This window comes from Oscillatoria salina IIICB1 (genome assembly GCF_020144665.1).
Lineage (GTDB): Bacteria > Cyanobacteriota > Cyanobacteriia > Cyanobacteriales > SIO1D9 > IIICB1.
In genome coordinates this window covers 1-57,671 of sequence record NZ_JAAHBQ010000026.1, presented here as the reverse complement: position 1 = coordinate 57,671, position 57,671 = coordinate 1, and the positions used below count along the sequence as shown (strand labels likewise).

The following is a 57,671-nucleotide window of genomic DNA, read 5'->3' as shown; positions in this document are numbered from 1 at the left end:
AGTGTTCGTTCCTAGTTATCCTGACACGGCACCACCGCCACGCCAACAACCTTTACCCCCCGAACGAGTCCGAGAAGAACTCCAACCTGCGGAGCGAGATTTTCGGGTAACAGCTTTGCAAGAAGATTATACAGGTAATTTGTGGGTCGGTTCTTGGTTAGAGCTAACACGCATTGACCCGAACACAGGACGAATTCTCGCGAGAGTTTCCTTGCCTAATTATCGCATTGGTTCCCTTGCCCAAGATAAAGTAGGAAGGATTTGGGTAGGAACTTACGACGGTTTAGCGCGAATCGATCGAATTACGAATCAAATTTCTCTGCAAAATTTCCGCTTACCTTCTAATCGAGTATTATCATTATTAGTCGATAACCGAGGTTATTTGTGGGTAGGTAGCGATCGCGGACTTTCTTTAATTAGTCCTGACCAAGGATTATTAATCACTACTCTCCAAGAACTTCCCGGTATTAGCGCCAACGCCATGACTCTCGATAATCAAGGTCAATTGTGGGTAGGAACTCTGGAAGGTTTAGTTAGAGTAGATACCGCTAGTGCTTTTGTTATCGGTCGCATCAGTAACATTCCTGGCGGTTTAGTACAAACGATGACCACCGCACCTGACGGACTGCTCTGGGTAGGAACTCCCAATAGTTTATTAGTTATTGACCCAGAAACTCGCGAAATCTTGCGTTCTGTTACCCCACTGCGAGGACGCAATGTCACCAGCGTCCGCTTTGCTGAAGATACTAGCGTTTGGGTAGGAACTACTTCTGGTTTATTGAAAATAAAAGCAGATAGCGGCGCAGTCCTCGGTGTAGTTCCCAATTTACCATCACAAAAAATTCTTTCCCTTTCGCCAGATACCGGAAATAAACTTTGGGTGGGAACCAGCGAAGGATTAGCTTGGGTTAGTCTGACTACAGGTAGAGTTAGACCGCACCTAGCTTTTGTTCGAGAAGCCCCCGTAGATTATTAAGATCGGTGAACAGTTACCAGTTACCAGTTACCAGCGAACAGTTACCAGTGACCAGTTTATTCGCTAATTGCTTCTTGTCTCCAATCTCTACTGATAACTGAACCCAATCGCCAATCACTAATTATCAATTCCAAAATGTCAATTACAATCAAACAACTCATTAAATGGAAACAACAAGGACGTGAAATAGTGGTACTCACCGCGTGGGATTACCCGATCGCCGAAATTTTGGACGAGGCGGGGGTAGACTTAATTTTAGTGGGAGATTCTCTGGCGACGGTAGCTTTGGGACATCAAACGACTCTCCCGGTAACTTTAGATCAAATGATTCACCACGCAGCCGCAGTGTGTCGGGGGGTAAAACAAGCCTTAGTTGTTTGCGATTTGCCTTTTTTAAGCTATCAAGAAAGTGCCGCCCAAGCGCTACATTCCGCCGGACGAATCTTAAAAGAAACAAATGCTAAAGCCATAAAATTAGAAGGAGGATATCCAGCGATCGCGGAAACCGTGGCAAAATTAACTACTGCTGGTATTCCCGTGATGGGTCATGTTGGTTTAACTCCTCAGTCTGTACATCGCTTGGGATATAAGCAACAGGGAAATACTGACTTAGCGCGATCGAGAATAATGAATGAAGCGATCGCTCTTGCTCAAGCAGGTGCCTTTGCAATTATCTTAGAACATATTCCCCACGATCTCGCCGCAGAAATTACGGCTAAATTAGCCATTCCCACCATTGGCATTGGTGCTGGTGTTGACTGTGACGGACAAGTGTTAGTCACTGCTGACTTACTCGGACTGACCAAAAAACAACCACCCTTTGCTAAAACTTACACTAACTTGCGCCCGATTGTTACCCAAGCCGTCGAAAATTATGCGGCTGATGTGCGCTCGCGACAATTTCCCAAACTTGACTAACTACGCAGTTTGTAAAAAACAGCTTTATTAAATTGCAACTGCTGAAACGAGTCATCTAAATTAAGCGTAGTTTCTCCACTACCAAGAAATAAATAACCATGAGGTGAAAGAACTTGTTTAACCTTATCCAAAACTTTTTTTTTCGTTTCCACATCAAAATAAATCAGCACATTGCGCAAAAAGATAATATCAAAAAAGGATTGTGTCAAAGAATCAGTTACTAAATTCATTTGGCGGAATTCGACCATCTCGCGAATACAATCTTTAAGTTGCCATTCATAACCTGAATTGTGGAAATAATTCATCAGCAATTGTTTAGGTAGTCCTCGGGCAATTTCTACCTGACTATAGCTTCCTTCACGAGCGCGATCGAGCATTTTACTAGACAAATCAGTAGCCAGTAATTGAACTTGACCATGAGCAAGTTCCGGAAAATGTTCGCATAACAGCATCGCAAGACTATAAGGTTCTTGACCGCTCGAACAAGCCGCACACCAAACATTTAAACGGCGTTTTCCTCGTTGGTTAGAGATTAACTGAGGTAAGATAAATTTAGCGATCGCCTCAAAAGGATATCCATCCCGAAAAAAAGATGTCTCAGTCAAAAGCATCGCTTCCACGACTTCGATATGCAAGCGACTTAAAGGTTGAGTTTGTAACTTACTTATTAACTCACCAAGAGAATTTAACTTCATCTTAGCCACTAAAGGAGCCAAGCGTAACTCAGCTAAATAGGCTTTGTCGCTATCTAACACCATCGAGGAATATTGACGCATCAGTTGGCGAAGATAGTTGAAATCACAACTGTTAATAGACATCTAAAATTGGTTACTTATTAAATTAGTTGAATTAACTCTACCAGAGCCAAAAATTCCATCACGATTGCGAGCGAAAATTAGTGACCGAACTTTGAAGTTGATTAACCACAACCGCCAACCCATCTAAAGAAATTGTTACCTCCTCTGCTTTTCGAGCAGTTGTGGTCGAAATAGCATTCACTTGAGTAACACTAGCAGCAATTTCCTCAGCAGCAATAGTCTGCTTCTGACTAGCAGAAGTAATATTTTGTACTAAAGCATTAATTTCGTAGCTAACTTCAATAATCGCATTCAGATTAGTTTTAGCAGCCGCCGCAATTTGGGTTCCTTCCACTACCTGTTCATTTCCCGACTCCATTGCCACCATTACCCGACTAATTTCCTCTTGAATTGTGCGAACAATTTCGGCAATTTCTTCAGTAGCAGCCGCAGAACGTTTAGCTAACTTGCGAACTTCTTCAGCAACGACAGCAAAACCTTTTCCTTGTTCTCCAGCTCGTGCAGCTTCAATAGTAGCATTGAGAGCAAGTAAATTAGTTTGAGAAGCAATTTCAGAAATAGAAACCACAATTTTGCCAATTTGACGCGAACCTTCACCCAAACAATTCATCATTTCAGATGTTTCGGCAATTGTTTGGCGAAGTTGATTAATTCCCTCGACAGTTCTATCAACAGCTTTACCTCCAGTTTCCGCAGTTTGAGCAGCTTGTTGAGTAACTTGTTCCGCTCGTGTAGCTGCTTCAGAAACATCTTTAATCGAGCTAATAATTCGCTCTAACTGACGTAAAGTCGCTTCAATTTGTGATGCTTGAGTCCGAGCTTGTTGAGCTAATTCAGTAGTATCGCCAACCGAGGCAGTCGTAGCTTGATTTACTTGAAAAGTTGCCTCTTGAATATCAATCACAATCTTCCGCAACGAACCAACTAAGTAATTAAACGACTCTGCTAGCGTGCCTAAAATTTCGTTATCAACTTGGGCTTGAACTGTTAAATCCCCCTTGGCTGCTCCTTTGATTTCCTCAGACATTTTCCGGACTTGTTTCATTAATGAATCTGCTTCATTTTTGCGTTCTTCGGCAAGTTTTTCTAAGGATTCTGCTGCTTCTTTTTGTTGAGTAATCTCAAAACGGATGCCAATATATTTAACAATTTTGCCTTTCTCGTCAAAGATGGGCGCAATGGTTGAATCTACCCAATAAAATGAACCATTTTTTCGCTTATTTTTAATTTCACCCTTCCAAATTTTACCACTGGAAATAGTCGCCCAAAAATCTTTGAAAAACTCTTTCGAGTGATAACTAGAATTAACAAGGCGGTGATTTTTTCCCATCAACTCTTCGCGGCTATAACCAGAAATTTCGCAAAACTTATCATTGACAAAAGTAATATTTCCTTTGCGATCTGTCTCGCTGACGATCGCCGCTTCATCGAGAACGTTTTGGCGATTTTTGATTTCTTGCATCAATCTCGCTTGCTCGATAGTCAAGTCTTTCAAGTTTGCTTCGGCTTGTTGGTTACTTAACTCTGTCACTCGTTGTGCCAATTGAGCAGTCATTTGGTTAATATTGGCAGCTAGCTCTCGAAGCGAATTGTTTACCTCTGATTGAGGTATACGTGTATCTAGTTTACCATTAGCAATCTCGCTGATAGCTTGGGAAATCACCTCAATTTGTTGCTGCAATCGATCTTGTTTTTGAGTTTTTTTGTAGAAAATGGGCAGAAGAAGACCTGCTAATAAAACAGTACCTAAACCACTAACAAAACTTAGATGACTTAATTGGAAAATTGCGATACTAGTTGTCAAAATTGGCAGAATATCCATAAAAACATCCTTGAAATTTTAGTTTAATTAAAAATTAGGAAAAATCACAGCAATCACCAATCAACAGATGCCATAATTTCAGTTGCTATTTGCTCTAAAGACAGCACTCGATCTGCTAAACCTGCTTTAGCCACGATTCCCGGCATTCCCCAGACAACGCTGCTATCTTCATCCTGGACGAAAATTTGTCCTCCTGCTTCGTGGATAGATTCGCAGCCCCGGAAACCATCTTGTCCCATACCCGTTAGGACGATCGCTAGCACTCCGGCTCCATAGATGTCAGCCAGAGAACGAAAAAGGACATCCACCGCCGGACGACAAGAGTTTTCGGGCGAGTCTTGATTCGTGCGTAGTTGCGCGATCGCGCCTTGGCGTTCGACAGTGATGTGAAAATCCCCAGGAGCAATCCAAGCTTTACCTGGCTCTAATTTCGCGCCGTCAAATCCTTCTAAAACCGGGATTTGAGATTGTGCAGTCAATCGTGCGGCTAGGCGTTTGGTGAAAATCGGCGGCATATGTTGGACAATGACAATTGGCACGGGAAAATCGGCGGGAAACTCAGGTAAAATCGTAGCTAGGGCGTTAGGACCTCCAGTTGATACGCCGATCGCTACGATTTTGACTGAATTTAGTTTCCTGATTGAGGCTTTTAACTGCCGATTGGTAATTTTGAATTTTCTATTCCAACTCGGTTGATAAGTTTTCAATTGGTCAGCACAAAACACTTTGATTTTAGGAATTAGTTCCTGACGCAAATGTTGATTAGCTGCTTCCATACTGCCCATTTTCAAGGGTTTGGTTACATAATCTTTTGCTCCTAAAGAAAGTGCTTCTAGGGTTGCAGTCGCTCCTTTTTCGGTAAAAGCGCTGAACATAATTGTGGGTAAATGAGGATAGGTTTGTCGAATAGCTGCTAAAGTTTCTAATCCATCCATTTCTGGCATTTCAAGATCGAGAATAACCAGATCTGGCTTGACTTGAGGAATCTTCGCTAGGGCTATTTGACCATTAGCTGCAACTCCAGCAATTTCTAAAGCAGGATCGTTCGCTAGTACCTCGCTTACCCGGCGACGCACAACTACTGAATCATCAACAATCAAGAGGCGAATTTTACGCATTAGCGATTCGATCCTTAATATTTAAACTGGCTGACTAATGCTTGCAATTCTGCTGCTAATTTAGCTAGTTTATCGGCTGATTTGAATGTTTTACTAGCTACGGCAGTGGTACTTTGAGCGGCTTCAGCAACGCTGGTAATATTATTGGCAATTTCTGATGTGCCACTCGCTGCGCCAGCAACGTTTCGGGCAATTTCATTGGTTGTTGCTGTTTGTTCTTCTACGGCGCTAGCAATGGTATTTTGGAAGTCGTTAATTTGGTTAATAATTGCCGTAATTTGGGCGATCGCTTCTACGGAACTTTTTGTATCAGTTTGGATAGTTTCGATCTTTTGGCTAATATCTTCAGTGGCTTTGGCGGTTTGTTTGGCTAATTCTTTGACTTCGTTAGCAACGACGGCGAAACCTTTACCTGCTTCTCCGGCTCTTGCGGCTTCAATTGTGGCATTTAAGGCGAGTAAATTAGTTTGTTGAGCGATAGAAGTAATTACTTTAATAACTTTGCCAATTTCTACGCTACTTTGTCCTAATTTGGCAATTGTTTGGTTGGTGGTTTCGGTCATTTTTACTGCATTAGTTGCTACTCTTGCTGCATCAGCCGAACTTTTAGCAATTTCTTTGATACTAGCACTCATTTCTTCTACACCAGTGGCAACTATTTGAGCATTTAAGTTAACTTCATCGGCATAAGTTGAAGCAGAATTAGCTTGTCCGGATGTGTGTTCGGCATTGTCTTGAATCTGTTGGCTGACTTCGGTTAAGTCTTCAGAAGTACGAGCAAGTGCTTGAGCGACGGTGGCAATTTTTTTTACTGATTCGGTTAAATTTGCGGTCATTAAGTTGACGTTATCGGTTAATTCTTTAAAGTCACCAACGGTTTTGGTGCCAACTTTTTGGGAGAGGTCGCCTTGCGCGATCGCTAAAATCATGTTATTAATATTCTGCACTTCTTCTTTGAGGTTGGCAGCTATCTGGTTAATATTTTCTGTGAGGTCTTTCCAGATACCTGTGGCTCCTTCAACCACAGCTTTACTACTTAGATTTCCTGATTCACTAATCTGCTTGGCGACGCGATTTTTTGCTGTATAATAGGTAGAGATATTGTCAATTAATTGGTTGGTTGTTTGGCTAAGTTTGAGTAAATTTCCTTGGAGCGATCGCCCGTTAATTTGTTCGAGCATTTTGGTAGATAAATTACCTGCTATTACTGTGGTTAATATTTGCTCGGTTTTTCTGATTGGTTGACTGAGATTTTCCACTAAGTTATTAATAGCTGTAACTCTAATTTTCCAGTCACCTTTTGCCGAAATCATTACCATTTTTTGGCTTAAGTTTCCTTCTTCGCCAACTTCTTGATTGAGGTGGACAATTTCATTAGTTAGATTTTGGTTTAATTGGATTAATTCGTTAAATACTGCGGCTATTTCCCCCCAGCCATTATTTTCTGATAATCTCACGCTGAAATCGCCGTCTCTAGCACTTTTCAAAGCCGCAAGTAGTTCGTTAAACTCGGCTTGAGTAATCATCGTCTTATCAGAATTGTTTGCTTCTAGTTGTGAAGCTGATTCAGGTAATTTTTCAATCGAGCGTTGAATTTGCATATTGGGATTTGCCCTAGAAAGAAGATTTTTAAATTTGCTTAGTTTGTCATTAATCATAGTTCGATCTTGCCTAATTAATTTACGGTTTATTTTTCGTGCTTTTTCCTAACTTTCTGGGATGCTTGGGCGACTTCTATAACTTTGTTGATGTCGAGGATTAGTAACAGTTTGTCGGCTAGCTTATAAGCACCGCAGATCAATTCTCTAGCTTCACCTTTGAGGATTTCAGGAGGATATTCAAAATAGCGATCGCTAATTTCTAGAACTTCGCCAACTTCGTCAACAAGTAAACTAAATATCTCGTCATCGGCTTGCATCACTACATTCAAAGGAAGTTGTTCTGTTTGAGGAAAGAAATCAATTAAAGCGCTCGCTTTAGCAAAAGTTTCTCTCTTGCTTTTCTTCTTTTCAGCAACTGACTGAGATGCTGATAAATCTAGACATTTTCTTAAATCGATAGCGGGAATAATTTGTCCGCGTAAATTAATTAATCCTCGCACGGCTGGAGGTGCTAAAGGTACTCTAGTTATTGATTGATAGCGAATGACTTCTTGAACTTTATTTACTTCTAAACCTAAGAAAAGATGAGCCAAATAAAAGGTACAAAATTGGTGAGTCTCAGTCATGGTAAAAATCAATAAAATTGACGGGAATTCTCAAGAAATTGCTGAGTAATTGCGGACAGGTCTAAAATTTCCGTAACTTGATTTTGAATAACTGCGATCGCCTCAATTCCGGGACGAGTTGCCGCACCAGTAACGGCGATCTTTTCCATCGCAATATCGATGATTTGCTGAACTACTAAGCCTACTGTTTGTCCATTTTGGCAAGCTACAACTACGATTTGTAAAATTTCATTTTCGAGTAAGGATGAGCGAGTTTTTGGCAAGGCTCGATCTTGACTATGATTATGAGTAATTAAAGAGTCTAGTTGGGGATTATTAACGCTTAACAATTGACTGCTGAAAATGCTAGCTAAATCAATTAATGGTAGAATCGAAGAGCGATATTGAATTGCGACGCGATCGCCAATTTTTTCGACAGCAGTATGGGGAATTTCTTCCAAACGCAAAACCATTGCTAAGGGAATAGCCATGCGACTTTCAGGCGAGCCCTCAAATAGTAAGAGCATTTGGCGATCGTCCTCCTGCTGTGCGGTTTCTGATTCTAAGTGAGCTTTAATTTGTGTTTCGGCAAGGACGCCAGAATGTTGAGCGATGCGATTCAGATCTAAAATTAAAGCAACATTGCCATCTCCGAGAATCGTTACGCCACCAAAAAAAGGCGTATCTTTCAGCAGTTTTCCCAGGGGTTTAACGACAATTTCTTGAATATCATCGATCCCATCCACAACTAAGCCGAAAGGAGTTTCGCTTTGAACGACAACAATATTTAATTCTTCCTCTGTTTCTGGTTGTTTTTCAAGCTGAAGTTCTTGATTTAAATAAACTAAAGGTAACAGCTTTCCTCGCAAACGATAAACAGGAGCAGTATGAATATATTCGATGCTAGAATGAGCTTTTTCACCTTCTAAACGAACTAATTCGGCGATGCTCATTTGAGGGATAGCGTAGCGATCGCTACCACTGCTGACAATCAAGGCGGGTATAATTGCTAGGGTGAGGGGTATTTTCAACTTGAATGTAGTTCCTAACTGGCGTTGGCTGTGAACTTCAACGGTACCGCCAACTTTTTCAATATTGCTTTTTACTACATCCATTCCCACTCCCCTTCCCGACAGGCGAGTTACTTTTTCCGCTAGGGAAAATCCCGGTAGGAAAATTAAATCGATCGCTTCAGTGTCACTCAAACGATTACACTCTTCGAGAGTAATTAACTCTAAAGCTAGTGCTTTTTGCTTCACTTTTTCCGGATCGATACCTGCACCATCATCGCTAATTTTGATATTCACGTAGCCGCTTTCATGGGAAGCGTGTAAATATAAGTTTCCTGACTCTGGTTTCCCGGATAGTCGCCGTAAATCAGGCGTTTCGATGCCATGATCGATACAGTTGCGGAGAATATGGGTTAAGGGATCTTTAATCGCCTCAACGATGGTTTTATCGAGTTCAGTTTCTTCCCCCTCCATCTGTACTTGTACTTGCTTATCAGAGGCGATCGCTAAATCTCTAACTACGCGCGGAAATTTCTTCCAAATCGTGCTAATCGGCTGCATCCGAGTTTTCATCACTCCTTCTTGTAATTCGGTAGTTAGCCGATTGAGATGCTCTGATGCGGTTTCAAAGTCTGCTCGCTCTCGATCGCGATCGAATTGCAAAATTTGATTGCGAACTAATACTAACTCTCCTACCAAATTCATCAATTTATCTAATAAATTAATGTCCACTCGAATCGATTGGACGCTGTGAGAAGTTGTTAGCGATCGCGGCGTTTTCTCTTCTTTAACTTGCTGGTTTGACTCAGTTTCTTTATCATATATCTGGGTTTTTGTCAAAGCGATAGTTTGCGTACGATCGCTAGGTATCGAACCGGACATACTGAAGAGAGGCTGAGAATTTTCCGAAACTTGTGATATAGTAGAAGGATTTGTTGAGTGTAAATTATTGAGTCTTTGAATTAATTCTGAGTAATCAAGATCCCCTTCTTCTCCAGTAGTTTCAATCCAGGTACAACTTTGTTGAATTGCATCAATAAGTTGCAGTAAAATACTCGTAAGTTCGGCATTTAAAACTAACTCTTCATCTCGCAAGCGACTGAGCAAGTTTTCTCCCGCATGGGTGAGTGCTTCGAGCTTAGTAAAAGCCATGAAGCCACAATTTCCCTTGATTGTATGCAGAGAACGATAAATCCGAACGAGCAATTCTCCATCGCTAGGATTTTGCTCCAAAGCCACTAAATCCCGCTCAATTTGTTCGAGATTTTCGGAATTATCTGCTAAAAAAGCCTGAATATCTTCATCCATTTTTACTTAAGCATAAAGCCGATTGAAATTCGTTGCTTAACTGGTCAGAATATTAATTAGCTTGACAAAAGCTAGAACAGGCAGGATTTTCTGGCTCCTGAACCTTTGCCTAGCTTTATTATATAGCCTACAAAAGCTCGTATCTTGCTGGTGAAGGGGATAGTTTTTTGACTCAGCAAGAACACTTAAATCAAAGTCAAATACTCCCGTGTTGCTACTCAAGCTCGCTCTGAAGCAATTATGTTAAAAATAGTTGGTAGCATTCCGATGGCAACAAAGGAACAATTTATTGAGAAAAGGATCTCAAAAAATTACTCGCAAACAAAGGAAGAATTCCATGAGCTTAATTTTAATTATTGATGATGCTGCCTTCACTAGGCGGATGTTGCGTAAAGCCTTAAGTGCAGAAGGTTATCAAGTCATCGAAGCAACCAACGGAGCAGAAGGACTAGAAATGGCGCAAACCCAGAATCCAGACTGCATTCTGGTAGACTTACTGATGCCTGTCATGGACGGATTTAGCGTATTAGAAACCATTCGCGATCGCAACTTGACAATCCCCGTAATTGTAGTTAGCGCCGACATTCAAGCGGGAGTCCGCCAACGTTGCTTAGATTTAGGAGCAAGCGGATTTTTGAATAAGCCCCCAAAATCAGCAGAATTACACCAAACAATCAAGCAAATTTTAACTTCTCCCCAGGAGATGGCGCAATGAATTTAACTGCCGACCAAATTGATGCCATTCAGGAACTCGTGAATATTGGAGTTGGACGGGCGGCGAGCGTACTCAATGAAATGCTCGAAGCTTCCATCCGCTTGCAAGTTCCTTACATTAAAGTTAAATCACCACTAGAGTTAGAGACAGAAATGGAAAACCGTCTTGGTCTGGAACAAATTGCTGCGGTACGCCAAGACTTTAGCGGCTCTTTTTCTGGTATTGCTGAATTAGTTTTTCCCACCGATAGCGCTTCGATGTTAGCGGCAATCTTGACAGGTGAAGAACCGGGAACTCCAGATTTAGATGCCGTGAAAATCAGTACCCTAAGTGAAGTAGGTAACATTTTAATTAACAGTGTCATCGGTTCGATTGGCAATTTAATCAATCAAAACCTGGACTATGATTTGCCGATCTACATTGAAGATACCGTCAAGAACTTACTCCACGCCAGTCAAAGTGACCATCAGAACACGATCCTCTTAGCCCAAACTCACTTCGCCATCGAACAATACCAAATTCGGGGTGATATTATCCTGATTTTTGAAGTTGGCTCATTTGATTTACTCATGAACGCGATCGCGTCCGAAATTTGTGTTTAAATCTAAACAATAGTTACTCAATCCGCCAGCTTAATCAACGAACGCTCCAAAACTCTCCTTTAATGACCAGCAATGAATTGCCTAGAAAAAGCCGTAGAAAAATTTAGCGTTCTCGATCGCGTTCCCATCGGAATCTGTGTCCTACGCGAAGATTTTGTCGTCTTGTTTTGGAATCGTTGTTTAGAAAACTGGACTAAGATCCCCAAAACGAAAATTATGGGAACTGATATTACTCAATCTTTTCCTCATTTAAGTGAGCCCAAATATGCTAGTCGTCTCAAGCAAATTTTTGCTGGCGGTCCGCCAACAATTTTCTCTTCTCAACTGCACAAACATCTAATTCCGGCATGGTTGCCTAACGGAAAGTTACAAGTTCAACATACTACTGTTACTGCCGAACCGGCACCGGAAGGAGGATACTACGCTTTGGTTTCTATTCAAGATGTTAGCGATCTTACACAACAAGCTCAAAATTATCGTTTCATGAGAGATCGCGCCTTGGCAGAAGTTGAAGAAAGACAGCAAGCTGAGTTAGCGGTACAACAAGTTAATGACCAACTCCAAGCAGTTTTAGACGCTGTTCCAGGATTAGTTTCTTGGGTTAATTCTGACTTGTGCTACATTGGTGTAAATCACCATTTGTGTGCTATTTTTAATCAGCCTCCAGAAGCTTTTATTGGTCAAAAATTAGGTTTTTTAGAAAGTAGTCTGGATTTTGCTGATTTTATCAGAGAGTTTTTTCTTAGCGATAGACAAGCCGATCGAAAAGTTATTGAAACGACGAGCAAGCAGATTCAAGGTTATTATTTGATTGCCGCTCAAAAATATCAGCAGGGTCAAGCGGTTGTCGCAGTAGGGATCGATATTACCGAGCAAAAAAAAGCCGAAAAAAAACTCCAAGCATCTCTACAAGAAAAGGAAGTATTACTTAAAGAAATTCACCATCGAGTTAAAAATAATCTGCAAATTATTTCTAGTTTGTTAAAATTGCAGTCGGAGTATATCAAAGACCATGATGTGCTTTCAGTTTTGAGCGATAGTTATAACCGAGTTAGGTCGATGTCGCTGATTCATGAAAAACTTTATCAATCTTCAGGTCTGGCTCAGATTGATGCGGCTGAATATATAAAAAGTTTGGTGAATAATCTCATCTGTTCCTATCAATATTTATCTAATCGAATTGATTTGGAGGTCAAAATTGAGCCAATCTTTTTTGATATAGATACAGCAATTCCCTGTGGATTAATTATTAATGAATTGATTTGTAATTCTTTAAAATATGCTTTTCCGGAAGGAAAGGCAGGCAAAATCGATATTAAATTAACAACAGATAATCGTGGTTATCTTGACTTAGAAGTTAGTGATAATGGGATCGGTTTACCAGCAGATTTCGATCTAGAAATGAGCGAATCATTGGGATTGCAGCTTGTAACTAATCTGACAAATCAATTGGAGGGTCAAATAGAAATTAATTCTCAAACAGGGACGGTTTTTAAAATTATTTTTCCCAAAAAAGGAAATATTTGTCCAGTTGTTAGTGTAGCTTAAAATTCCCCCAATCGGCGTTGAATTAAATAGATTTGGATCGTCAATAAGGTCATGGTATTTCAGGATTCATTACTAAGTTTACCCAGTTTAGAGCAAGCAATTAATCGTGATTTTACGGTTGTCAACTCCGAGATCGAATTGGCGGAAGTTGTCTCTTTAATGGGCTTTGACAGAGCAAATTCGGAGCGAATTGTTACAGATGACTGGGTAAGTAATGAATTAGAAGCGCCGAGAGAAACTAATTATGTAGTAGTAAAAGAATCGGGGCAGTTTCTCGGAGTATTTAGCGATCGCGATCTAGTTCGGGCGATCGCCAAGGGAATTAAACTCGATAGTAAGGTGCAATTTCTGGACTTATTCCAACCATCTGAAATTAGTTTGCGTTTGGGTGATGCAGAAAATATTTTGACACCACTATTACTTTTTCGTCAGAATCAAATTCGTCATTTACCCATCACCGACGAGCGCGGCAAATTGTTAGGTATTATTACCCCGAAAACGATTCTCCATGCTTTAAAATTAATGAACTTGTTTCGACTGGGTACGGTGGGAGAAGTAAGCAAATCTCCAGTAATCTCTGTCCCGGAGACTAGCTCAGTAGAAAATATCGCTCAATTGAGTGCCGAAAATCAAGCGATTGGCGTCGTAATTACCGGAGAAAACTCTCTCCCAGTGGGGATAATCAGCGAACGCCAAATCATCCAAACTTGGGCATTAGGAATGGATTTAGCCCAGATATCTGCCGCTACAGTCATGGGGAGATTGGGACATCAATTAAAACCAGGAGATTCTCTCCTGGAAGCTTATCAACAAATGCAGAGCGATCGCCGCTCCCTACTCTTAGTTTCTCAGGATTGGGGTATCGGATTGAACATAATTACCGAAATGGAATTATTGCGATCGCTCGAACCCATTCAAATGTATAAAAGACTCAAACGCGCTCAAAAATCAATTTGTCAACTAGAAACAGAAAAAGCGACAATTTTACGCCAGCGTAACGCCGAACTGGAAAAACAAGTACAACAGCGCACTGCCGAACTCGAAGAAAATTGTACCAAATTAAAACTACAAGCCAAACAAGCAGCTTTAGTTAATCAAATCGTCCAAGCGATGCGAGGAACATTGGATTTAGACCAAATTCTCCAAACTACGGTTAATCAACTCCACGAAGCCTTAAATGTCAGTCGCTGCTTAATTTTTCGACCCGATGGAGAGCAAAAACTCGCAATCGATCATGTTTCGGAAGCTACCTCACAAGAAGATAGTTTAATCGACATTCACTGCGATTTTTATACTCACTACCAAACTCAGTTAGCTCGAGGGGAAGCTTTAGTTTTACCTCGAATTGAGAGTAGTTTATCTCCAGAAATCCAAACATCAGCCAAAAGATGTAACCTTCGCGCGATCGCGATCTTACCGTTACTCTACCAAGAAACTTACATCGGTGGAATTAGCTTACACGAATGCGATCGCGAACGAGAATGGACGGTAGAAGAAATCGCCTTTGTCAAAAATATCGCCGATCATTGCGCGATCGCCATTCATCAAGCCGAACTTTATCAACAAATCCAAACTGAACTCCAAGAACGAAAAAAAGCCGAAACTGCTTTGAGAGAAAAACAGCAAATGTTGCAGTTGGTAATGGATAATATTCCTCAATTTATCTTCTGGAAAGACAGAAATTCCGTTTACTTAGGCTGCAACTGTAACTTTGCGCGCGCTGCTGGTTTTGAGCATCCAGAGCAAGTTATCGGTAAAACCGACTACGACCTTCCCTGGACAAAAACAGAATCAGATTGGTATCGTCAGTGCGATCGCTGGGTAATGACCACAAATACACCCGAATATAACATCACCGAAACTCAACTACAAGCAAATAATCAAGAACGTTGGCTAGATACCAATAAAGTTCCCCTTCACGATGCTGAGGGTAATGTCATCGGTATTTTGGGAACCTATGAAGATATTACCGAACGAAAACTTGCCGAAGAAGCTCTCCAACAACTGAATCAAGAATTAGAACTCAAAATTCGAGAACGTACTCAAGAATTACAGCAAACTGTTGCCAAACTTGCTCGAGAAATTGCTCAACGTCGCCAGGTAGAAACCCAACTCAGGGAGAGCAAACAGGAACTCCAATCGATTTTAGATCACTCACCAGCAATTATTTATGTTACCGATCTCGATTACCGATATTTACTGATTAATCGTCAGTATGAAAATTTGTTTGGTGTCACCAAAGAAGAATTTATCGGCAAAACCATCTACGCTTGTTGGCCTCAGGACATCGCCGAGGTATTTGTAGAAAATAACCGCCAGGTAATGGAGAGCGAAAATCCAATTAAAGTCGAAGAAATTGCTCCTCATCCAGATGGGTTGCATACCTACATTAGCGTTAAATTTCCTTTAAAAAATAGCAACGGCGAAACCTATGCAATTTGTGGAATTTCCACAGATATCACCGATCGCAAACAAGCTCAAGAAGCACTTCGAGAGAAAGAAAAACGTTTGAGTATGGCTCTCCATGCTGCCAAGATGGGTACTTGGGATTGGGATGTCACCACCAACAAACTGATTTGGTCTCCAGGTACCGAATTAATTTTTGGTTTTGCACCTAATACTTTTTCTGGCACCCTTGTCGCTTATCTCAACTGCGTTCCCGAAAGCGATCGCGACTCGATCCTCAACACAATAAATCAGACTTTTGAGGAAAAAATACCCTACGAACTCGAACATCGCTGTATTTGGGCTGACGGGACAATTCGTTGGGTCGCTAGTAAAGGTGATGTAATTTATAACCAAGCTGGTGAAGCTATCGGTATGAGTGGCGTAGTTATGGATATTACCGAGCGCAAAGAAGCAGAAAATGCTTTGCGCGACAGTGAATTTAAACTCCGCGCCATTGTCGAAAACAGTAAAGACTCGATCTTTATTAAAGACCAAATTGGACGCTACGTCTTGATCAATCCAGCAGGAACAAAATTTTTAAACCGTTCTCTCGAAAATGTTTTAGGCAAAACCGATCGAGAGTTATTTGCACCAGAAACCGCTCAACCAATTTGGGCAGTAGATCGGCAAGTAATGAGGAGTGGAAGCACTTTAATTACCGAAGAAGCTATTGAAATTGAAGACAGTAAATACATCTTTGTTTCGACTAAATCTCCCTATCTTTCACCCGAAGGCGAATTACTAGGAATAATTGGAGTCTGCCGCGACATCACCGCCTACAAAGAAGCACAAGAAACCATGCGACGACAATTAGCGGCAGTAGAAGCAGCTAGTGACGGTATTGCGATTATCAACGCCGCAGGTGAATACACCTATATTAATCAATCTCACGCTCAAATTTTCGGCTACAACAGTGCCGAAGAATTAATCGGCAAAACTTGGCAAGAGTTATACAATTGTGACGAAGCCAAACGGATCGAAGAGGAAATCTTTCCCCTCCTCATCCAACAAGGTACATGGCAAGGAGAAGCAGTAGCAAAAAAACGAGACGGGACAACATTTGCTGAAGAAATTTCCCTAACTGGGCTTCCCGAAGGCGGACTAATTTGCGTCTGTCGCGACATCAGCGATCGCAAACGAACCGAAGAAGCCTTACGCTTAAGAGAAAGAGCGATCGCCGCGACCAACAATGGCATTATTATCACTGATGCCAGAAAGCCAGACCTACCTGTTATTTATGTTAATTCAGCCTTCGAGCGCATGACCGGATATTCTGCTCGTGAAGTGCTTAACAAAAACTGTCGTTTTCTTCAAGGTTCAGACACTGACCAACCTGGTTTAACGCAACTACGGGCTGCCATTAAACAAGGAGAAAGTTGTACCGTTGTCCTACGCAACTATCGCAAAGATGGCAGTTTATTCTGGAATGAATTAAGCATTTCGCCTATCCACGGAGATGATGGTACGCTTACCCACTTTATCGGCATTCAATCTGATATTACCGAACGCCAAGAAGCCGCAGAAGAAATCCGCGCCACAACTTCTCGCCTCGCAACTTTGATTGAAAATCTCCAACTCGGCATTTTAGTTAAAGATGAATTCAAGCGAGTTATTATGGTTAATCAAGCATTTTGCGATCTCTTTAATCTCTCCGTTTCTCCAGCGAATTTAATCGGAGCCGATTTTTCCAACTTCGCTCAAACTCATCAACATCTTTTTGCCGAATCTGAACAATTTCTTCACCATCATCTCGAAGTTTCTCAAGGTAAACAAGTAATCACTGATGAAGAAATTAGCATGAGTGATGGTCGAATTTTAGAACGAGATTACGTGCCAATCTTTGTCCAAGGAAACTATACCGGACATTTATGGATGTATCGCGACATCACCGAACGAAAACAAGCAGAAAAGCAATTAAAATCCTCACTGAAAGAAAAAGAAATACTACTCAAAGAAATTCACCACCGTGTCAAAAACAACTTGCAAGTTATTTCTAGCTTGCTCAAACTCCAATCTGCCTATATCACCGATGAAGACACTCTCAGCTTATTCACTGAAAGTTACAATCGAGTTAGATCGATGGCGCTAATCCATGAAAAATTATATCAATCCCAAGGATTAGCAAAAATTGACGCATCCACCTACATTAGCGACCTAACCGAAAATTTATTTCGCTCCTACAATATCTCACCAAATCACCTTCAATTACAACTACAATTAGAGAAAATTCAACTCGATATCGACACCGCCATACCTTGCGGCTTAATTATTAATGAATTAGTCTCTAACTCATTCAAATATGGTTTCCCCAAGCAAAAACAAGGTGAAATATGGGTGAAATTTTTGCAACCGGAACCAGGTAAAATATCCTTGACAGTCGCCGATAACGGAGTCGGTTTACCTCCCGATTTCGACCTGAGCGAAGTTGAATCATTAGGCTTGCAATTAGTCTCCAATTTAACCGAACAACTGAACGGAGAAATTGAGATTTACTCGCACCAAGGTACTACTTTCACAATTACATTTAACCAACCGAACAAAGCAGAAAAATGAAACCTACAATTTTAGTTGTTGAAGATGAAGTAATTATTGGCATGGATATTAAAAATAGCTTAAAAAGATTAGGCTATAACGTCCCTGCTGTCATCGCTACTGGCGAAAAAGCCCTGGAAAAAGCCGAAAAAATCCAACCAGACTTAATTCTGATGGATATTATGTTAAAAGGTTCCCTCGATGGCGTAGAAGTTGCTGAAAAAATCCGCACTGATTTGCAATTACCTGTGGTTTTTCTTACCGCTCATACCGATCCTACCACTTTAGAACGGGCAAAAGCAACTCAACCTTTTGGTTATATTGTTAAACCTTTTCAAGAGAAAGATTTACATACCACTGTAGAAATTGCTTTAGCCCGGTGTCGAGCCGAAACTGAAATCAGAAAAGCCCTGGAAAAAGAAAAGGAACTTAACGAACTGAAATCGCGTTTTGTTTCGATGGTTTCCCACGAATTCAGAACGCCAATGTCAACAATTTTGTTCTCATCTGACTTACTAAGAATCTACATGAATCAGTGGTCAGAGGAGAAAAAATTGACTCACATTCAAAGAATTAAAACTGCCATTCAACGAATGACAGAAATGCTCAATGATATCTTACTCATCGGCAAAGCAGAAGCCGGAAAAATCGAATTCAATCCTCGGAAAATTAATCTGAACAATCTTTGTCGTCAATTAGTAGAAGATATTCAAGTTGCCGACCAAAATAACCACGAGATCGACTTGGATATTGAAAGTGAATTTACTGAAGCTATACTAGACGAAAAATTACTACATCATATCCTGATTAACTTACTTTCCAATGCCGTCAAATATTCACCTAATAATACTTCAGTAAGCTTGAAGATCGCCGCTCAAGAAAATTACCTAATTTTTGAGATTAAAGATTCCGGAATTGGTATTCCTGAAGCCGATCGCCAACGACTTTTTGAAACCTTCCATCGAGCTAAAAATGTCGGTGCAATTCCCGGAACTGGATTAGGGCTAGCAATTGTGAAAAGATCGGTAGACTTTCATAATGGCACGATTGAAGTTCAAAGTGAAGTCGGTCAAGGAACTACATTTACTGTCAAGTTGCCTTCTCAAATTTAGCCCCTCGGAAAAGAAAAAGAAAATGCGACCAATTGATGTAGAGACGTCGCTAAAAACGTCTCTACAAAATGATGCCTAGCCAACTACAATTACTAAAAATAAATCTAGTTAACGGCAGAATTTCTCGACACAACGAACGAACATTTCTACACCCATAGATAAAACTGATTCATCAAAATCAAAGCGAGGATGATGGTGTGGATAAGCTAAACCTTTCTCTGGATTAGCCGAACCGAGAAAGAAATAACAACCAGGTACTTGTTGCAAAAAGAAAGACATATCTTCCCCACCCATTGTTTGACATTCGGGAACTACACCTGCGGGCGTTTCTACTACATCAGTAGCCACAGAACGCACTAATTCTGTCATCTGATGATGATTAATTAAAGCCGGATATAATTGCCAGTAATCTAACTCGTAACTAGCGCCGTGACTTTGACAAACTCCCGCAATAATTTCCTCCAGGCGTTGACTAATATAACCTTCGTATTGGGGATTAAAATAACGCACAGTACCGCTTATTTTGGCACTATCAGCGATGACATTCATTGCCGAACCTGCGTGGAGTTCGCCCACTGTAACAACTGCGGAATCAATGGGGTTAATATTACGAGCAACAATTGTTTGTAAAGCATTGATAATTTGGGCAGTTACGACGATCGCGTCAACAGTTTGATCCGGCATCGCCCCATGTCCGCCTTTACCTTGAATTGTACAGCGAAATAACTCTACTGCTGCCATTAAAGCCCCTTGACGCACGCCAATCGTACCCAGGGGAAGGTTATTCCACAGATGCAATCCGATTATCCCATCGACATCCGGATTTTTCAGGACACCTGCTTCAATCATGGGTTTAGCCCCTCCGGGTCCTTCTTCAGCAGGTTGAAAGATAATTTTGACAGTACCGGAGAAATCTTGGCGATGTTGTGAGAGATAATAAGCCGTACCTAGTGCGATCGCTGTGTGTCCATCGTGACCGCAAGCGTGCATAATACCTTTATGCTGCGATTTATAAGCTACTTCGTTTTGTTCTTGAATTGGTAAAGCGTCCATATCGGCGCGAATAGCTAGCACCGGACCGGGACTATTTCCAGGTATAGTTGCTACTATACCAGTTTTGGCGATCTGTGTTTGATGCTCGATGCCCCAAGCTGTCAATTTTTCGTCCACAAACTGGGAAGTTAGTACCTCTTGGAAACCTAACTCTGGTTTTTGGTGCAAACTACGCCGCCATCGTACTAACTTAGATTGTAAAGCTCTAATTTCTAAACGAACGCGATCTGCGCTTTGCAGCGCTTCGCGATCGCCTTCAATTGAGTTACCAGTCGGAAAAGTTGAAACCATCAGTTTTCTGTAATTTTCAATTTCATTCAGGAATTCCATCCTATCCTGACTGGGTAACTTGTTGTGTGATATGGGCTTTATACCTCTCTCCGTATTTTCTAGGAAATATCTACTTTTGGCAATGTCTAGTCTCTGGAATTATGCTGACTGGAGACAGAGATTTCTACCGCTAGCATCAGCAAAACAGTTACCATTTTTGTCTAAAATTACTACGGAATCTACAGTGGAAAATTGTTTGAGTGTTTGCTTGATTGAAGTTTGGATTCTCGCGTCATCTCCTACACCTTGAGTAACTACATCGCGACAAAATTGGACTCGCGCTTCACCATTTTCAATTCCTACTGTAAAGTTCTCCCCGCAATTCGATTCGCCGCGAAATTCTATCGGATCTATTAAGCCTCTTTCTCTTTCTGGGAAAGTAGGTCCTGCGATTAATTTTTCGAGGGCAAATTCCGCGACTGCCACACTTTCAGTTGTCCTTGTTACTGCTTCTGTATCGGTAAATTCTCCTCCGGCTTCGGGGAAGTAAACTTGCACTTCTCTTGTCTCTGCTGACAAACATTGATTTCTGCCGCTAGCATCAGCAAAACAGTTACCATTTTTGTCTAAAATTACTACGGAATCTACAGTGGAAAATTGCTTGAGTGTTTGCTTGATTGAAGTTTGGATTCTCGCGTCATCTCCTACACCTTGAGTAACTACATCGCGACAAAATTGGACTCGCGCTTCACCATTTTTAATTCCTACTGTAAAATTCTCCCCGCAATTCGATTCCCCGCGAAATTCTATCGGATCTATTAAGCCTCTTTCTCTTTCTGGGAAAGTTGGACCTGCGATTAATTCTTCGAGGGCAAATTCCGCGACTGCGGCACTTTCAGTTGTCCTCGTTACTGCTTCTGTATCGGTAAATTCTCCTCCAGCTTCGGGGAAGTAAACTTGCACGTTATAGCTTTCGTTAGCAGTCTGGTTATTGGGTTGAGCGATTTGATTTGATTCGGGGTTTCCCGTTACATTACTAACATTATTACTACAAGCAGTTACGCCTGCTAAACTAAAAAATAGCCCACAATTTATTAAAATTGACTTTTGTTTAAACATGATATTTTTGTGCTTAGTTTAGTTTTTGCTAAGTTCGTTACTAACGGCAGAATTAATATTTTTGAAGTTTATTTTTTTTCTGGGAAATTGACAATGTGTTTAAATGTCATTTTGCCAAATTATCGTCATGATTGACAAAAAATTAAGCGATTCTCTAGAACCTTTCTCACTCTCGTTTTAGGGCGAAAATTTTCCTTGTCAACAAGTAGCATTATTACCTGACTATATTTTGCTGAAATCAACCTCTAAATGATTGAGAAATTTCCGTAACAATTGGGTCGAATTCAGGTTGTAAAGCTCGATTATAACGAATGATTAAAGTTTTGAAATCTCCATTACGCAGATAAGTTTTGCGATAAAAAACTTCGCCATTTTCATAGCCAGAAACCACAAACCAATCCTCTCCCCTAGTTCGATAAGTAACTTGTCTGCTAGGAGTTTCTTGGGATTGTTCATCATAGATTTCTGCTAAAGTTTGATTGAGCGCATTGTTGCTGCCAAAAACACGCATAGAAATACTACCATCGCTGGAAAGAAACTCGCGTCCGTCATTATTTTGGGGCGGACTTTGAGGTGAAACTAAATTAGGAGGATAAAGAACAGAAAAATTAAAACGGGGATTATAATATCGGTCATAGTTAACATTTTCTCTTGCGGGGATATCGACGTATTGCACTAATTCATTGCAAACAGTCCGATTAGCATTATAGTTAGGGTTGTTTAAATTAAGTTGTTGTTGCCGATTGAGAATTTTTGTTTCCTCAAGATCGCCGTTATTGTCGTAGTAACGCGCTTCAAGTAAATAAAGAGAACTCGTGTCATGGCAATCAACAATAGCATCAACTTCAGACTCACGATTATTTAAGCCAACTAAAGTAGTATATTTATAGGAATTATTATCCAAAGGATTGATACTTTGGGCATCTAGATAAACGGGCATTCCATAATATTCAGAATCACCTATTTCGAGATAGCGATAGTTTTGCGCTTTTGCGGTTTGTTGAGATGCAAAGCCGAGGGCAAAAGTAGCTAATAATCCTGAGATTAAAGTTGGTATTTTTTTCGGTGAATTAGAGATAAGTTTTCGCAAAATAAACTCTCCTTGTAGAAAATACTGCTTTTTTACTGAGGTTACTTTATGTTTTAATTCACAATGCAGTGAAAATACATCCTCCTTTTTAAAGAAAATATTCCTATTGCGCTAGGTAGAGAATAGTTAAGATAGTTGGCAGATAGTTGACAAGCCGAAAATCAAGATTAGGTTTGGGGAAAGAAAATTTAGCTAAGTCGCCGACGAGCAGATTTCCCAGTAGAATTGAAAGACTAAAGAGAAATTTTTCAGTTTTGTCAAGCAATGGGAAGCAATCGTCAGCCTGCAAAAATTGAGTCAATTGAGTCGCAGAAATCTTCGTTAGAATTTCTTTCTTGGTTAGCTAGTATTGCTGTCATTATCATTGGCAGTTTTGTGATTATTGGTTGGATGTTTGATATCACTACCCTGAAAAGTGTTATTCCTGGGTTGGTGACGATGAAAGCGAATACAGCTTTTGGCTTTATTTTCGGTGGCACATCTTTGTTATTGTGGCATCGACAAAAAAATTCGCCCGATTCTAATCCGGCGGCTTTAATTTGCGCGATCGCGGTGTTGCTGATTGGCTTACTCACACTGATACAATATGGTTTTGATGTTAATTTGGGTATCGATGAACTGATTTTTCGCGAATCGGGGGATGTGGTAGCTACAGCTTCTCCAGGACGAATGGCACCGAATAGCGCTGTGAATTTTTTACTGCTAGGATCGGCTTTGGTACTGTTTTGTATTCCTCGCCCTAATTATCTTCCGGCGCAGTTTTTGACAATCTTAGCTTTTTTAGTGGCGTTTCTGGGTTTCTTGGGCTATATCTACGGCAATGCTGTCTTTTACAAATTTGACTCTTCATTTACCGCAATGGCTTTACATACTGCCGTTGCCTTCATTTTGCTTTGTGTCGGCATTTTGTTAGCTAGTAAAGATGCTGGCGTAATGACAGTTGTACTTAATGATAGCGCTGGGGGCATGATGGCTCAACGTTTGTTTCCCGCCGCGATTTTAATTCCGCCAATTTTATGTTGGTTAATTTTAGTTGGTTTTCGCCGAGAAATTTATTCCCCAGAGATGGGCATATCTTTAATTGGAATGTTAAATGTGATTATCTTTTCCGTGTTAATTTGGTGGAGTGCGCGATCGCTGGGTTCGATCGATATTCAACGTCGTCAAGCTCAAGCTTCCCTCAAACAAGCGTTTCAAGATTTAGAAGTGAAAGCGCAAGAAAGAGAAATCATGGCGAATCAACTGGCGACGACATTTAGTGAAATTACCACGACGATGAATGAGTTAGATACCGCTTCAAGAACAACCGCCGAACAAGCTTCAGCAGCCGATTCAGGCGCCAAAAAAGCTTTAAACCTTTCTCAACAAGGAATCGAGGCAGTTGAGCGTACAGAAGCTAGTATGACCAGATTACAAGAGAACGTGGAGGCGATCGCGGCAGAAATTCTTCGCACTCAACAACAAGCAGGACAAATCGGCGATATTTCTCGCATGGTTCGTAATTTAGCCAACCAAACTAATATGTTAGCTTTGAATGCTTCGATTGAAGCGGTTCGCGCTGGAGAACATGGTAAAGGTTTTGGTGTGGTAGCAACGGAAATTCGTAAATTAGCTGACCAAAGTAAAGAGTTTGCAGAAAAAATCGGAATCTTGATTGCGGAAATTAATCAAGCAGTTAACTCCACTGTACGAGCAACCGATGAAGGAATTAAAACTACTCAATCGAGTGTGCTGTTAACCAGAGAAACCGCCGCCAGTTTTCAAGGTGTCGCGGCAGCAATTGACGAAATTGTCTTGAATAATCAACAAATTGCTTTGACTGCCAATCAACAAGCTGCGGCGATCTCACAAGTGGTTAATGTGGTTAATGAAGTTAATTATCGCACTAATTAACTGATTTTTTTATGCGGATGAATGCAGATATAAAATACCCTTTCAATGCTAATGCAGCAACTCAGTTAAGGAAAACATGAGTTGCTGCGTTCAAAGACAAAGTTAGTCCCAATAAATTGCTTAACCTACACTGTACAAGCTAACTGGAGTCGGCTGACCCCCTGCCAGCAAATTGGGAAAATGATGCGTATTCGGTGCGTACATCGCTTGAATACCTAGATTTGCACGATTGATTAAGTCAGCATCGGTAGGAATGACTTTCCCCGCAGTATTGAGAATCGATTGGTTGAAGTTAAATCCATTGAGATTGAATGCCATCGTACTAATTCCCAATGCGGCAAACCAAATGCCAATTGTTGGTAAAGCACCCATCAGAAAATGGACGGAACGACTATTGCGAATGCCTAATCCGGGAATTAACAATCGTCCCAAAAAGCCTGAGTGTCCGGCGAGTAAATTATAGGTTCCTTCTTGCTGACCAAACTTATACCCGGCATTGATCGATTCTAGCTCGCTGGTCTCCCGAATTAAACTACTGGTCACTAATGAGCCATGCAACGCACTTAATAAGGCACCGCCTAAGACTCCGGCAACACCTAACATATGAAACGGGTGCATTAACAGGTTGTGCTGTGCTTGTAGTCCAAACATGAAATAGAATGTACCAGAAATTCCCAAGGGCATTCCTTCCGAAAAACTACCCTGTCCGATCGGATAAACTAGCAAAACGGCGGTTGCCGCAGATGCGGGGGCGGAAAAAGCTACGGCAATCCAAGGGCGCATTCCTAAGCGGTAACTTAATTCCCACTGCCGTCCGAGATAAGTCCAAATGGCAATTAAAAAATGTAGCAGAATGAGTTGATAAGGACCGCCGTTGTAAAGCCATTCTTCTATTGAACTGGCTTCCCAAATGGGATAAAAATGTAAACCAATTGCGGCTGAGGTTGGTACTACGGCTGCGGTGATGAGATTGTGACTGCCTAAAATTGAGCCAAAGATCGGTTCGCGAATTCCTTCCATGTCTACCGGAGGTGCTGCAATGAAGGCGATCGCAAAGGTAATGGTCGCTACTAAAAGTGTCGGAATCATCAGTACACCAAACCAGCCAATATAAATTCGGTTTTCGGTACTGGTTATCCAATTAGCAAATTCTGACCATACTTCACTAATGTTGAGTTCGCGTTGGCGTTGTAAAACGGTACTCATAGAACAAGACTCCTAATGTTAGGAAAAGTTGAAGCTAGTTGAGTGCTGCTTTTTTCCGACTCAACTGCTGGTTAAACCAGGTAATTCCCCAAATTCTTAGCGTCTTATTCAGTTCATTCAAACAGGACTGTTGGCTTCTCACTGATGCACTAGGAATTACCCATTTTGTTCAACTACCTTATTATATACCCAATTAGTGATTAAAGGAAATTAAGTTCTATTTAGTTCGGGTAAAGTCTTGTTGCCAAAGATGAAGAGCGGGATCTTGCCTGGGTAGCGCTAGCTTAAACATTGATGAGTAATTAGTCGAAGCTTCCAGTAAATGGTGCAGCATTAAGTTTTTCCTTTTTTGGGACAAAGATTACTGAAGTTGAGACTAAACCTTAAATTTTAGCTAGATTCATTAAGAAATGTGACTTTTATTTTCGTTTATTTTCAAATGAGAAAAGAGAGTAAGTTCTTGAAGTCAACTGAATCTAAACTTCAGGTTAGTTAGTAGTTAAATTTTTATCTTTAAAAGTTTATGTCTCAATTGAACTCCCAAATCGAAATAGGTCTTTCTACCAATCTTATCGACGGGCTGAATCCTGCTTGGAACCCAAGCAATCAAATAACGAATATTTTACCAAAACCAAAAAAACAGGCGATACAGTCCGAACCCATAGAGCCAGTGTCGAACCGTGGAAATTGGTCTTTTCCAGATATTACACTTCACGAATCTGTAAAAAGTTTATTAGACGAGCTAATTCCTTACAAAGTAGTCAGTCCCGCAAGTGACATAGACGCACCTAAAATTGGAGCAGGCGCACTTTTAGTAGGTATGCCCAATAATCAAGCTGCATTAAGGCAATTATCTCAAACTATTGGGGTGGATCTAACAAATCCTAATTATTGCTACGCCTTAGTGAAACTAACTCGTCTTGATGGTTCAGATACACACGCTTCGGCTGCTAGCGGTATTTTAGTCCATGCACGTCCGGGAAATCCTGATGCTGCCTACCACTTAACCGAAGATTTTAAGTTTGATATCATCAAACTTCGCCACGGAGGAAGAGTCAGAACCCATGATTTTGATGGTGTGCTTAATGTCAAAACCGCTACACAAGAACTCGATTCATTTGCTGATTATGGAACGCATTATGTCTCTTCTGTGCTGTTAGGCGATACTATTTTGCAGGTTTTCGCCTACACGCGAGAGAAATTCGACAAAATTAAACCCGCCTATGCTAATGGAAAAAATCCACTTAGTGGTCCCGGTTCGCAGGATTTTGCACAGTTTACTACTGACAGTGCTACCGGTATATTCGGCTATGTGTCCGATTACGGAAACCTCATTTCTTTGAGTAATTCGGACATATTTCAGACAACACTGAGGAATGGAGATTGGATTGATACACTATGGTCATATAAAAATAGTATTTTCTCGCTTTTCAACACCAACTCCAAACTTTCTTTAATTACATTAGAACAACAGTTTCAGGAGCAGACGGTTATAGAAGTTCAACTGGCAAGTCTTAGTGTAATGATCGAACAAAAGCGAGGCTTGCTGTGGCAAAGGGTATTTAAAGCAGCGATGGTGCAAAAATACCGAACAAATATTGATGCAAATTTTGCGATTTATGATAACCGTGATTTTGTTTCAATGTTGCCAGAAGATTTGCCAAACCTAGTTTCGTATATTGCTACCCCGACGATCGATGTCTATAAAGTAAGACTCGATCTAGCACAGATGCAGTTTGTGGCAAAAGAGGAGGTGGAGAACTTTATTCTATTTAGCAATGTTCTTACTGCTTCAGGTAGTGCAGAAGTAGCAATTCCAGGAAGCAACATAAAACTGTTCGCTCAAGTGCTTGATATGCGCACCGATGCACAACCAAAGAATATTTTGCTGAGTGATAGTGCTTTTACATCATTAGAGATTGGGTGCAACGAATTTTTAGGCGCATTAATGGTTCAAAACGAATCAGGAACTGCATATAACGTTATTGTTGACGGCATTAAATTTGCTCTCGATGGCAGCAGCGTAGTGGTAGATTCTGATGTGCGAGTAGTTCCACCTAATGATTCTCTGCCACTGCTAGTCAATAGTCTTCAATATTCCATGACCTTTGCCGAAGCAGTCATGAGCGACCAGACAAGTCAGCAAAGCACTGCTCTCCAAGCGTTTATCAGCAACTATCTCAATTGGCTCGCCACTATTATCCCTGCTACAACCAGCGATGAAGAGCTTTTGGCTCTAAGGGTACGGGCTCTCGATCTTGCTAATTATGCCATCAATCCAAACTATGGTAGCTTCGTCCCGATCTTACCCGCAGAAGAGTATGACCAGTACATTGTCAGTATCTTAGATTATCTTGACCGCATTCAGCTCCAAATTGCCCAAAACAATCAGAGAATAGCCAACCGAAGATTGGAAGAGCTTACCATTGATGTGGCTAATACACTTAATCAGAATATTATTAATACTGGCGAGCTTGTGAGTGGCATTATCGATGCAAATGTCGCACAACAAAAAGATATGGAAGGGTTTTACGATGCCCTAATAAGTCAGAAAGAACAAGAAGCACAAAGGCAACAAACCAAGATAAATGAGCTAAAGGGGTTGCTCTTTTCTGCACAAGGTGATGTTGATTTTGCCGTACAGCAATATAAGTCTGCGGTAGAGCAGTGGCAGACAATGGAGGCAATTAAATTTGGGTTAGATGTCGCCACAAATCTCTTTAATCTCGGCACGACAATCGCCATCCCGTCTTCATCAATTAGTGCAGTTAAAGAGCTTGGTACAACGGTGCAAACAATCCAAAAAACACTGAATGTTCTCAATGCTACTTCTAAACTTTACAATGGTGCCGTAGCAGGTCTAAAAGGACTACAGGGAGCCCAAGAGACATTAGACGGACTTGAGGGTGCTGCATTTGGAAGCCCTTCAACCTTGTCTTGGGATGAAATGTCTATTCAATTTAACCAGATTATGGCAACAGGTCCAGATGTAAAAGTGGAGAAAGCTGCACTTCAGGCTGCATTTTCAACCCTCATACTGCGGGGTAAAGCCGTCACCAATGCCGAGTCATCCCTCCATGCGATCGAACGCGATATCTACACAAATCAGCAGCAAAAACAGATCAATGCCAATCAGGCTGCACGGCTTGCAGCACTTCAAGACAAACTTAAGCCTCAAGATATTCAAGACCTTGATAAAGCAGGGATCGATCTGATGGGCTTAACTGGGCATCTTGTATTTATTCAAAATCAGATGCTTACTATACTGGCTAAAGCCTTCTTGCAAAAAGACCTAGCACTGCAATACGAAAACCTACAGCCAGCAACCTTAATTTCAGCCTTTAGTCTTTTAAAGTTCAGCGCAGCAATCGTGCAGCAAAATGCTACCACGATCGCGGCAAAATCTGCATTGGCACAGTATCAAAAAGGCATTACCAATCCCCTGAACTTTACGATACCTAATGTAAAACCGTCTGACCTAACTGGCGGAGCAATTTTTAACACAACTATCTTTGTTGATGCACCGCTTTTCTTCCGTTATGTGGATGTTCGGATTGTCTCAGTTGTGGCGACAATTGATGGTGTGGAATCGACTGAAAGCGGTAATTACTTGTTAAAACTTGCCTATAACGGTACTCCATTTCACGATCGCAACATCGAACGCGATCCTCTCAATTTCCGGACACCCTGGCGCGAGCGAGTTTATGACTATCAGGTTGACGGAAATACTCCTAATTTCTCCGATGGCGGCCGCTCTTGGTCTGATGGTGTTAGTCCGATTACGCCGTTTTCCACCTGGGAGATATCTTTCCCCGATACCCAGACTAATAAAGGAATTAAATTCAACAAAGATCTCCTCACAATTACCCTTTCATTTGTACTGGAAGCCCGCATTGTCGATGTACAGGAGATGCTCCGGCTCAAGGCTGCCAAGCGAATGGGCATAATGCTTGGTGCTGCGCCTACGGCTTTGAGGGAACGCCAAATAGCACCAGCGCCGAGACCAATGGCTCTGGCAACAGCAACACGTCCTTCTACTTCGGAGCTTATTTCACAGATGTATGCTCAAGGAACCTGTACCAATGGGTGGGACGTTGTTTTTAATATGGGTTTAGACCAGATTAACTCTGCACTTCGAGATCAGTATGAATCTCTGAAAACAAATACCACCTACAAAAACACGATTACGGTTGATACTTCCGAAGATTATCCCGGAGGTGTGACGGTAATCAATAAATTCACCATCAACTACGGCTATCCCTTGTTGACCTTCAGTGTTAACAGCACTAATAGTGCGACCCTGAAGATGGAGATCCTTAGCGGTTCGGTGCAGAAATGCTCAAAAGTTGGCTCTGGACCGATAAATTGCGATTCACCGGAAGATATTAGTGGTGAGACTTTGACAGCGATCATCGACCTTGGTAAAGTAGCGGGTCAGACAGTTGTAGATGGTGCGGTACATGATGTCCTGAAAGTTCAGCTAAATATGGCAGAAGGGGCATTTACAATTAGCAATATTGACTTAAGCGATGTTACCAAGGTGGAGTTCAATAAGCAAGTCAAAGCATACTTTGTCAATAACCCAGTGATTTTTCTGATCAACGAACTCGACCTGACCCATATTCCCACTCTTAAAGCACTAAAACCAAGCAACTTTTTGTTTAAACCCTATGAATCGGCATCGAGTACGCAAATGTTGCAACTCTTTATTATGACAGGGGGACGGGGATTACTTAATTACTCCCAAGCATTTCTGAACAATATTCCCGAACCACTTCCAGAAGGACAGGACAGTAGTATGATGGTGCGCTCAGAAGTTGTATTTGAAGACGTACTACCGCAAAGTTTGCAAAACAGTAATTGGACACTTGCGGGAGTAGATCCTCAAGATCCGCACAAGGCATGGTCGGGGAAATTTACCAGTGCCTCGGTTTCAGCTTCAGTAGACTTGAGTAAGCTTAACCATACAAGCTCAACTTCCAATCCGCAAGGTGGTGGTGGGTCTACGACTACTTATACCTACTCCATACCGGGCGGTAACACGGTTAGTTGGTCGCTAAATAATACAACGCTTACCGTACAGAATGATGGACAAGTGGCTTATGGCGGCACACAGCAGAATACATTAAAGTACAATGAACATTCGTGTTATAGCTACTATCCCTGTTTCTTTAATTGCAGTCCGAAATGTAGCGATCGCCAGTTATCAACTGATGTAAGCATCGAAACTAACGCAACACTTAGCTTAAGTGTGGGCGATTCGGGACGCAATCAAACAATTACCATCGCCACATCAGGTCAAGCAGTTAACGTCACAGGACACCTTTCCGGCGGAGGACCATCGGGATCGGATGACTTAGAAGCGCAGGTAAATCAGCAAATTCGAGATCAGATCCCAAATCAAATTGCGAGTAATCTTTCGTTCAGCTTTAATGCAATCTCGGTATTTGCGCTAAAAAATTTGCTCTTTCCGTCAAACAATTACATTAACTTTAGTTCAAGTGCACTTCCGGGCGATATGCTTATTGTGGGAAATTTTACCCAATAGTAGCCAATCTCAACTCCAGAAGTTTAAAGACAATCGATCAAAGTTAAATTTGAGGCAATTTGAGTTAGTTTTTCTAAGTCAGTCGGATCGGCTAAATAAGGAAAAATACCTAAAACTGGTAGATTCGTTAAAGATTCAATTAACTCAATGGGAGTTAAATCGTTAAGTTTGGCTTCTGTTTCGGGTTGAGTACAGTTGAGGATAATACCTTTGAGGTGTACTTTAGTTTGAGAAGCGAGGGCGACATTAGCTACAGTAGCGGCGATCGCGCCTAATCTGACTGGTACGACTAAGACGACGTTTAATCGCCATTGGGCAGCTAAATCTGCTACGGTTAACTCCCCAGTGACGGGCGAACCTAGTCCGCCTAATGCTTCAATTAAAACAAAATCTTTTCTTTGCTGTAAGTCGTTTAACCCTTGCCAAACTTTAGCTAATTCGATCGTGCGTCCTTCTTTTGCGGCTGCGACTGGTGGTGCAACGGGTGTCTGAAAAACTAACGGCGATTTCGCTTCCACTGATAGCAGGCGATCGTATAACTCAATATCTCCTACTCCAGTTTGAATTAATTTTATCAGCCCCAAACTTTCTGGCTTACGATATTTTTGCCAATATGCCGCGATCGCTGTCGTTAATACTGTTTTGCCTACTTCTGTATCCGTTCCGCTTACCATCAAATTTTTCATTTGTCAAGAATATAAAAAAAAATAAACAGTTACAAAGGGAAATTATAACCTGAGATTCAACGACTCCACCCTGCTACACTTCGCCTGACGGCTCAGTTTGGCTGATGGTGGAGATTGCATCTATCGTCCAACGCAGTTCCGAATACCTAGAGCAGATTATCGACAAAGAAAGAAAAATGTCAACCGTAAAATCTATCAATTTTCAGAGTGAGACTCACCCAAAGAGCTAGAAAAGTAGCGCGATCGCCGGATCTTTTGGTTCTTCAAAGAAAGTAGAGGGTAAATAGTTATAAGCTGAAAAGGTAAGAATGCTGTCATCAAGAGGTTCAAAAGTTTGCCGTGAGCCGTTCTGCCACATTACCACTTCAGTCTTCAATGCTGACACCACTTTCAGAAAACAACCGCTTAAGGTTATTTTCTGGTTCTGCTAACATACCCCTGGCTCAAGAAGTTGCCCGTTATTTAGGCATGGACTTGGGACCAATGGTACGCAAGCAATTTGCTGATGGGGAACTTTACGTTCAAATTCAAGAATCGATTCGAGGTTGTGACGTTTATTTAATCCAGCCTTCCTGCCGTCCCGTCAACGATCATCTCATGGAATTACTGATCATGATTGACGCTTGTCGTCGCGCCTCAGCACGGCAAATCACCGCAGTAATTCCCTACTATGGTTATGCTCGAGCCGATCGCAAAACCGCCGGACGAGAGTCAATTGCTGCCAAGCTAGTAGCGAATTTAATGACCGAAGCTGGAGCAAATCGCATCCTCGCAATGGACTTGCACTCAGCGCAAATTCAAGGTTATTTCGATATCCCCTTCGACCACGTTTACGGTTCCCCAGTCCTGCTCGACTACTTAGCAAGTAAACAACTTTCCGACTTAGTAGTCGTTTCGCCAGACGTTGGTGGAGTTGCTCGAGCAAGAGCATTTGCCAAAAAGCTCAACGACGCGCCTCTAGCAATTATCGACAAACGGAGACAAGCACACAACGTCGCCGAAGTAATGAACGTCATCGGCGATGTCGCTGGTAAAACAGCCGTGTTAGTAGACGACATGATTGACACTGCCGGAACAATTTCCGAAGGCGCACGCTTGCTGCGAGAAGTGGGTGCGCGTCAAATTTATGCCTGTGCTACTCACGCCGTTTTCTCACCTCCCGCAGTAGAACGTTTATCAAGTGGATTGTTTGAAGAAGTAATCGTTACCAATACGATCCCCGTTCCTGAATCTAATCAGTTCGAGCAGTTAAGAACGCTAACGGTAGCCAACTTACTAGGCGAGACGATTTGGCGCATTCACGAAGACAGTTCTGTCAGCAGTATGTTTCGTTAATGGGAAACTAAGCACTAGAGCTTGGTAATTTGTGACATCTCCCACTCTGAATTAAAAATTACAGAGTGGGCTTCCAATCATCACTGACTGGATTTCCTACTTCTACGGGGAAGACTAGCGTTTCTGGCATCAGAAACGCCCCGTTTTCAACTTCCTTCCTCTGTAGGCAGTAACACCGTCTGCCCAACGGCTATAAGTCCTTTTTGCTCAACAATCATTGCCGCAGCAACATCTCTATTAGTCGTAAAATTACACTCAGGACAACTATGGACTCTTTGATTTAATTTCTTTTTACAAAAGTAAGCGCAATATATGCGGCTATATGTCAACATATTGAGCGTCTAGAGGCAACTTGACTGTGCCTGCAAGAGGAAAGAGAACTACTTGTGAATCCCCTCCCTTTAGCAACGCGGAGGGAGGGGAGTAGTCAACTGTATGTGTTCCACAGTTAGGGCAAGTTTGAGAAGTAAAATATGAACTTACTTTACCAAAATAAACTTGCCTTTTTTGACAAACTTGTTCCAATAGATCAACAAACGCGCCAAACCCAAAGTCAAGAGAGTGTTTTCTTGAAATTCCTCTTCCCCAGGATTTGAAATCAATCCCTAAAAGTAGGAATCTAATTCTCAACGGTAGTAGAATAAGGAACTTCGCTATCCACTCCACCAAGTCGATTCAGGGGCCAAAAGCGGACTACTGCTCTACCAATAATATTTTCGCGAGGGACAACACCCCAACAACGACTGTCATAGCTATTGTTACGGTGATCGCCTAGAACCAAATAAGAGTCTTCAGGGATAGTAACAGGTTCCTCTAGGTAGGGAACATCATTAGGAAAACACATTCCCACTTGAGTATCCTCGCCTTGGGCAATATAATTTTCTCTTAAAGGTTCGCCGTCTACATAAACTTGTCCATCTGTAACTGCGATTGTCTCTCCAGGTAAACCAATTACCCGTTTGATAAAAGCATCTTTGAATTGTCGATCTTGTAAAGCTTGGGTAGGGGAAAATACTACGACATCTCCTCGTTCTGGATCTCCAAAGCGATAACTGAGCTTTTCGATAATTAGGCGATCGTTGATTTGTAGCGTTGGTTCCATCGAACCAGAAGGAATATAACGTGCTTCAGCGACAAAGTGCCGAATCCCGATCGCTAGGAAGACGCTCAAGCCAACCGTCTTCAGCGCTTCTACCCAAGGATTTTCAGCTTTTGGTTGAGTTTTCGCGCGTCGCTGTTGTTCGGGTACTTGAGTCATAGCCATTCCATCACGGTAAATTTACAAGTGTGAGTCAAGGGAAAATAGGGAAAAATCTCTACTGTGGTTTGGTCCCTGTCTAGGGGCTGTTCTTTCATTTAACTGCACAATTCCCAATTTTGACTATTAAAGTTAAGTCGAATTTCAAATTTATTATGTCTTCTACTGCCGATCTAACAATTCGTCAAGCCCGGATTCTCTTGCCAGAGGGGGATTTACAAGTGGGTGACGTTCTCATCCAAAAGGGCAAAATTTCCCGCATTGCTCCCGAAATTGTCGGGACGGAAACCGATGTGGAAGTTGACGCACGAGGTTTGACTTTGTTTCCTGGGGTAATCGATCCTCAAGTGCATTTTCGCGAACCAGGTTTGGAACACAAGGAGGATTTGTTTACCGCTAGCTGTGCTTGTGCAAAGGGTGGGGTTACTTCTTTCTTGGAAATGCCCAATACTCGTCCTCTGACGATTAATCAAGCGGCGATGGATGATAAACTTAGTCGTGCGGCGCAAAAGTGTTTGGTTAATTATGGCTTTTTTATTGGCGCGACGGCTGATAATTTGTCAGATTTACTTTCGGTTAATCCTACCTGTGGAATTAAAATTTTTATGGGTTCGTCTCACGGGGCTTTGTTGGTGAGTGAGGAGGAAGTTTTAGAGCCAATTTTTGCTAATGGCTCTCGCTTGATTGCGGTTCATGCTGAAGATCAAGCTCGAATTATTCAACGTCGCCAACAATTTAAGGGTATAACAGATCCGGCGATTCATTCACAAATTCAAGATGAACAAGCGGCGCTGAATGCGACGAAGTTGGCTTTGAAACTCTCGAAAAAATATCAGCGACGTTTACATATTCTGCATCTTTCCACAGGTGTAGAAGCTGAGTTATTGCGTGATGATAAACCTAGTTGGGTGACGGCGGAAGTTACACCACAGCATTTGTTATTAAATACTGATGCTTATGCTGAAATCGGTACTTTAGCGCAGATGAATCCGCCTTTACGAAGTCCAGAAAATAATACAATTCTTTGGCAGGCTTTACTTGATGGTGTAATTGATTTTATCGCTACAGATCACGCTCCTCATACTTTGTCAGAAAAAGCGAAAGGCTATCCTAATAGTCCTTCAGGAATGCCTGGAGTGGAAACTTCTTTACCTTTAATGCTCACTCAAGCAGTGCAGGGACGTTGTACGATCGCTCAAGTCTCAAATTGGATGTCTACTGCGGTGGCTAAAGCTTATTGTATCCCCAATAAAGGCGCGATCGCTCCGGGATTTGATGCGGATTTAGTTCTTGTCGATCTTGATAACTATGATATAGTTCGTCAAGAAGAATTACAAACTAAATGTGGTTGGAGTCCTTTTACAGGTTGGAAATTAACTGGATTCCCCCAAGTTACGATTGTCAATGGTGAAATCGTTTACAACCGAGGTAAATTAAATACTGAGGTACGTGGTAAAGCCTTGACATTTGACACTTAATAATATCTACGGCAGTGCTATTTTATTTTGGCACTGCCAAAATTTCCCAATGATTTTAGTATTTAGGTGCAAAATCGTACAGACTTAGGTGTAATAAATAATTTACTTTTTACTAATTGGAGGATGGAGTTGTTTTTAACTTTAAGCAAGTAATTTACCTATCTAAATGGACAATTTTAACCAACAGTCTTAAGGATTAAATTGCTTTCACAAAGTTGAAATCTTATTTCTATAGAGTTCTAGTTGGCGATCGCTAAAACATTAATTTCCTCTAGAATACTGAAAAACTCTATAATCACTTTTAATGAATCAATTTCTTAACAAAAGACCAATAAACCAGATATTAGCAGCCTTACCTGAGTCAGAATACGATCGCCTATTACCTTATCTAGAATTTGTCGAGCTTTCTGTGGGGCAAGTTCTCTACAATCCCCAAGAAAATATTACCCAAGTTTATTTTCCCGATCGAGGTATAGTTTCTTTAGTCTACATTCTCGAAGACGGCGCAACTGCTGAAGTTGGCTTAATCGGGAAAGAAGGTGTGGTCGGTCTTCCAGTGATTCTCGGAGGGAACTCGACGATTAATCAAGCGATCGTGCAAATCGAAGGTTCTGCTTATAAAATTGATGCTATTCGCTTAAAAAACGAATTCGATCGAGGTGGAAAATTGCAACAAATGTTGTTACTCTACACCCAAGCTCTACTGACCCAAATTTCTCAAACTGCTGTCTGCAATGCCCAGCATACCATTGAAGAGCGACTGGCTCGCTGGCTGCTGACGGTTCAAGAGTTGTTAGATACCACCGAAGAATTGCCCCTGACTCAAGAATTTATTTCCAATATGTTAGGGACGCGCCGTTCGGGGGTTACTGTAGCTGCGGGAAGACTTCAAGCCGCAGGTACGATCTCCTATCGCCGAGGCAAAATTACGATCCTCAATCAAGAAGAATTAGAATTAATTGCTTGTGAATGCTATCAAATCCTCAAAGATGAATTTCGACGTTTACTTAGTTTTGAGTGCGATTAAACTTAGCGTTTCTGAGTTAGCTATTTTCTCAAGGAGAAATACTGATTGAGGCTTAAGTTAGGAAGCGAACAGACAGGAAATGCTGAACTTGCTTACGGTAAAAAAATGACAATCAACTCTCCATTTCTCTAAGCAGGAGATAGTTTTTTTTACATGAGGCGATCTAAAAATTATTTCCTCATGTATTCAGTTGTTTTTTGACCATCCAATTCAGTAATCATTGAATGTCCGGAACTTCAAATGTAAATCAGTTAGCTAACAAATTGCTAAGAGCTTTACCAGACTCAGAATACCAACGTCTCGTTCCTTATTTAGAGCTTGTTTCCCTGGCTCCAGGACAAGTTATTCATAATTCCTTTGAACCAATTTTAGATGTTTATTTCCCCGAACAAGGCTTAATTTCTTTAGTTTTGCTTCTTGTTCGAGGTTCAAATACTGAAGTTGCTTTAGTTGGCAATGAAGGAATGATTGGAATTTCTGCATTTTTAGGTGGCAAAATAAGCATTAGTCAGGCGATTACTCAGGTAGAAACTACTGCTTGGAAGTTACCAGCGACAGTGCTAAAAAGTGAGTTTTACCAAAGTCAAGCATTGCGAAAAGTGTTGCTACTATATACGCAAGCTTTTCTAACCTATATTTCTCAAATTGCCATCTGCAATTCCCAACATACCACAGAAAAAAGATTTGCCCGTTGCTTGCTTTCGATCCAAGACCGTCTGAAGATAGATGGTTTCGCTCTCACCCAAAAATTGATAGCATCTATGCTGGGTGTAAATCGCTCTAGTGTCGCGATCGCTGCTAGCACCCTTCAGCAAGCTGGAATAATTCAATCTCGTCGGGGGAAAATTACTATTATCGATCGAGAAGCATTAGAATCTGTTGCTTGTGAGTGTTATCACTCGATTACTTCAGAATTCTCTCGTTTGTTGGATATTAAGTAAAGATCGTCTCTTTTCGTCAAAACTTGGGTCAAGCTATAGCGAAACCCGAGTTTTTTGTGTTTATCACCGTACAGACGCCATTTTTTAAACTTTCTATTCTAAAAGCAAACCATTGCTTTAACTAACTTTGCTGAACCCAATTTTACAACAGCGATCGCTGTTGTTGGTAGTGACTTAGTTAGTAGAGACGCGGTTTTTTCATTTCTTAACAGTTTCTAACCCTAAACTTCCACTGAAAATTTAACAAAAATTTAATATGTCTAGCCAAGTAATGTTTCCCTCAAATTCTGTTGCTTCCCCAACTTTAAGCGGTCTTCGCATTCTAATTGTTGATGGCGATGAAGATACGAGGAACTTATTCGCCTTATTTTTGCAATTGCAAGGAGCAGAAGTAATTGCAGTTGATTCAGTCAGTGAAGCTTTAAATACCTTAACACATTTTTCGGCAAATATTCTCCTGAGTGAATTGATGATTCCTTACGAAGATGGCTACTCGCTAATCTCTCAAATCAGAAACCATCAACTCGAACATATTTATCAAGTTCCTGTAATTGCTGTTACTGTAGCAGCTAGACAAGAAGATCGCCAACTTGCACTAGCTAAAGGTTTTAATGCTCATATCTCTAAACCAGTCGATCTTGACGATCTGTGTTTCTTGATTAATCAACTGAGTCAATATTGAAATACGATCTCAAATCTGATTATCAATTATCTAGCGGGTAAGGTTTGCTCGTTCATTTTTTAATGAAAATTAAGATCGGGGCTTAATGGTTATTTAAATTTGCAGAGCTGCTACTAACTCTCCAGCACTAACTACTTTTGCGCCTACAGGTAGCACAGCCAAACCATTAGTTGCTGCTAAATTAATTAAATTACCAGAACTATGCGAACCGCCAGCCAAAGCAAATTCGTAGCAACCATCAACTAATTTTAACTCTCCCCAAAGATAGGTTTCTCGGCGACCGTTAGCACGCAATTCTTGACAAGTTTTTGCTTTCACAAATTTTGGTTCCCAACCTGTTGATAAACCAGAAAGTTTTTTCAATGCAGGTTGGACGAAACGCCAACAACTTACTAACGCCGAAACCGGATTTCCTGGTATGCCAAAATATAAACAATTAGGAAAAGTTGCAACTGTCAAAGGTTTACCAGGTTTAACTGCAACCGAACGAATGTGAATTTCTCCTTTTAACTCAGCCAAAATACGATCCACATAATCATAATCTCCCACAGAAACACCGCCAGTAGAAAGTACTACATCTGCTTGAGAAATTGCTTTAGCTATTGCTTTTTGGAGAGCTTCTGGTCGGTCGGGTACAATTCCTAAAGGGATTGGGATGCAGTTATTTTCAGCGACAAAACTAGCCAGTGCATATTGATTAGAATCAACAATTTGTCCTGGTTTTAAAGCTTGTTCTGGGGTTACTAATTCGTCTCCTGTAGATAAAATGGCGACACGAGGACGACGATATACTTTTAAGTTAGTACATTGTGCGGCGGCGAGTACAGCTATTGCTGAGGGGGTGAGTCTAATTCCTGAATCTAGCAAAATATTTCCGGCTTGGTAATAGGATGCTTGTTGTCTGACGAAAGCTTGAGGTTGTTTGGGTGGAGAGAAAATTAGGACGCGAGAACCTTGTTTTTTGGCGTTCTCCTGCATCACAATTGTATCTGCGCCTGGTGGTACGATCGCCCCAGTAAAAATTCTCGCTGCTTGCTGCGATCGCACAATTTTTTGTGGTTGATAACCTGCGGGAATTTCTTCGATAATTTCTAAGCTTACTGGTTCTTCTTGGCTACAGTTTTCTACATCAGCAAATCTTACTGCATAACCATCCATCGCTGAATTATCCCAGTGAGGAAAATCTAACTTACTCGTCACTGGCGCTGCTAAAATCCGTCCTGTGGCATCTGTGATTTTTACCACATCTATGTTATTTTGTCCAGAAAAAGGTTGAACTAAATCGAAAATAATTGTTGACGCTTGTTTGACTGACAGCATAATTCAGCGATCCAGTAGCCGCATTTACCAGTTTATATTTCTTGCTACTTTGTCTGGTTTCCTGTTCGCGATCGACAACGTTGCTACAGCTTCCTCGCTAAAATAAATAGTAATTTGTCGAGCGATCCCCAGCCAGTGAACAGTGAACAGTGAACAGTTACCAGTTTACCCTCGAATCCCCAGTTATTCTAATTTCACCTTGCTCAATCTCTTCTCTTGACAATCCTGACTGATAACTGATTACTGATAACTGCTAACTGAAAACCCCAGTCCCTAATTCCCAATAAACTAATGTATAGCGAACAACCAGTCCCAAAACGCTTTCCCAAAGTTCCCATCGAACGCAGGGCGGCTGCGTTTTTGCTTGATTTTGTCACCGTTTGGCTGCTAAGTTCGTTTTTTGGCGTTGGTGTAGTCAGGTGGATAATTTTTCTGCTTCTTTGGCTAGGGCTACGAGTGTTTTTCGTCAGCAGTAATAAAGGTCAAAGTTTTGGTCACTGGGCTTTGGACATGAAACTGCTAGAATTGAGGTTTCGGAAACTCCCAGATTTGCTGACTTTAGGGAAACGAGAGGGAATAGTTGGGGCGGGGGCGTTATTAGCATCAATCGGCTTAAATATTAATATTACCAACGCCTTATCAATGCTGTTGTTATGTGCGCCCTTGTTAGTAGATTTGGCGATCGCCGCCAGCGATCGCGAGTGGCAACAAGCTTATCACGATCGCCTTGCCGGAACAGTAGTCATCCAAACCCAACGTGGCTTTTCTCTTGACTTACGAGCCAAACGCTGGCTTGCCGAAATTCGCTATCGTATGAGAAGATAGTAAATTGCGTTTAAATTTGACAGAGGCAGTCAAAGAGGAACTATGGCAACCAAAAAGGGCGTAAGAATCACGATTACATTAGAGTGTACCGAATGCCGGACAAATCCCGACAAGAGATCGAACGGTGTCTCTCGCTATACAACCAGCAAAAACCGCCGCAATACAACGGGTAGAATGGAACTAAAAAAATTCTGTACCCACTGTAATCGACACACGGTTCACAAGGAAATAAAATAAAACAACCCAAATATAGGCAATTAATCAACCACAGAGTAAATTATGAGTTACTATCGCAAACGTCTTTCCCCAATTAAACCCGGCGATCCCATCGATTACAAAGATATCGATCTGTTACGGAAGTTTATCACAGAACGAGGCAAAATCTTGCCCCGACGAATTACAGGCTTAACTTGTCAGCAGCAAAGAGACTTAACAGAATCAGTAAAGCGGGCGAGAATCCTGGCGATGTTACCCTATGTGAACAAAGAAGGATAAAACAAGCCGAATCAAGCAGATTTGGAGAGTATCGGGCGTGAAAAAAAGTAAGCGCCCGCTCCAGAAAAGACAGCCTAAATGTTAACTTGATAAATGAAGATATCCAAAAAAGCACAAAGCTGGTGGAAAAAGGAACGCTAATCGAATTTAGACTACATGGAGAACGCCGTCTTGCCGTTGTCGATCGTCCGGAAGGCAAAAAAGATTGGATTGTAGTAGATGAAGGGGGTCAAGCGCACAAACTTCGTGCGCAGCGAGTGGAATATGAAGTTGAGGGCGGTCCCTACCAACCATCAGACATCCCAGGTTTTGTGCAAGAGGTAGAACCATTTTTAGATCCGACGAGTTTGGAAGTAGCCTGGGAGTTGCTAGTAGAAGAGGGAGAAGGGGTAACACCAGCAGCAATGGCGCAGCTATTGTTTTCCGATGGGAGTTGCGAAAAGTGCTACGCAGCACACAAACTCTTAAGCGAAGATAAAATTTATTTTAAGAAAAAAGGATCTCGCTACGAACCTCGTTCAGTAACCCAAGTAGCAGAAATTAAACATCAGCTAGAAGTAGAGGAGTTGCGAGAACGAGAAAGAGAAGAATTTTTACAGCGCGTGCAGAGTGCCTTGGCAGGTGAAAAAGTAGAGTGGAGTGATAGCGATCGCTCTCGCCTGGAAGTTTTATCAAGATATATCCTTCAACCAGAGGCAGGATCTCGTCCCGCCCAAGAGATTTTGGCAGATTTAGAAATTCCCCAAAATCCCGAAGCAGCTTTTGATTTACTGGTCAATATTGGCTGGTGGACGACCCACGAAAACCTATTTCTGCGCCGCAGTTCCTACCCAATATACTTCCCAAAAAAGGTGCTTGAAGTGGCGCAGCAATGCTTGCAATCTCCACCCCCCGATTCCAATCCCAATCGCCTAGATTTAACTCGTCACAAGGTTTACACGATTGATGACGAAAGTACCAAAGAAATTGACGATGGTTTGAGCGTGGAAAATCTTGGCGAAGGTAAATATCGCCTCTGGATACACATCGCCGATCCTACTCGTTTAGTTTCTCCTGGAGATGAATTAGATTTAGAAGCCCGACGGCGCAGTACCAGCTTGTATTTGCCGACAGGGACAATTTCTATGTTCCCGGTGGAACTGGCAACAGGTCCGATGAGTTTGGTTCAAGGTCAAGTTTGTCCTGCCTTGAGTTTTGGCGTAATTTTAGACGAAACTGGCGGTGTGGCTGACTACAGTATCCATGCCAGCTTAATTAAGCCTACATATCGCCTAACTTACGATGATGTTGATGAAATGCTTCAGTTGGGCATCAAGGCAGAATCAGAAATTAGCATTCTTGCTGAAGCCGCCCAACAACGCTCCCAGTGGCGACAAAATCAAGGTTCAATTAATATCTCGATGCCCGAAAGTTCGATTAAAGTCGATCGAGACGAGGAAATTATTATTGAACTGTTGGATAACTCACCATCTCGTCAGTTGGTAGCTGAAATGATGATTTTGGCTGGAGAAGTGGCGGGACGTTACGGTCGAGATCATCATCTACCTCTACCATACCGAGGGCAGCCTCAGCCGGAATTACCTCCGGAAGAAGAATTATTGCTGTTACCCCCAGGTCCGGTGCGTTTCTCTGCTTTACGTCGTTGTATGCCTCGCAGTGAAATTAGCACTACTCCTATTCGTCATGCTGGCTTGGGTTTGGATATTTATACTCAAGCTACTTCTCCTATTCGTCGCTACACCGATCTTTTAGTTCATTTCCAACTGAAGGCACATTTGCGCGGAGGAGAGTTACCTTTCTCGGCAGAGGAACTACCAGAGATTATTTATAGCGTTGTTGCTGCGGCTTCTGAGGCGACGTTAGTCGAACGCCAAACTAATCGTTATTGGGGATTAGAATATCTGCGTCGCAATGAAAATATGGTTTGGCAGGCGCTAGTTTTGCGCTGGTTGCGCGAAGACGAAAATCTTGGTTTAATTTTGTTAGAGGAGTTGGGCTTAGAGTTACCTCATCGCTTTAATCGTTCTGTACAGCTCGGCTCTCGCTTGGAAGTTCAAGTAAGTAGTGCCGATCCTCGCCAAGATTTGATTCGCTTCCGAGAGTTGGCTGATGCACCAGCCGAACCAGCAGCTACTTAGGTTTTCACCAGTGGTTAAACAAGCAAATTCTCAGTTTCAACCTCACCAGATTGTCTATTTGGAGCATGGATCTTGCCGCCTCTATTGTGAGGTTATTCAAGTTATTAGTTCTCGGCAAAGGTGTTGGGTTCGCCCTTGGCTTTTGGCGATCGCTTCGCCTGAAGAACCGGAGACGATCTATAATCTGCACGAGAGTGCCGATCTAGTTTGGTACGCTAGGGAGTTTTGTTTGGCTGTGGATGCAGAACTAATTCCACTCCTGACACGACTAAATACCTGCGATCGCGATATCCACCAAACTCGTCAACAATTAAATTATTTTCTCAACCAACTTTGGCGAGAAACTTCCGTTCCTAAAAAACTGTCTTGTTAAAATTGTCTGATTTGAATTTTTTTTTGCTAGAAATTAAACTGTTTTCCTTGGTAGTTTGTTACTCTAAATACTAGGAACTAACTGAATTCTTCCTGCATCCATTTCTGCCATTAGTAATTCCAAAGCTTCGTAATCTACGTCGGAAATATAACCCATACGAGTCATTTCTTCGTTGATCGCATTCTCAATTTCTGGTGTTAGCTTTCTGATATAAAGGGCTTTCTCTACTAATTCGCGAATAACTCGTGTTGTTTTCACGCTTAACCTCCTGGCGCTGGAAGATCCTGCCTACTCGCTTGATTTCTTACCTCAAAGGGTTTCGTCTGCTGACAGGAAGGATATACTACCAAAGCGCTTTTTTGTTGATTTAACTGTTGTTTAGTATCGCTTTAGTTAGTTAAATTCTCGGTTGAAATTTCCCTCGCTTTAGTGATCGAACTTGTAGAGTAAGGTGATCTTAATCACTGCTTATTTGCTAAATTATATCTTTGACGCCAAAATTACTGTTATCTGATGTTTTTTGCCGTCAAATTCGGGCGCAATTTGTGTCTTCTTCTTCTTCAGTTCATCCTAGAGAGCAAGTAATTTGTTTTTTGACTTTGCTTGTCTAGTTATCCTAAGAGTTAAATTTACCCCTAGTTTGTTGCTGTTAGGAAATTTATTCTTTTATTGTAACTAATTATACCAGTAAGTAATTTGGCGACAATATTTATCAAAAACTTTAAAAAAAACCAGTTTTATGTGAAGATTCCGTAAAATAGTACATTTAGACTAGACACTCAGGGTAATTACGGATTATCGTCAAAGGCAAGTCAGCAGAAGACGGCAAAAGCGAAAAAACTATTGAGGGAGAAAAATAGTTATGAATACGGTTGTAAATTCTCACGCGATCTCCATTGCTCCTAGCGGCTACATCAACGCCGCTAATGCAACCGAGTTTCAAGAAGAACTAACTACTGCGGTTGGGAAGCAAGGAATTTCCACGATTGTAGTGGATATGGCAGAAGTAGAATTTATTGACAGTGCTGGTTTAATGGCATTAGTAACAGCACTACGTTTAGCAAAAAGCCTTCGCAGACAGTTGTTCCTGCGCTCAGTTGGTGCGTCAATACGAATTGTCTTAGAATTGAGTCAACTAGATCGAGCTTTTGAAATTTTGGATTCTCCAGAAGCTTGCGAGACATCAGTGAGGTACTAGAGAGTTGGGAAAAAAGGTTTTCGAGTTAGTCAGATAGCGGCGATCGCAGTTCTCACCTCATCAGTAGACGTTAGGTAAACTAGAAAAGCTAGCACTTAGTAGCCATCTAGTTACCGGAGGATGAAACAAGTGGCGATCGCCGTAGACAAACTCATCACACCAGAAATTCTCAAACCCGCACGTTATTTGGGAAACGAACTTGGTGCAGTCCATAAATCCTGGGAGAGTGCGACAGTACGCTGGGTATTAACTTATCCAGAAGTATACGAAGTCGGCGCATCTAACTTAGGGCATATCATCCTCTACAATATCTTAAATGCCCAACCAAAACAATTATGCGATCGCTCTTACTTACCCGCACCCGATTTAGCAGCCAAACTGCGCGCAACCCAAACACCTTTATTCGCCTTAGAGTCGCGTCGCCCCCTAACCGACTTTGATATCCTCGGATTTAGCCTTAGCTACGAGCTAGGAGCCACAAACATCCTCGAAATGCTCAATTTAGCTGGAATACCCCTAACCTGGCAAGAAAGAGCAGATCTAGACTACCCACTGATTTTTGCTGGCGGACAAACCGCAACTTCCAACCCCGAACCCTACGCAGACTTTCTTGATTTTATTGCGTTAGGAGACGGCGAAGAACTATTACCCGAAATCGGCTTAATTATTGCCGAAGGGAAAAAAGCTAACCTCAGCAAAACAGAATTACTCCTCGACTTAGCCCAAATTCCCGGAGTCTACGTCCCCAGATTTTACGACATGGCAGCCGATGGTTCGGTACACCCCAATCGTAGCGACGTACCAACACGCATTCTCCGGCGCGTAGCCACCCCAATTCCCGCTTATGCTGTTGGTTTGGTCCCTTACGTGGAAACCGTCCACGATCGCCTGACAGTAGAAATTAGACGCGGTTGCACTCGCGGTTGTCGTTTCTGTCAACCAGGAATGTTAACTCGTCCCGCTACCGATGTCGAACCCAGCAAAGTCGTCGAAGCAATTGAAAAGGGAATGCGACAAACGGGTTATAACGAGTTTTCCCTGCTTTCCTTGAGTTGTTCCGACTATCTTTCCCTTCCCGCAGTGGGAATGGAAGTGAAAAATCGACTCAAAAACGATAATATTTCCCTTTCCTTACCCAGTCAGCGAGTAGACCGTTTTGACGAAGATATCGCTAACATTATTGGTGGAACTCGCAAGTCTGGGTTAACCTTCGCTCCAGAAGCAGGAACCCAGCGAATGCGGGATATTGTCAATAAAGGACTAACCAACGAAGAATTACTTCGAGGCGTAAAAACCGCTTGGGAGCAAGGTTGGGATAAAATCAAACTCTACTTTATGATCGGTTTACCGGGCGAAACCGATGCTGATGTTATTGGTATCGCCGAAACTATTCGCTGGTTGCGTCGCGAATGTACAGCCAAGGGTAGAAAACGCCTCAACTTTACCGTTACAGTTTCTAACTTTACCCCCAAACCTCATACACCGTTTCAGTGGCATTCGGTTTCTACGTCCGAGTTTTTACGGAAACAGGAATTACTGAGAAATGAGTTTCGCAGGCTCAAAGGTGTCAAAGTGAATTATACTGATGTGCGAATTTCCGCGATGGAAGATTTTCTCGGTAGAGGAGACAGAAGATTAGCTTCCGTAGTACGTCGCGCATGGGAATTAGGAGCAGGAATGGACTCCTGGTGGGAAAGTTTAGAGCGAGCATTTGCAGCTTGGGAAACCGCGATCGCCGAATCCGATCTAACCTGGAAATATCGCCAAGTGGAAAATGGCGAATGGAATGTTATGGAAACCACAGCCGAGACGTTAGAACAAACTTCGCTGCTGGATGCACCCCTACCTTGGGATCATCTCAATACCGGAATTGATAAAAATTGGCTCAAAACTGACTTACAAAGAGCTTTAGAAGCTGCAACCATCCCTGATTGTTCCTATGCAAGCTGTTCTCACTGCGGCGTTTGTGGTATCGATTTAGGTCATAATGTCGTTTATGAGGCTCCACCCATACCTGAATTTACCGGACATTTTCAACCAAATCAAAATAAAGTACAGCGTTTGCGAGTTTGGTTTGGGAAACAAGGGGAAATGAGATTAGTCAGTCACCTCGATTTAGTACGTTTATTCGATCGCGCTGTACGTCGTGCAGCTTTACCAATTTCCTTTACAGGGGGATATCATCCTGGACCGAGAATTTCTATTGCCAGTGCGCTATCTTTAGGAAATAGTAGTAGCAGTGAGATTGTCGATTTTGAGTTAACTGAGCGTCTGGAAATCGAGTTATTCCGCGAAAAATTAGCCGCTCAATTACCAAAGGATCTTCCCCTATATCAAGTCGAAGAAATCGATTTGAAGGCTCCCGCAGCGAATAAATTATTAGACAAATCCGAGTATTTACTCACCGTTGAGGTTGCAGATGCTACGGTTCAAGAGTGGAAAACTTGGATAGATGCAGTAATTTCCAGCACCGAGATTTGGTGGGAAAAAACAACTAAATCGGGGAAAAAAAGACAGATTAATTTACGCGAGAGACTCTTCGATCTGCAATTAGAATCTTACCAAGATGACCGAATAATTCTGCGCTATCGCGGCAGTTGTCGTCAAGATGGTACATTGTTACAACCAGAAAATGTCATTTATATGCTGGAAGAAAAATCTCAGCGCGAGTTACAACTTTTACACGCACATCGCCAGCAATTAATTCTGGAGGATGGTTAAATAAAGAAAAGGTGGGCAATACCCACCTTAAAAGTGTAATCAAGAGCCTAAAATATCAATCGTACCGCAACCAATACGTCCGCCCGCGTTACCTGTAGGCTGACCAAAATCATCTGGTTGTGCGTGCATAATAAAAGCTAAATCGCCCACAGCATATTTACCTTCTTCAAGAGTAAGTCCGGGAACTGTAACATCGAGCGTACCAGTACCATCTTGGGCTATTTCAATATTACCTAAGTCGCCTGCATGAGCGTCATTTAAACCATCTTCAGGTAAGTAACCATGTTGGGTATTTTCTGGGTTAAAATGACCTCCAGCAGCTTGACCTGCATCAGCACAGCTACCGTTTTCGTGGATATGGAAGCCATGTTCTCCTGGAGGTGCGTCGCTAATATTAGCTGTAATTGTTAAACCGGATGCTGTTTCAGTTAAGTTGACTTCTCCAATTACTGTCGGAGTTTCGGAGGTACTGCTAATAACTGCAACTGCTGTTTCAGGTTCGACTGTTTGGGTTACTTCGGGTGTTTGTAGGTTATCTCCCACTGCTTGATTACTATTATTGCAGCCATAAAGCCAAGTAAACAGACTCAAAGATAATGCGATTGCTAATATTTTAGTTCTCTTCACCACGATCTTCCTTAATTCTTCATTTTTTGAGTGCCGGTGGCAATTTTGCCTTTGCTAACAAGGGTTGCAAATCTTTCGCTATGCGTTCTGCTAAAATTTTATGTCCCGTCGCATTTGGGTGAATAACATCGTCTTGTCGATGGCGGCTCTCGTCTAAAATTCCTTTTAACACTTGAGGAATTAGATAAGCGCCCGTATCAGCCGCGACGCGATCGTAAATTTCTTCGTACTCATCTTTTACTATACCGAGATTCATCCCTAAAAGAACAACAATTGCTTGTTTTTCTTGAATAGATGTGACAATTTTTCGCAAGTTTTCTTCGGTTTCTAACTTAGGTATCTTGCGGAGATAATCGTTTCCACCCAACTCCACAATTACTAACCAAGGATTTTCTGCAAGTACGTCTTTTTCTAAACGACTTAAACCCATTGCGGTTGTATCACCACTGACACCTTTATTTAAAATTGGTAAATCTAACTTTTGGCTGAGGACAGCAGGAAAAGCTTCTGCTTCAGCTACACCATAGCCTGAAGCAATGCTATCACCCAAGATGATAATTTGCTCTCCGACACCTGCCTGAAGATTTTTAACATTATTAATTTCTCCACTACAACTGGTAAAAATTAACAGCGAAGCGAAGAAACAGGTTAGCAAATACAGCCAGCGAATTTTTTTCATGTTTGATGACTTGCCAAATTATTTCTAGTCTTAACATTCCTGGGAGATAAACGTCACTTCAAGAAATTTGACGAGCTTGAATAATTGTCATAGCTTGAATTTATTAAATATAATAACTTCAGATCGACATACCCGACTAGGAATTAAGTATTAAATTATACAGTTTTTCCCAAAAATTTAATTTATGCAACCTCGTCAAGACTTAATCAACATATTTTCTACTTTCCTAGAGTTTAAGGAAGACTGCTTTGGTGGCTGGAATTCAGATGCAAAGTTGCGTCAAAGTATGGAAAAAAGTTTAGCACGATCGCCATCGGGAAAAGAGCAAGCCGAATTTTGGGCGCTATACTGGCATCAAGTATGGCAAGACTGTTACTCAAAAACAGCTCGCGAACATTTGTATGCTTATTTACAAGAAACTGGTTATTATGCGGCGAACAAAATCAGAGCCAGACTCAGGTTTACTGAATATAGTTTATCAGACTATTTTCAGATCGCGATCGCCAGAGTAGACAAAGTTTTGCGAAATTTTAACTCTCAGCATGGCAGTAGTTTCAAAGGTTACGCTGCGGTTGCTTTTGAGAAAGGAATTATCGATGAGTTGCGTCAGGTTAATCAGGCATTAGGCTACAGTGATTTTAGCTTACTGCGTCGCACCAGTGAAAGACGACTTAAACAATCTTTAGCAACTTACGGTGTAGCTGCGGCAAAAATAGATAAGTACCTCTTAGCTTGGGACTGCTTTAAAATTTTGCACGTTCCTACCCAAGCAAAAAGTAACACGAAAACAGCCGAACCGGATCGAGAAACTTGGAACGCGATCGCTCAACTTTATAATAGCGAAAGAATCAGTCAATTAAACCCTTCTGAAAGCGAAATAAATGCAGCAACAATTCAACAATGGTTAAACGAATGTGCAACCGCAGTGCGTAATTACATCGCACCGCAAAATCGTTCTCTAAATGCACCGCTTTCCGGACAAGAAACTGGCGAATTACAAGATATTTTACCAGAATCTCCAGCAGAATCTTTACTTACGCCCCTAATCGAACAAGAAGAACAACAACAGCGTATCTCAGAACAAGAGCAAATCAATTCTATCTTAACTGCTGCCTTAGCTAAACTCGCCAACGACCCCAAAAAACAGCAATTGCTTGATATTGCTCGATTATATTACGGTCAGGAACTTACCCAACAAGAAATTTCTCTTCAATTATTCGGAAATAAGAAAAAACAGTATGTAGTTTCTCGTAGTCTAGCCAAACTTAAAAAAGCTTTAGTTAAAGAATTTGCTGAGTGGGTAAAAACAAAACTGCATATTTCGCTCAACACTGTCGTATTAGAACAAATGGGAGCAACTATTGAAGAGTGGCTCGAAAAATGTCTAATTTTAAAGGAAAGTTAAATCATGATCGACTCTACTCAAGAAATCCTTGCCAAATCAACTAATTTATGGTTGGAAATCGATCGAGAAAAAATTGCCCAAACTTGGGAAAAAAGCCAACCTTTCTCTTCACCTCAAAGTCGTTGGAGAGCTTATTTGAATCGAATTTGTCTCGATACGATTTTTCCGTGGCTAGAAGCAGAAGCTTGCACAAAACCGACAATTTGGCAACAAGAATCAATCTACAATAGTTTTTGGGAATTTGTTAATGGTTCGGCAATTAATTTAGGAACAAAACGCTTAATTTTAGTTCCCAGTGAAACTATCGATACCAGCGAAATAAGAGTTCCTCAAGAATGGGTTGACATTCCGAGTTGGGCGGGAGATTATTATCTTGCTATCCAAGTCGATACCGAAGCGGAAATTGTGCAATTTGTGGGATATACAACCCATTTACAACTAAAGCAACAGGAAAATTACTCGTCACGCGATCGCACTTACAGTCTCGACGAAGAATTTCTTAATCAAGATTTAGATTTGTTGATGTTAGGCTTAGAAATTTGTCCCGAAGAAACAACCAGGAAATCTCTTGATTCTTTACCTAGTTTACCACAAGAACAAGCGAATAATTTACTGACACGCTTAGGAAATACTGAAGTGGCTTTTCCCCGTCGAACAGTACCATTTCAGCTTTGGGGAGCATTATTAGAACATGGTGGTTGGCGGAAAATCTTATATCAAAAACGTCTGGGAATTCAAGAACAATGGTCGGTATTTCAATGGTTAAAAAATGGTATTTCTGAGTTACCAGAACAAATAGGTTGGCGAACTTTTAATTTGGAAAGTTTAGCCGGAGCAAGAGGTGAAATAACTCCCGCAGAAAGACCGACTATTTTATCTCGTAAGTTAGTTATTGCTGGACAAGAATATGAGTTACAAATATCAGTTTCCGGTACTCAAGAAGAACCAGAAGCGGCTTTTAAATTACGAAATTTAGCTCTTGGTGGACTAATTCCTGAAGGGTTTAAATTAATAATTTTAACTGAAGATTTACAGCCTTTTGAAGATAATGAAGATTTGGCGACAACAGCAGTTGAAGAGTTAACTATTGAGGTAGAATTAGAACCAGGAGAAGGATTAGTTTGGGAAACTGAACCAATTCCAGAAAATTACGATCGCGAAATTCTTCGATTTTAGTTAAACTGCTTACCAAATCTTAGTTGAAAAATGCCGAAGCGAAAGGGAAACAAGCATCTAGAAACTGGAGAAGAGAAAGTTTTTCTCCTGCTAGTAGGAGTAAGCGAATATGAAGATAAAAGTCTCGATAGACTCAAATATGCAGTCGCAGACTGTCAGGAATTAGCAACAGCATTTACAGAAGCTACTGCTAAGTTTAGCAATAAGAAAATATTTGTCCATCACCAAAATAGCGATCGCATTCCAGATTTAGCGGCGGTGCGTAATAGTTTACAGGAAATTGTTACCTCTGCCAACCCCCAAGATACGCTGATAGTTTACTTTTCTTGTCACGGTATCCTCCACGAAAACCAGCAAGCTGTCTTGTGTCTAAAAAATACTCAGACAGACAATTTAGTTAACAGTTTAACCATGCAAGAGTTGTTGACAAAATTGAGTAATTGTTCTGCAAAACAACAACTGGTAATTCTTGATGCTTGTCACAGTGGTGGTTTAACTTTAAGAGGAATTAATCTAAAATTAGTCGAAACTCTTCAGCAACAAGCGGAAAAACAAGCTAGACAAAAGAAAAACTTTTATGCTTTACTTTCTTGTGATGAAGACCAACAATCGTGGGAATTTACTGAATTAGGACATGGAGTTTTTACTTATTATTTAATCCGAGGATTGCAAGGAGAAGCGGCTAATTCGGAGGGTATAATTGAAGTTAAAGGACTTTATAAATATGTTTATCATCGCACTTTAGCTTACATTGATAAACTCAACCAACAGCTTGAATTAATTAGTAGACAAAAAAGTAGTCGCGGTGAAGAAGGATCGGAAGAAAAATGTCCCCTCCAGACCCCAAAATTAATCGTCGAAGCCGTGGGTGAAATGACTTTGGGGTTAAAAAGCCAAAAAGTTAGTTATCAATCGCCTCGACAAGCATTAATCGTAGTCGGAGAAATTAGCGATAGCGTTACCAGACAATTAAGCACTCAACTTGCTAATAAAGGTGATTTTCAGCTTCAATATTGGCATCCTCAAGCGAGAAATTTACCGGATTTACACTTAGCAATTCAAACTTGCTTGCGAGTTGATTCTGAAGCTGAATCAAAACAAAAATCTACAACGTTATTATACCTCCGGGGAGAAATTAAAACAAGTTCTTCTGGCGAATCTTCCTTAGTTCTTAACGAAGATATCCAAATTAGTCGCACTTGGCTACGACAACAACTACGTCACGGAAAAGTAAAGCAACAAATTCTGATTATCGACTGTCCCCAAAGCGAGTTTATTGACGAATGGCTCGAAGATTTAAGGTTAGAATCAGAATATAGTCAATGTATCCTTGCTGGGACGAGCAATTCCGAGAATTCCGAAGAATTCACCCAAGCTTTACTGAATAGTTTAATTGCAGCTAATCAGCAAAATGGATTAGCAATTGCTAGCTGGATTTATGAAATCCAAAAGCAACTTGTAACTAGCACAAGTAAACCCGAATTTTGGCTTTCGGGAGTGCAAGATGTTATTGAAATTATTCCCAGTGCAAGCGGAATTCAAGGAATAGCAAGAAATGTAGATTTAGGAATTTGTCCTTATCTCGGATTAAGGGCTTTTCGGGAACAAGATGCAGTTTATTTTTATGGAAGAAAAAGTTTAACCCAAAGATTAATTAATCATTTAGCAAAAGAAAACTTTTTAGCGGTAGTTGGTGCATCTGGAAGCGGAAAATCTTCTGTTCTCCAAGCTGGTTTAATGGCTCAAATTCGACAAGGAAAACAAATTCCTGGAAGCGAGCAATGGTGGTGTAAATCTTTTCGTCCGGGACAACATCCTTTACAAAGTTTAGCGCGAATTTTAGCCGATGAAGAAACCAGTTTAGAATTGAGCGAAGGTTTGTTGCTTTTAGGAGGAGAAAGTTTTGTTTGTTGGTTGCGAAAAAGACCGGAACCAATGGTATTATTAGTAGTAGACCAATTTGAAGAATTATTTACTTTATCGACCGTTAGTGAAAGAGAAAAATTTTTCGATTTGATGGGCGAAGCTTTAACCTATGCAAGTGATAAATTTAAACTAGCGATCGCGCTACGCTCTGATTTTATCGCTGCTTGTTTAGAAGTAACTGAAATTTCGGCTTATTTACAGCAGCATAGTATCTTAGTTCCGCCGACTTTTACCGATATTGAAACCTATCGAGAAGTCATCATTGAACCAGCCAAGCAAGTACAATTAGAAGTAGAAGCAGAATTAGTTAATGTCTTATTAGACGACCTAGAAAATGCGGCAGTTAATCTTCCTTTGCTAGAATTTGTCTTAGAAAAATTATGGGAAGAACGAGACAAAGAAACTGGAAAATTGACTTTAACTGCTTATCAAGAAAAAATCGGCGGCTTAAAAGGAGTTTTAGAACGCAAAGCACAAGAAGTGTATGAGAATTTATCTATACAAGAGCAAAATTGTGCTGAATGGATTTTTCTTTCTTTAATTCAATTGGGAGAAGGAACTGAAGAGACGCGACGAAGAGTTAATAAATCTGCTCTTTTTGTTCCGAAATATTCACCAGAATTAGTCGAGACAACTCTGCAAAAATTTATTGAAGCTAAACTAATTGTTGTTAATCAAGAAGAAAACGATCGAGTTGGTATTCAAAATAAAAGCTTAACTCCTCAATCGGGAGAAAACGACAATAACACCTCTAGTTTGAAACAGCAATTAGTTAACTTTACGCAAACTCTCCTCAGAAAACGAGAAAATCTTGAAATTGCTCAAGAATTAACGACACTGCAAACAGAAAATACCGTCGAAGTTGCTCACGAAATTTTAATTCGTCATTGGTCAACTTTACGTTGGTGGTTAGCAGAAAATCGCCAGCATTTGCGCGAATTAGAACAAATTAAAAACCAAGCTAAAAAATGGCAAATAAATAACGAACAGGGAGATTATTTGCTTCGCGGTAAACAGCTAAAAGAAGCCGAAAAATTTTATTTTAATTATCGCAACGAATTAGATAAAAGCGAACAAAAATATATTCAATTAAGTCGTCGAGTTAGAACTAGAAATCAACTACGAATTAGTGGTATTTCCGCAGTAGTTGTACTAATTTTTAGTGGTTTGGGTATCTTGACTTTAAAAGCACAGCAACAAATTCGGATCGAACAGATATTAGCTAATATTGATAATAACGTAATTACGCCAAACTTAGTTAAAGAAATTACTCAAGAATTACCTAATTATTTTCGTAATGGTGAGAGACATAGAGAGCAAGAAAATGTCGAGTTAGCAATGGGAGTATTCCAGCGAATTTTGTATTCTCTTAACACAATAAATGAAGAAAGTCAAGTCAAAGAACAGTTATCTTCACAAGAAATAAAAATAATTGAAGATTATCGCGAAAAAGCGGAAAAATCTCTCGCTGAATTAATTCGTGAATATCGCCTACCGCAACTCGAAGATGAACTAAAAGCTGGTAATTTTGGTCGTCAGTTAGCAAGTGATAGATTGGCAGATTTTGAAAACGCATACAACGGAGCATTAAAGACAAGTTATGCAATTTTGCTGCGGGAAAATGGCGCAAAAGCAGACTGGGATAATAATGGTTATTTAACCGAATCAAGGGAAGCTCAACAAATTCCTTGCGAGACATTAAAAGAAATAGAAGAGTTGTGGAAAAGAGCCACTGAAAATAGATGTAGTTGGTATGGAGAAACAGATGCTTTTGAAGCGCCTCAATGTCAGGAATTAGAGGGAGAAACTTTGACATTCAAGTTATCTTTAAATCCTGTCGCAACTTCTCAATTAGAAGCCCGCTTGAGTGAGTGTAAATTAATTCCTGTTGAGAATGAGATTTAATTTCGGGGAAAAAGGTAAAGAAATATAACAAAAAAGGCATTTACGTATAAATTCAGGGGCAAAAACCAGAGATCCAGATAGAAGTATTTATGGTCTTTGAAAGATGAAGAAATATAAACTGAAAACGGTTTGGAGAGCAATTTTCACAGCCGCGATCGCGCCAATTTACACTTTCGCAGCCACCAGCACTTATGCAGTCATCCCCGAATATGCCAGAATTACCAATGTTGTCGGACCGCGAGAAATTTCCATTCGTCGGGGAAACAGACTCGAACCTGCGGATCTAGAAAGCGAGTTGAGAAAATATACTGACGCACTCTACTTACCTGCGAGTAGTCGCGCTTACAGTTCCCTACGTTTCTTCGATCGCCAGAATCGCGATCTCCTCTTAGAAGTACAAGCTGATACCAAAAATCAAGAAATTACCCTCTATTACTTACCTTGTTCGGCTCGTCAAGGTGACACTGAGGTGATCCAGTGGAATACCAAAGGTAGAAGAGCAGCAAGAGGTTGTGAAAGAGGAATTCGGGTTCGTCCCAGTGGAAGCGATCGCGGCGCTCAACTAACCGACTCTGAACCACTCTACACCTTTGACTCCCTCAAACAAAGCATTCCTCGCGGCACACTTTACTACTGCACCGTACTCGCAGACTCCGGTCAAGCTTGGTTCACTGTTGCTCCCAGCGAAGAAGTTTGTCAGCAACCACTCCAACAATGTCGAGCCAATGGGGGTAGCAACTGTACCCCAGTTACCTTAGACTTTTGGCATAACCGAGAACAAGACTTAACCGCCTTAATCGATTGTGCTAACAACCGAGTCTTTTCCGCCAAAGGAAATGGTTCTCAAATGACTAAAATAGCCAGTGATTTATGGCAACAAGCAACCGCCCAAGGTGCAACCTTCTGTGCGTTCCGAATTAAAGGAAAAAAAGATATTATTGTCAAGCCAAGCACAAACGAAAAAACCTTACTCCAAACGATTAATACCAGCAACGGGATCGAAGTCAGAGTATTTGAGGGAGAAGCGATCGTCCAAACTGCCAAAAATCCCCAAGGAGTCACCGTACCCGCAAGTCAGAAATATAACTATTCAGGAGAAAATGCACCCGATCCCATTCAACCATTTAACCTCAACGACGAACCCATCGAATTACAAGTTTTTCTCGCCAAAGAAAGAGGCTATGGAGTTTGTTCTCAACAACAAGATAGCGGCGGACAAGAAGGAAGTAGAAAAACCATTCAGCTAACCGCAACCGAAGGAAATTTTGAAATTTCCTACGATCTGTTTGACATTCCCGATCGCTTACAAGTCATTTACGAAGGTCGTTATTTAATAGATACTGGCTTTGTTTCTGGTAAAAATACTGTAACTGGTTCCTTACGAGGAAATTCCGCACGTGTAGAAGTAATTATCATAGGAAACCCAGACAAACCAACTACTCGATGGAACTATACCCTTTCCTGTCCCGAATACTAATTAAAAAGCAATGCTCATGGTATCTACACTGCGATGTGCTTCAATAATTCCTCCTGCATCTTCGCATTCCTGTTGAACAGTAAACGAAGTCATATAAGCATTGACTTCATTTTGAACAGGCACTCGATCCATTGTGTTTACTACACCTTCTAAGCAAATACCAAGAGTATTCACTTGTTGTTGATAATTATTGATTGCAGCTAGATATTTTGCTGCTTTTACCTTTAAAACTTCAACTTCCTGCTTAGTTTTACTAATTTCTTGCTCAGAAATATCGACCTTTTCACGAGTTTTTACTAGTTGAGACTGAGTATTTTGCCAACTACTTTTAGTTGTTTCGATATCGTTATAAAATTTTAAATTCAAGAATCCACTTACCACTAAAGCTGCTGTTAAACCAGTAGTAGTTAAATATGTTAATGAACCCTTCATAAATTTCTCCTTATTAATAATTATCTATCTGTCACTTTCTATATCGAGATGAAAAATTCTGATTATGCAACTAAGAACATCTCGACAGCAGATTAATTAATTGCTAATAAAATTCCCATCACTAAATAGTAATGGGCGAGAAAAAGTATTCATTTTCTAGAAAATTTCCTTTGAGTTGAACTAGCTAAACTACGTTCCTCAAGAATTATTCCTACTGAAAGTTACGGTTAAACCAGTAGCCGCGATCGCTCTAAC

The 57,671-nt window shown here is 41.2% G+C and carries 45 protein-coding genes (1 of these 45 running past the window's edge); 25 read left to right on the top strand and 20 right to left on the bottom strand.

What is annotated here, in order from left to right:
* Together G3T18_RS09745 and panB are read left to right on the top strand one after the other, a co-directional pair.
* A protein-coding gene (locus G3T18_RS09745) for a ligand-binding sensor domain-containing protein (protein ID WP_224410356.1) crosses the window boundary here: on the top strand, window positions 1-976 show its 3' portion. 128 nt of this gene lie to the left of the window's left edge; 976 of the gene's 1,104 nt are visible here — the last part of the coding sequence; its start codon lies beyond the left edge, outside the window; its stop codon occupies window positions 974-976.
* 135 nt (window positions 977-1,111) lie between these two features.
* A complete protein-coding gene (gene panB, locus G3T18_RS09740; RefSeq protein WP_224410355.1) occupies window positions 1,112-1,894 on the top strand; it encodes a 3-methyl-2-oxobutanoate hydroxymethyltransferase in 783 nt (260 codons plus the stop codon).
* On the opposite strand, the gene G3T18_RS09735 is transcribed toward panB, so the two are convergent.
* The 6 genes from G3T18_RS09735 to G3T18_RS09710 form a co-directional block, all read right to left on the bottom strand.
* Window positions 1,891-2,712, bottom strand: a complete 822-nt coding sequence (locus tag G3T18_RS09735; RefSeq protein WP_224410354.1) for a CheR family methyltransferase — start codon at window positions 2,710-2,712, stop codon at window positions 1,891-1,893. The two genes, panB and G3T18_RS09735, sit on opposite strands and share 4 nt — an antisense overlap.
* Window positions 2,713-2,770: 58 nt before the next feature.
* Window positions 2,771-4,534: a methyl-accepting chemotaxis protein gene (locus G3T18_RS09730; protein WP_224410353.1), complete on the bottom strand. Its 1,764-nt coding sequence runs from the start codon at window positions 4,532-4,534 to the stop codon at window positions 2,771-2,773.
* 53 nt (window positions 4,535-4,587) lie between these two features.
* Window positions 4,588-5,652 carry a protein-glutamate methylesterase/protein-glutamine glutaminase gene (locus G3T18_RS09725; RefSeq protein ID WP_224410352.1) on the bottom strand — a complete coding sequence of 355 codons (1,065 nt, stop codon included), beginning with the start codon at window positions 5,650-5,652 and terminating at the stop codon, window positions 4,588-4,590.
* Window positions 5,653-5,666: 14 nt separating this feature from the next.
* Window positions 5,667-7,253 (bottom strand): methyl-accepting chemotaxis protein, encoded by a 1,587-nt coding sequence (locus G3T18_RS09720; RefSeq protein WP_224410351.1) that lies wholly within the window; start codon window positions 7,251-7,253, stop codon window positions 5,667-5,669.
* 86 nt (window positions 7,254-7,339) lie between these two features.
* Window positions 7,340-7,879, bottom strand: a complete 540-nt coding sequence (locus tag G3T18_RS09715) for a chemotaxis protein CheW (RefSeq protein WP_224410350.1) — start codon at window positions 7,877-7,879, stop codon at window positions 7,340-7,342.
* Between the two features lie 8 nt (window positions 7,880-7,887).
* Window positions 7,888-10,176 (bottom strand): chemotaxis protein CheA, encoded by a 2,289-nt coding sequence (locus G3T18_RS09710; RefSeq protein WP_224410349.1) that lies wholly within the window; start codon window positions 10,174-10,176, stop codon window positions 7,888-7,890.
* A gap of 337 nt (window positions 10,177-10,513) precedes the next feature.
* Here G3T18_RS09710 and G3T18_RS09705 point away from each other — a divergent pair, with 337 nt between their 5' ends.
* The 5 genes from G3T18_RS09705 (at window position 10,514) to G3T18_RS09685 (ending at window position 19,133) form a co-directional block, all read left to right on the top strand.
* The gene (locus G3T18_RS09705) at window positions 10,514-10,891 is read left to right on the top strand and encodes a response regulator (RefSeq protein WP_224410348.1); all 378 of its coding nucleotides are present in this window, start codon (window positions 10,514-10,516) and stop codon (window positions 10,889-10,891) included.
* Window positions 10,888-11,493, top strand: coding sequence for a chemotaxis protein CheC (locus tag G3T18_RS09700; protein ID WP_224410347.1), 606 nt, complete (start codon window positions 10,888-10,890; stop codon window positions 11,491-11,493). Before G3T18_RS09705 ends, G3T18_RS09700 begins: the two co-directional genes overlap by 4 nt.
* Before the next feature lie 72 nt (window positions 11,494-11,565).
* Window positions 11,566-13,041, top strand: a complete 1,476-nt coding sequence (locus tag G3T18_RS09695) for a sensor histidine kinase (RefSeq protein WP_224410346.1) — start codon at window positions 11,566-11,568, stop codon at window positions 13,039-13,041.
* A 51-nt stretch (window positions 13,042-13,092) separates the two neighbouring features.
* The gene (locus G3T18_RS09690) at window positions 13,093-18,042 is read left to right on the top strand and encodes a PAS domain S-box protein (protein ID WP_224410345.1); all 4,950 of its coding nucleotides are present in this window, start codon (window positions 13,093-13,095) and stop codon (window positions 18,040-18,042) included.
* Complete coding sequence (locus G3T18_RS09685; protein WP_224410344.1) at window positions 18,039-19,133, top strand: hybrid sensor histidine kinase/response regulator; 1,095 nt, start codon at window positions 18,039-18,041, stop codon at window positions 19,131-19,133. Before G3T18_RS09690 ends, G3T18_RS09685 begins: the two co-directional genes overlap by 4 nt.
* Window positions 19,134-19,241: 108 nt before the next feature.
* Here the strand turns inward: G3T18_RS09685 and G3T18_RS09680 are convergent, their stop codons facing one another.
* From G3T18_RS09680 to G3T18_RS09670, 3 genes are all read right to left on the bottom strand, one after another.
* Window positions 19,242-20,477, bottom strand: coding sequence for a M20 metallopeptidase family protein (locus G3T18_RS09680; protein WP_224410343.1), 1,236 nt, complete (start codon window positions 20,475-20,477; stop codon window positions 19,242-19,244).
* 138 nt (window positions 20,478-20,615) lie between these two features.
* A complete protein-coding gene (locus G3T18_RS09675) occupies window positions 20,616-21,575 on the bottom strand; it encodes a GerMN domain-containing protein (protein WP_224410342.1) in 960 nt (319 codons plus the stop codon).
* Between the two features lie 238 nt (window positions 21,576-21,813).
* Entirely contained in the window at window positions 21,814-22,665 is an 852-nt protein-coding gene (locus G3T18_RS09670; protein ID WP_224410341.1) for a hypothetical protein, read from the bottom strand.
* Window positions 22,666-22,929: 264 nt separating this feature from the next.
* Here G3T18_RS09670 and G3T18_RS09665 point away from each other — a divergent pair, with 264 nt between their 5' ends.
* Window positions 22,930-24,558 carry a methyl-accepting chemotaxis protein gene (locus G3T18_RS09665; protein ID WP_224410340.1) on the top strand — a complete coding sequence of 543 codons (1,629 nt, stop codon included), beginning with the start codon at window positions 22,930-22,932 and terminating at the stop codon, window positions 24,556-24,558.
* Between the two features lie 120 nt (window positions 24,559-24,678).
* On the opposite strand, the gene G3T18_RS09660 is transcribed toward G3T18_RS09665, so the two are convergent.
* Window positions 24,679-25,764, bottom strand: a complete 1,086-nt coding sequence (locus G3T18_RS09660) for a photosynthetic reaction center family protein (RefSeq protein ID WP_224410339.1) — start codon at window positions 25,762-25,764, stop codon at window positions 24,679-24,681.
* A 523-nt stretch (window positions 25,765-26,287) separates the two neighbouring features.
* Here G3T18_RS09660 and G3T18_RS09655 point away from each other — a divergent pair.
* Window positions 26,288-31,312 carry a hypothetical protein gene (locus tag G3T18_RS09655; RefSeq protein ID WP_224410338.1) on the top strand — a complete coding sequence of 1,675 codons (5,025 nt, stop codon included), beginning with the start codon at window positions 26,288-26,290 and terminating at the stop codon, window positions 31,310-31,312.
* 23 nt (window positions 31,313-31,335) lie between these two features.
* On the opposite strand, the gene bioD is transcribed toward G3T18_RS09655, so the two are convergent.
* Both bioD and G3T18_RS09645 read right to left on the bottom strand, forming a co-directional pair.
* A complete protein-coding gene (gene bioD / locus G3T18_RS09650) occupies window positions 31,336-31,998 on the bottom strand; it encodes a dethiobiotin synthase (protein WP_224410337.1) in 663 nt (220 codons plus the stop codon).
* A 226-nt stretch (window positions 31,999-32,224) separates the two neighbouring features.
* Window positions 32,225-32,383, bottom strand: coding sequence for a hypothetical protein (locus tag G3T18_RS09645; RefSeq protein ID WP_224410336.1), 159 nt, complete (start codon window positions 32,381-32,383; stop codon window positions 32,225-32,227).
* Here G3T18_RS09645 and G3T18_RS09640 point away from each other — a divergent pair.
* Window positions 32,338-33,333 (top strand): ribose-phosphate pyrophosphokinase, encoded by a 996-nt coding sequence (locus G3T18_RS09640; protein ID WP_318013949.1) that lies wholly within the window; start codon window positions 32,338-32,340, stop codon window positions 33,331-33,333. The genes G3T18_RS09645 and G3T18_RS09640 overlap by 46 nt on opposite strands.
* Before the next feature lie 146 nt (window positions 33,334-33,479).
* On the opposite strand, the gene G3T18_RS09635 is transcribed toward G3T18_RS09640, so the two are convergent.
* Genes G3T18_RS09635 through lepB form a run of 3 tightly spaced genes read right to left on the bottom strand, consistent with a single transcriptional unit; the run spans window position 33,480 to window position 34,591 of the window.
* Window positions 33,480-33,665 (bottom strand): zinc ribbon domain-containing protein, encoded by a 186-nt coding sequence (locus G3T18_RS09635; protein ID WP_397333926.1) that lies wholly within the window; start codon window positions 33,663-33,665, stop codon window positions 33,480-33,482.
* Entirely contained in the window at window positions 33,652-33,999 is a 348-nt protein-coding gene (locus tag G3T18_RS09630; RefSeq protein WP_224410334.1) for a zinc ribbon domain-containing protein, read from the bottom strand. Before G3T18_RS09630 ends, G3T18_RS09635 begins: the two co-directional genes overlap by 14 nt.
* A complete protein-coding gene (lepB, locus tag G3T18_RS09625; RefSeq protein ID WP_224410362.1) occupies window positions 33,953-34,591 on the bottom strand; it encodes a signal peptidase I in 639 nt (212 codons plus the stop codon). The genes G3T18_RS09630 and lepB overlap by 47 nt, the downstream gene beginning before the upstream one ends.
* A 155-nt stretch (window positions 34,592-34,746) precedes the next feature.
* Here lepB and G3T18_RS09620 point away from each other — a divergent pair, with 155 nt between their 5' ends.
* The 4 genes from G3T18_RS09620 (at window position 34,747) to G3T18_RS09605 (ending at window position 38,719) form a co-directional block, all read left to right on the top strand.
* Window positions 34,747-36,069 carry a dihydroorotase gene (locus tag G3T18_RS09620; protein ID WP_224410333.1) on the top strand — a complete coding sequence of 441 codons (1,323 nt, stop codon included), beginning with the start codon at window positions 34,747-34,749 and terminating at the stop codon, window positions 36,067-36,069.
* 304 nt (window positions 36,070-36,373) lie between these two features.
* Entirely contained in the window at window positions 36,374-37,096 is a 723-nt protein-coding gene (locus G3T18_RS09615) for a Crp/Fnr family transcriptional regulator (protein WP_224410332.1), read from the top strand.
* Between the two features lie 224 nt (window positions 37,097-37,320).
* The gene (locus G3T18_RS09610) at window positions 37,321-38,037 is read left to right on the top strand and encodes a Crp/Fnr family transcriptional regulator (protein WP_224410331.1); all 717 of its coding nucleotides are present in this window, start codon (window positions 37,321-37,323) and stop codon (window positions 38,035-38,037) included.
* Between the two features lie 256 nt (window positions 38,038-38,293).
* Window positions 38,294-38,719 carry a response regulator gene (locus G3T18_RS09605; RefSeq protein WP_224410330.1) on the top strand — a complete coding sequence of 142 codons (426 nt, stop codon included), beginning with the start codon at window positions 38,294-38,296 and terminating at the stop codon, window positions 38,717-38,719.
* A 93-nt stretch (window positions 38,720-38,812) separates the two neighbouring features.
* Here the strand turns inward: G3T18_RS09605 and G3T18_RS09600 are convergent, their stop codons facing one another.
* On the bottom strand, window positions 38,813-40,039 hold the full coding sequence (locus G3T18_RS09600; RefSeq protein WP_224410329.1) for a molybdopterin molybdotransferase MoeA: 1,227 nt from the start codon (window positions 40,037-40,039) through the stop codon (window positions 38,813-38,815).
* A gap of 291 nt (window positions 40,040-40,330) precedes the next feature.
* On the opposite strand from G3T18_RS09600, the gene G3T18_RS09595 reads away from it, so the two are divergent.
* From G3T18_RS09595 to G3T18_RS09575, 5 genes are all read left to right on the top strand, one after another.
* On the top strand, window positions 40,331-40,864 hold the full coding sequence (locus tag G3T18_RS09595; RefSeq protein WP_224410328.1) for an RDD family protein: 534 nt from the start codon (window positions 40,331-40,333) through the stop codon (window positions 40,862-40,864).
* Window positions 40,865-40,906: 42 nt separating this feature from the next.
* Window positions 40,907-41,101 (top strand): 50S ribosomal protein L33, encoded by a 195-nt coding sequence (gene rpmG / locus G3T18_RS09590; RefSeq protein WP_224410327.1) that lies wholly within the window; start codon window positions 40,907-40,909, stop codon window positions 41,099-41,101.
* Window positions 41,102-41,143: 42 nt separating this feature from the next.
* Window positions 41,144-41,359, top strand: coding sequence for a 30S ribosomal protein S18 (rpsR, locus tag G3T18_RS09585; RefSeq protein ID WP_224410326.1), 216 nt, complete (start codon window positions 41,144-41,146; stop codon window positions 41,357-41,359).
* A 122-nt stretch (window positions 41,360-41,481) separates the two neighbouring features.
* Complete coding sequence (locus G3T18_RS09580; protein ID WP_224410325.1) at window positions 41,482-43,497, top strand: ribonuclease catalytic domain-containing protein; 2,016 nt, start codon at window positions 41,482-41,484, stop codon at window positions 43,495-43,497.
* A complete protein-coding gene (locus G3T18_RS09575; RefSeq protein WP_224410324.1) occupies window positions 43,469-43,870 on the top strand; it encodes a hypothetical protein in 402 nt (133 codons plus the stop codon). Before G3T18_RS09580 ends, G3T18_RS09575 begins: the two co-directional genes overlap by 29 nt.
* A 63-nt stretch (window positions 43,871-43,933) precedes the next feature.
* Here the strand turns inward: G3T18_RS09575 and G3T18_RS09570 are convergent, their stop codons facing one another.
* Complete coding sequence (locus G3T18_RS09570) at window positions 43,934-44,128, bottom strand: hypothetical protein (protein ID WP_224410323.1); 195 nt, start codon at window positions 44,126-44,128, stop codon at window positions 43,934-43,936.
* A gap of 604 nt (window positions 44,129-44,732) precedes the next feature.
* Here G3T18_RS09570 and G3T18_RS09565 point away from each other — a divergent pair.
* Both G3T18_RS09565 and G3T18_RS09560 read left to right on the top strand, forming a co-directional pair.
* Complete coding sequence (locus G3T18_RS09565; RefSeq protein ID WP_224410322.1) at window positions 44,733-45,068, top strand: STAS domain-containing protein; 336 nt, start codon at window positions 44,733-44,735, stop codon at window positions 45,066-45,068.
* 120 nt (window positions 45,069-45,188) lie between these two features.
* Window positions 45,189-47,789, top strand: a complete 2,601-nt coding sequence (locus G3T18_RS09560) for a TIGR03960 family B12-binding radical SAM protein (protein WP_263480333.1) — start codon at window positions 45,189-45,191, stop codon at window positions 47,787-47,789.
* Between the two features lie 39 nt (window positions 47,790-47,828).
* Here the strand turns inward: G3T18_RS09560 and G3T18_RS09555 are convergent, their stop codons facing one another.
* Both G3T18_RS09555 and G3T18_RS09550 read right to left on the bottom strand, forming a co-directional pair.
* The gene (locus tag G3T18_RS09555; RefSeq protein WP_224410321.1) at window positions 47,829-48,416 is read right to left on the bottom strand and encodes a superoxide dismutase family protein; all 588 of its coding nucleotides are present in this window, start codon (window positions 48,414-48,416) and stop codon (window positions 47,829-47,831) included.
* A gap of 19 nt (window positions 48,417-48,435) precedes the next feature.
* Window positions 48,436-49,095, bottom strand: coding sequence for an arylesterase (locus G3T18_RS09550; RefSeq protein ID WP_224410320.1), 660 nt, complete (start codon window positions 49,093-49,095; stop codon window positions 48,436-48,438).
* A gap of 184 nt (window positions 49,096-49,279) precedes the next feature.
* Between G3T18_RS09550 and G3T18_RS09545 the strand changes: the two genes are divergently transcribed.
* The 4 genes from G3T18_RS09545 (at window position 49,280) to G3T18_RS09530 (ending at window position 56,984) form a co-directional block, all read left to right on the top strand.
* Window positions 49,280-50,500: a sigma-70 family RNA polymerase sigma factor gene (locus G3T18_RS09545; RefSeq protein WP_224410319.1), complete on the top strand. Its 1,221-nt coding sequence runs from the start codon at window positions 49,280-49,282 to the stop codon at window positions 50,498-50,500.
* 3 nt (window positions 50,501-50,503) lie between these two features.
* Window positions 50,504-51,676 (top strand): DUF1822 family protein, encoded by a 1,173-nt coding sequence (locus tag G3T18_RS09540; protein WP_224410318.1) that lies wholly within the window; start codon window positions 50,504-50,506, stop codon window positions 51,674-51,676.
* A 30-nt stretch (window positions 51,677-51,706) separates the two neighbouring features.
* On the top strand, window positions 51,707-55,507 hold the full coding sequence (locus G3T18_RS09535; RefSeq protein ID WP_224410317.1) for an nSTAND1 domain-containing NTPase: 3,801 nt from the start codon (window positions 51,707-51,709) through the stop codon (window positions 55,505-55,507).
* 103 nt (window positions 55,508-55,610) lie between these two features.
* Window positions 55,611-56,984, top strand: a complete 1,374-nt coding sequence (locus G3T18_RS09530) for a hypothetical protein (protein ID WP_224410316.1) — start codon at window positions 55,611-55,613, stop codon at window positions 56,982-56,984.
* Here G3T18_RS09530 and G3T18_RS09525 read toward each other — a convergent pair whose 3' ends face one another.
* Window positions 56,985-57,416 carry a hypothetical protein gene (locus G3T18_RS09525; protein ID WP_224410315.1) on the bottom strand — a complete coding sequence of 144 codons (432 nt, stop codon included), beginning with the start codon at window positions 57,414-57,416 and terminating at the stop codon, window positions 56,985-56,987.
* Window positions 57,417-57,671 lie beyond the last annotated feature (255 nt).

Coding starts and splice junctions, on each gene's coding strand:
- G3T18_RS09735 (WP_224410354.1), bottom strand. CDS start 2,712: ATGTCTATTAACAGTTGTGATTTCAACTATCTTCGCCAACTGATGCGT.
- rpmG (WP_224410327.1), top strand. CDS start 40,907: ATGGCAACCAAAAAGGGCGTAAGAATCACGATTACATTAGAGTGTACC.
- G3T18_RS09550 (WP_224410320.1), bottom strand. CDS start 49,095: ATGAAAAAAATTCGCTGGCTGTATTTGCTAACCTGTTTCTTCGCTTCG.
- G3T18_RS09530 (WP_224410316.1), top strand. CDS start 55,611: ATGAAGAAATATAAACTGAAAACGGTTTGGAGAGCAATTTTCACAGCC.
- G3T18_RS09595 (WP_224410328.1), top strand. CDS start 40,331: ATGTATAGCGAACAACCAGTCCCAAAACGCTTTCCCAAAGTTCCCATC.
- G3T18_RS09605 (WP_224410330.1), top strand. CDS start 38,294: ATGTCTAGCCAAGTAATGTTTCCCTCAAATTCTGTTGCTTCCCCAACT.
- G3T18_RS09565 (WP_224410322.1), top strand. CDS start 44,733: ATGAATACGGTTGTAAATTCTCACGCGATCTCCATTGCTCCTAGCGGC.
- lepB (WP_224410362.1), bottom strand. CDS start 34,591: ATGACTCAAGTACCCGAACAACAGCGACGCGCGAAAACTCAACCAAAA.
- G3T18_RS09720 (WP_224410351.1), bottom strand. CDS start 7,253: ATGCAAATTCAACGCTCGATTGAAAAATTACCTGAATCAGCTTCACAA.
- G3T18_RS09600 (WP_224410329.1), bottom strand. CDS start 40,039: ATGCTGTCAGTCAAACAAGCGTCAACAATTATTTTCGATTTAGTTCAA.
- G3T18_RS09680 (WP_224410343.1), bottom strand. CDS start 20,477: ATGGTTTCAACTTTTCCGACTGGTAACTCAATTGAAGGCGATCGCGAA.
- G3T18_RS09525 (WP_224410315.1), bottom strand. CDS start 57,416: ATGAAGGGTTCATTAACATATTTAACTACTACTGGTTTAACAGCAGCT.
- G3T18_RS09620 (WP_224410333.1), top strand. CDS start 34,747: ATGTCTTCTACTGCCGATCTAACAATTCGTCAAGCCCGGATTCTCTTG.
- G3T18_RS09730 (WP_224410353.1), bottom strand. CDS start 4,534: ATGGATATTCTGCCAATTTTGACAACTAGTATCGCAATTTTCCAATTA.
- G3T18_RS09695 (WP_224410346.1), top strand. CDS start 11,566: ATGAATTGCCTAGAAAAAGCCGTAGAAAAATTTAGCGTTCTCGATCGC.
- G3T18_RS09690 (WP_224410345.1), top strand. CDS start 13,093: ATGGTATTTCAGGATTCATTACTAAGTTTACCCAGTTTAGAGCAAGCA.
- G3T18_RS09615 (WP_224410332.1), top strand. CDS start 36,374: ATGAATCAATTTCTTAACAAAAGACCAATAAACCAGATATTAGCAGCC.
- bioD (WP_224410337.1), bottom strand. CDS start 31,998: ATGAAAAATTTGATGGTAAGCGGAACGGATACAGAAGTAGGCAAAACA.
- G3T18_RS09685 (WP_224410344.1), top strand. CDS start 18,039: ATGAAACCTACAATTTTAGTTGTTGAAGATGAAGTAATTATTGGCATG.
- G3T18_RS09610 (WP_224410331.1), top strand. CDS start 37,321: ATGTCCGGAACTTCAAATGTAAATCAGTTAGCTAACAAATTGCTAAGA.
- panB (WP_224410355.1), top strand. CDS start 1,112: ATGTCAATTACAATCAAACAACTCATTAAATGGAAACAACAAGGACGT.
- G3T18_RS09705 (WP_224410348.1), top strand. CDS start 10,514: ATGAGCTTAATTTTAATTATTGATGATGCTGCCTTCACTAGGCGGATG.
- G3T18_RS09635 (WP_397333926.1), bottom strand. CDS start 33,665: ATGTTGACATATAGCCGCATATATTGCGCTTACTTTTGTAAAAAGAAA.
- G3T18_RS09560 (WP_263480333.1), top strand. CDS start 45,189: ATGAAACAAGTGGCGATCGCCGTAGACAAACTCATCACACCAGAAATT.
- G3T18_RS09660 (WP_224410339.1), bottom strand. CDS start 25,764: ATGAGTACCGTTTTACAACGCCAACGCGAACTCAACATTAGTGAAGTA.
- G3T18_RS09725 (WP_224410352.1), bottom strand. CDS start 5,652: ATGCGTAAAATTCGCCTCTTGATTGTTGATGATTCAGTAGTTGTGCGT.
- G3T18_RS09545 (WP_224410319.1), top strand. CDS start 49,280: ATGCAACCTCGTCAAGACTTAATCAACATATTTTCTACTTTCCTAGAG.
- G3T18_RS09535 (WP_224410317.1), top strand. CDS start 51,707: ATGCCGAAGCGAAAGGGAAACAAGCATCTAGAAACTGGAGAAGAGAAA.
- G3T18_RS09675 (WP_224410342.1), bottom strand. CDS start 21,575: ATGTTTAAACAAAAGTCAATTTTAATAAATTGTGGGCTATTTTTTAGT.
- G3T18_RS09710 (WP_224410349.1), bottom strand. CDS start 10,176: ATGGATGAAGATATTCAGGCTTTTTTAGCAGATAATTCCGAAAATCTC.
- G3T18_RS09575 (WP_224410324.1), top strand. CDS start 43,469: ATGCACCAGCCGAACCAGCAGCTACTTAGGTTTTCACCAGTGGTTAAA.
- G3T18_RS09700 (WP_224410347.1), top strand. CDS start 10,888: ATGAATTTAACTGCCGACCAAATTGATGCCATTCAGGAACTCGTGAAT.
- G3T18_RS09540 (WP_224410318.1), top strand. CDS start 50,504: ATGATCGACTCTACTCAAGAAATCCTTGCCAAATCAACTAATTTATGG.
- G3T18_RS09665 (WP_224410340.1), top strand. CDS start 22,930: ATGGGAAGCAATCGTCAGCCTGCAAAAATTGAGTCAATTGAGTCGCAG.
- G3T18_RS09655 (WP_224410338.1), top strand. CDS start 26,288: ATGTCTCAATTGAACTCCCAAATCGAAATAGGTCTTTCTACCAATCTT.
- G3T18_RS09715 (WP_224410350.1), bottom strand. CDS start 7,879: ATGACTGAGACTCACCAATTTTGTACCTTTTATTTGGCTCATCTTTTC.
- rpsR (WP_224410326.1), top strand. CDS start 41,144: ATGAGTTACTATCGCAAACGTCTTTCCCCAATTAAACCCGGCGATCCC.